Source organism: Leptospira congkakensis (assembly GCF_004770265.1).
Classification (GTDB): Bacteria; Spirochaetota; Leptospiria; order Leptospirales; family Leptospiraceae; genus Leptospira_A; species Leptospira_A congkakensis.
In genome coordinates, this window is record NZ_RQGQ01000004.1 from 690,737 (window position 1) to 747,195 (window position 56,459).

At 39.0% G+C, this 56,459-nt stretch carries 57 protein-coding genes and 2 tRNA genes (2 of these 59 running past the window's edge); 34 read left to right on the top strand and 25 right to left on the bottom strand.

From position 1 onward, the window contains the following. The 5 genes from EHQ70_RS04345 to EHQ70_RS04365 all read right to left on the bottom strand — a co-directional run. Positions 1-41 carry the 5' portion of a hypothetical protein gene (locus tag EHQ70_RS04345; RefSeq protein WP_167481686.1) on the bottom strand. 562 nt of this gene lie to the left of the window's left edge, so the window shows 41 of its 603 coding nt (coding positions 1-41); its start codon is at positions 39-41; the stop codon falls past the left edge of the window. A gap of 103 nt (positions 42-144) precedes the next feature. After that, positions 145-3,510, bottom strand: a complete 3,366-nt coding sequence (locus EHQ70_RS04350; protein ID WP_244288221.1) for a chitobiase/beta-hexosaminidase C-terminal domain-containing protein — start codon at positions 3,508-3,510, stop codon at positions 145-147. Positions 3,511-3,930: 420 nt separating this feature from the next. Beyond that, a complete protein-coding gene (locus tag EHQ70_RS04355; RefSeq protein WP_135583833.1) occupies positions 3,931-6,642 on the bottom strand; it encodes a PAS domain S-box protein in 2,712 nt (903 codons plus the stop codon). Between the two features lie 20 nt (positions 6,643-6,662). Further along, positions 6,663-7,229, bottom strand: a complete 567-nt coding sequence (locus EHQ70_RS04360; RefSeq protein ID WP_135583836.1) for a Tll0287-like domain-containing protein — start codon at positions 7,227-7,229, stop codon at positions 6,663-6,665. 27 nt (positions 7,230-7,256) lie between these two features. Then, positions 7,257-8,846 carry a sensor histidine kinase gene (locus EHQ70_RS04365; protein ID WP_135583837.1) on the bottom strand — a complete coding sequence of 530 codons (1,590 nt, stop codon included), beginning with the start codon at positions 8,844-8,846 and terminating at the stop codon, positions 7,257-7,259. A 111-nt stretch (positions 8,847-8,957) separates the two neighbouring features. On the opposite strand from EHQ70_RS04365, the gene argC reads away from it, so the two are divergent. Further along, the gene (argC, locus tag EHQ70_RS04370) at positions 8,958-9,980 is read left to right on the top strand and encodes an N-acetyl-gamma-glutamyl-phosphate reductase (protein ID WP_135583839.1); all 1,023 of its coding nucleotides are present in this window, start codon (positions 8,958-8,960) and stop codon (positions 9,978-9,980) included. Next, the gene (locus EHQ70_RS04375) at positions 9,967-10,575 is read left to right on the top strand and encodes a phosphorylase (protein WP_135583841.1); all 609 of its coding nucleotides are present in this window, start codon (positions 9,967-9,969) and stop codon (positions 10,573-10,575) included. Before argC ends, EHQ70_RS04375 begins: the two co-directional genes overlap by 14 nt. A 57-nt stretch (positions 10,576-10,632) precedes the next feature. Here EHQ70_RS04375 and EHQ70_RS04380 read toward each other — a convergent pair whose 3' ends face one another. Both EHQ70_RS04380 and EHQ70_RS04385 read right to left on the bottom strand, forming a co-directional pair. Then, complete coding sequence (locus EHQ70_RS04380; RefSeq protein ID WP_135583843.1) at positions 10,633-11,241, bottom strand: glutathione S-transferase family protein; 609 nt, start codon at positions 11,239-11,241, stop codon at positions 10,633-10,635. 46 nt (positions 11,242-11,287) lie between these two features. Next, a complete protein-coding gene (locus tag EHQ70_RS04385) occupies positions 11,288-12,448 on the bottom strand; it encodes a deoxyguanosinetriphosphate triphosphohydrolase (RefSeq protein WP_135583845.1) in 1,161 nt (386 codons plus the stop codon). 49 nt (positions 12,449-12,497) lie between these two features. Here EHQ70_RS04385 and EHQ70_RS04390 point away from each other — a divergent pair, with 49 nt between their 5' ends. From EHQ70_RS04390 to EHQ70_RS04415, 6 genes are all read left to right on the top strand, one after another. Continuing rightward, entirely contained in the window at positions 12,498-13,118 is a 621-nt protein-coding gene (locus EHQ70_RS04390; RefSeq protein WP_135583847.1) for a DedA family protein, read from the top strand. Then, on the top strand, positions 13,115-13,594 hold the full coding sequence (locus EHQ70_RS04395) for an LIC11661 family lipoprotein (protein ID WP_135583848.1): 480 nt from the start codon (positions 13,115-13,117) through the stop codon (positions 13,592-13,594). Before EHQ70_RS04390 ends, EHQ70_RS04395 begins: the two co-directional genes overlap by 4 nt. Positions 13,595-13,758: 164 nt before the next feature. Beyond that, on the top strand, positions 13,759-14,661 hold the full coding sequence (locus EHQ70_RS04400) for a TRAP transporter TatT component family protein (protein ID WP_135583850.1): 903 nt from the start codon (positions 13,759-13,761) through the stop codon (positions 14,659-14,661). Between the two features lie 20 nt (positions 14,662-14,681). Beyond that, positions 14,682-15,689 carry a TRAP transporter substrate-binding protein DctP gene (gene dctP / locus EHQ70_RS04405; RefSeq protein WP_135583852.1) on the top strand — a complete coding sequence of 336 codons (1,008 nt, stop codon included), beginning with the start codon at positions 14,682-14,684 and terminating at the stop codon, positions 15,687-15,689. Positions 15,690-15,710: 21 nt separating this feature from the next. Continuing rightward, entirely contained in the window at positions 15,711-16,406 is a 696-nt protein-coding gene (locus EHQ70_RS04410; protein ID WP_135583854.1) for a TRAP transporter small permease, read from the top strand. Further along, positions 16,406-17,707, top strand: coding sequence for a TRAP transporter large permease (locus tag EHQ70_RS04415; RefSeq protein WP_135583856.1), 1,302 nt, complete (start codon positions 16,406-16,408; stop codon positions 17,705-17,707). The genes EHQ70_RS04410 and EHQ70_RS04415 overlap by 1 nt, the downstream gene beginning before the upstream one ends. A gap of 110 nt (positions 17,708-17,817) precedes the next feature. Here the strand turns inward: EHQ70_RS04415 and EHQ70_RS04420 are convergent, their stop codons facing one another. Genes EHQ70_RS04420 through fliS form a run of 3 tightly spaced genes read right to left on the bottom strand, consistent with a single transcriptional unit; the run spans position 17,818 to position 19,193 of the window. Then, the gene (locus EHQ70_RS04420; protein ID WP_135583858.1) at positions 17,818-18,345 is read right to left on the bottom strand and encodes a J domain-containing protein; all 528 of its coding nucleotides are present in this window, start codon (positions 18,343-18,345) and stop codon (positions 17,818-17,820) included. Then, entirely contained in the window at positions 18,324-18,737 is a 414-nt protein-coding gene (locus EHQ70_RS04425; RefSeq protein ID WP_135583860.1) for a flagellar protein FlgN, read from the bottom strand. The genes EHQ70_RS04420 and EHQ70_RS04425 overlap by 22 nt, the downstream gene beginning before the upstream one ends. 9 nt (positions 18,738-18,746) lie before the next feature. Then, entirely contained in the window at positions 18,747-19,193 is a 447-nt protein-coding gene (fliS, locus tag EHQ70_RS04430; RefSeq protein ID WP_135583862.1) for a flagellar export chaperone FliS, read from the bottom strand. Between the two features lie 77 nt (positions 19,194-19,270). Between fliS and purN the strand changes: the two genes are divergently transcribed. Genes purN through fsa form a run of 5 tightly spaced genes read left to right on the top strand, consistent with a single transcriptional unit; the run spans position 19,271 to position 23,544 of the window. After that, on the top strand, positions 19,271-19,885 hold the full coding sequence (purN, locus tag EHQ70_RS04435) for a phosphoribosylglycinamide formyltransferase (protein WP_135583864.1): 615 nt from the start codon (positions 19,271-19,273) through the stop codon (positions 19,883-19,885). Beyond that, on the top strand, positions 19,882-21,423 hold the full coding sequence (purH, locus tag EHQ70_RS04440; protein ID WP_135583866.1) for a bifunctional phosphoribosylaminoimidazolecarboxamide formyltransferase/IMP cyclohydrolase: 1,542 nt from the start codon (positions 19,882-19,884) through the stop codon (positions 21,421-21,423). Before purN ends, purH begins: the two co-directional genes overlap by 4 nt. Beyond that, positions 21,423-22,133 carry a hypothetical protein gene (locus EHQ70_RS04445; RefSeq protein ID WP_135583868.1) on the top strand — a complete coding sequence of 237 codons (711 nt, stop codon included), beginning with the start codon at positions 21,423-21,425 and terminating at the stop codon, positions 22,131-22,133. The genes purH and EHQ70_RS04445 overlap by 1 nt, the downstream gene beginning before the upstream one ends. 43 nt (positions 22,134-22,176) lie before the next feature. After that, positions 22,177-22,848, top strand: a complete 672-nt coding sequence (locus EHQ70_RS04450; RefSeq protein ID WP_135583870.1) for a hypothetical protein — start codon at positions 22,177-22,179, stop codon at positions 22,846-22,848. Positions 22,849-22,899: 51 nt separating this feature from the next. Continuing rightward, the gene (gene fsa, locus EHQ70_RS04455; RefSeq protein ID WP_100790271.1) at positions 22,900-23,544 is read left to right on the top strand and encodes a fructose-6-phosphate aldolase; all 645 of its coding nucleotides are present in this window, start codon (positions 22,900-22,902) and stop codon (positions 23,542-23,544) included. A 4-nt stretch (positions 23,545-23,548) separates the two neighbouring features. Here the strand turns inward: fsa and EHQ70_RS04460 are convergent, their stop codons facing one another. The 3 genes from EHQ70_RS04460 to EHQ70_RS04470 are packed head-to-tail and all read right to left on the bottom strand — an operon-like array spanning position 23,549 to position 25,888. Further along, on the bottom strand, positions 23,549-24,022 hold the full coding sequence (locus EHQ70_RS04460) for an HPP family protein (protein WP_425270012.1): 474 nt from the start codon (positions 24,020-24,022) through the stop codon (positions 23,549-23,551). Positions 24,023-24,062: 40 nt separating this feature from the next. Continuing rightward, positions 24,063-25,088: a DUF1574 domain-containing protein gene (locus tag EHQ70_RS04465; protein ID WP_135583874.1), complete on the bottom strand. Its 1,026-nt coding sequence runs from the start codon at positions 25,086-25,088 to the stop codon at positions 24,063-24,065. 56 nt (positions 25,089-25,144) lie between these two features. Further along, entirely contained in the window at positions 25,145-25,888 is a 744-nt protein-coding gene (locus EHQ70_RS04470) for a pseudouridine synthase (RefSeq protein ID WP_135583876.1), read from the bottom strand. 49 nt (positions 25,889-25,937) lie between these two features. On the opposite strand from EHQ70_RS04470, the gene lipA reads away from it, so the two are divergent. Next, positions 25,938-26,834, top strand: coding sequence for a lipoyl synthase (gene lipA / locus EHQ70_RS04475; protein WP_167481687.1), 897 nt, complete (start codon positions 25,938-25,940; stop codon positions 26,832-26,834). 27 nt (positions 26,835-26,861) lie between these two features. Beyond that, positions 26,862-27,158 (top strand): hypothetical protein, encoded by a 297-nt coding sequence (locus EHQ70_RS04480; RefSeq protein ID WP_135583880.1) that lies wholly within the window; start codon positions 26,862-26,864, stop codon positions 27,156-27,158. Positions 27,159-27,314: 156 nt separating this feature from the next. Here EHQ70_RS04480 and EHQ70_RS04485 read toward each other — a convergent pair whose 3' ends face one another. Further along, the gene (locus EHQ70_RS04485) at positions 27,315-28,499 is read right to left on the bottom strand and encodes a lipoprotein LipL45 (RefSeq protein ID WP_135583882.1); all 1,185 of its coding nucleotides are present in this window, start codon (positions 28,497-28,499) and stop codon (positions 27,315-27,317) included. 256 nt (positions 28,500-28,755) lie between these two features. Here EHQ70_RS04485 and EHQ70_RS04490 point away from each other — a divergent pair, with 256 nt between their 5' ends. After that, positions 28,756-30,078, top strand: a complete 1,323-nt coding sequence (locus tag EHQ70_RS04490; RefSeq protein ID WP_135583884.1) for a radical SAM protein — start codon at positions 28,756-28,758, stop codon at positions 30,076-30,078. A 37-nt stretch (positions 30,079-30,115) separates the two neighbouring features. After that, positions 30,116-32,197 carry a PP2C family protein-serine/threonine phosphatase gene (locus tag EHQ70_RS04495; protein WP_135583886.1) on the top strand — a complete coding sequence of 694 codons (2,082 nt, stop codon included), beginning with the start codon at positions 30,116-30,118 and terminating at the stop codon, positions 32,195-32,197. Between the two features lie 16 nt (positions 32,198-32,213). On the opposite strand, the gene EHQ70_RS04500 is transcribed toward EHQ70_RS04495, so the two are convergent. From EHQ70_RS04500 to EHQ70_RS04505, 3 genes are read right to left on the bottom strand one after another with little or no spacing between them, the layout of a single operon-like run. After that, on the bottom strand, positions 32,214-32,639 hold the full coding sequence (locus EHQ70_RS04500; RefSeq protein WP_135583888.1) for a hypothetical protein: 426 nt from the start codon (positions 32,637-32,639) through the stop codon (positions 32,214-32,216). A 49-nt stretch (positions 32,640-32,688) separates the two neighbouring features. Then, positions 32,689-32,844 carry a hypothetical protein gene (locus EHQ70_RS18565; RefSeq protein WP_167481688.1) on the bottom strand — a complete coding sequence of 52 codons (156 nt, stop codon included), beginning with the start codon at positions 32,842-32,844 and terminating at the stop codon, positions 32,689-32,691. A gap of 56 nt (positions 32,845-32,900) precedes the next feature. After that, entirely contained in the window at positions 32,901-34,094 is a 1,194-nt protein-coding gene (locus tag EHQ70_RS04505; RefSeq protein ID WP_135584353.1) for an aminotransferase-like domain-containing protein, read from the bottom strand. A gap of 73 nt (positions 34,095-34,167) precedes the next feature. Here EHQ70_RS04505 and EHQ70_RS04510 point away from each other — a divergent pair, with 73 nt between their 5' ends. Both EHQ70_RS04510 and EHQ70_RS04515 read left to right on the top strand, forming a co-directional pair. After that, on the top strand, positions 34,168-35,574 hold the full coding sequence (locus EHQ70_RS04510; protein WP_135583890.1) for an aminotransferase-like domain-containing protein: 1,407 nt from the start codon (positions 34,168-34,170) through the stop codon (positions 35,572-35,574). 50 nt (positions 35,575-35,624) lie between these two features. Beyond that, a complete protein-coding gene (locus tag EHQ70_RS04515; protein ID WP_039937811.1) occupies positions 35,625-35,882 on the top strand; it encodes a hypothetical protein in 258 nt (85 codons plus the stop codon). Positions 35,883-35,889: 7 nt separating this feature from the next. On the opposite strand, the gene EHQ70_RS04520 is transcribed toward EHQ70_RS04515, so the two are convergent. After that, positions 35,890-35,962, bottom strand: a tRNA-Phe gene (locus tag EHQ70_RS04520). 70 nt (positions 35,963-36,032) lie between these two features. Between EHQ70_RS04520 and EHQ70_RS04525 the strand changes: the two genes are divergently transcribed. The 6 genes from EHQ70_RS04525 (at position 36,033) to EHQ70_RS04550 (ending at position 41,168) form a co-directional block, all read left to right on the top strand. Further along, the gene (locus EHQ70_RS04525) at positions 36,033-36,971 is read left to right on the top strand and encodes an alpha/beta fold hydrolase (protein ID WP_135583892.1); all 939 of its coding nucleotides are present in this window, start codon (positions 36,033-36,035) and stop codon (positions 36,969-36,971) included. Between the two features lie 82 nt (positions 36,972-37,053). After that, complete coding sequence (gene coaE, locus EHQ70_RS04530) at positions 37,054-37,674, top strand: dephospho-CoA kinase (protein ID WP_135583894.1); 621 nt, start codon at positions 37,054-37,056, stop codon at positions 37,672-37,674. Continuing rightward, entirely contained in the window at positions 37,671-38,453 is a 783-nt protein-coding gene (locus EHQ70_RS04535) for an SPOR domain-containing protein (protein ID WP_135583895.1), read from the top strand. Before coaE ends, EHQ70_RS04535 begins: the two co-directional genes overlap by 4 nt. A gap of 134 nt (positions 38,454-38,587) precedes the next feature. Further along, positions 38,588-38,983, top strand: a complete 396-nt coding sequence (locus EHQ70_RS04540; protein ID WP_135583897.1) for a DUF2452 domain-containing protein — start codon at positions 38,588-38,590, stop codon at positions 38,981-38,983. 48 nt (positions 38,984-39,031) lie between these two features. Continuing rightward, positions 39,032-39,718, top strand: coding sequence for a VanW family protein (locus EHQ70_RS04545; RefSeq protein WP_341867404.1), 687 nt, complete (start codon positions 39,032-39,034; stop codon positions 39,716-39,718). After that, positions 39,675-41,168 (top strand): hypothetical protein, encoded by a 1,494-nt coding sequence (locus EHQ70_RS04550; RefSeq protein WP_135583900.1) that lies wholly within the window; start codon positions 39,675-39,677, stop codon positions 41,166-41,168. Before EHQ70_RS04545 ends, EHQ70_RS04550 begins: the two co-directional genes overlap by 44 nt. Here the strand turns inward: EHQ70_RS04550 and EHQ70_RS04555 are convergent. Further along, positions 41,143-41,901, bottom strand: coding sequence for an SH3 domain-containing protein (locus EHQ70_RS04555; protein WP_135583902.1), 759 nt, complete (start codon positions 41,899-41,901; stop codon positions 41,143-41,145). The genes EHQ70_RS04550 and EHQ70_RS04555 overlap by 26 nt on opposite strands. 110 nt (positions 41,902-42,011) lie before the next feature. Beyond that, on the bottom strand, positions 42,012-42,413 hold the full coding sequence (locus tag EHQ70_RS04560; protein ID WP_135584355.1) for a YidB family protein: 402 nt from the start codon (positions 42,411-42,413) through the stop codon (positions 42,012-42,014). A gap of 276 nt (positions 42,414-42,689) precedes the next feature. Between EHQ70_RS04560 and EHQ70_RS04565 the strand changes: the two genes are divergently transcribed. Both EHQ70_RS04565 and EHQ70_RS04570 read left to right on the top strand, forming a co-directional pair. Next, positions 42,690-43,253 (top strand): dihydrofolate reductase family protein, encoded by a 564-nt coding sequence (locus tag EHQ70_RS04565; RefSeq protein WP_135583904.1) that lies wholly within the window; start codon positions 42,690-42,692, stop codon positions 43,251-43,253. 61 nt (positions 43,254-43,314) lie between these two features. Continuing rightward, positions 43,315-45,222, top strand: a complete 1,908-nt coding sequence (locus EHQ70_RS04570; RefSeq protein ID WP_135583906.1) for an FG-GAP-like repeat-containing protein — start codon at positions 43,315-43,317, stop codon at positions 45,220-45,222. 220 nt (positions 45,223-45,442) lie between these two features. On the opposite strand, the gene EHQ70_RS04575 is transcribed toward EHQ70_RS04570, so the two are convergent. Then, on the bottom strand, positions 45,443-45,934 hold the full coding sequence (locus EHQ70_RS04575; RefSeq protein ID WP_135583908.1) for a VOC family protein: 492 nt from the start codon (positions 45,932-45,934) through the stop codon (positions 45,443-45,445). Positions 45,935-46,474: 540 nt separating this feature from the next. Here EHQ70_RS04575 and EHQ70_RS04585 point away from each other — a divergent pair. Continuing rightward, on the top strand, positions 46,475-46,903 hold the full coding sequence (locus EHQ70_RS04585) for a hypothetical protein (protein WP_135583912.1): 429 nt from the start codon (positions 46,475-46,477) through the stop codon (positions 46,901-46,903). Next, on the top strand, positions 46,903-47,841 hold the full coding sequence (locus tag EHQ70_RS04590; RefSeq protein ID WP_135583914.1) for a hypothetical protein: 939 nt from the start codon (positions 46,903-46,905) through the stop codon (positions 47,839-47,841). Before EHQ70_RS04585 ends, EHQ70_RS04590 begins: the two co-directional genes overlap by 1 nt. Positions 47,842-47,893: 52 nt before the next feature. Here the strand turns inward: EHQ70_RS04590 and EHQ70_RS04595 are convergent, their stop codons facing one another. Together EHQ70_RS04595 and EHQ70_RS04600 are read right to left on the bottom strand one after the other, a co-directional pair. Further along, on the bottom strand, positions 47,894-48,436 hold the full coding sequence (locus tag EHQ70_RS04595; protein WP_135583916.1) for a hypothetical protein: 543 nt from the start codon (positions 48,434-48,436) through the stop codon (positions 47,894-47,896). A gap of 630 nt (positions 48,437-49,066) precedes the next feature. Next, a tRNA-Leu gene (locus tag EHQ70_RS04600) sits at positions 49,067-49,148 on the bottom strand. 118 nt (positions 49,149-49,266) lie between these two features. Here EHQ70_RS04600 and EHQ70_RS04605 point away from each other — a divergent pair. The 3 genes from EHQ70_RS04605 to EHQ70_RS04615 all read left to right on the top strand — a co-directional run bounded on the left by EHQ70_RS04605 (position 49,267) and on the right by EHQ70_RS04615 (position 51,373). Further along, positions 49,267-49,689, top strand: coding sequence for a cyclic nucleotide-binding domain-containing protein (locus EHQ70_RS04605; protein WP_135583918.1), 423 nt, complete (start codon positions 49,267-49,269; stop codon positions 49,687-49,689). Next, positions 49,686-50,201: a Crp/Fnr family transcriptional regulator gene (locus tag EHQ70_RS04610; RefSeq protein ID WP_135583921.1), complete on the top strand. Its 516-nt coding sequence runs from the start codon at positions 49,686-49,688 to the stop codon at positions 50,199-50,201. The genes EHQ70_RS04605 and EHQ70_RS04610 overlap by 4 nt, the downstream gene beginning before the upstream one ends. 77 nt (positions 50,202-50,278) lie before the next feature. Continuing rightward, positions 50,279-51,373, top strand: a complete 1,095-nt coding sequence (locus EHQ70_RS04615) for a PilZ domain-containing protein (RefSeq protein ID WP_135583923.1) — start codon at positions 50,279-50,281, stop codon at positions 51,371-51,373. Here the strand turns inward: EHQ70_RS04615 and EHQ70_RS04620 are convergent. Together EHQ70_RS04620 and EHQ70_RS04625 are read right to left on the bottom strand one after the other, a co-directional pair. Further along, positions 51,356-52,060 (bottom strand): IspD/TarI family cytidylyltransferase, encoded by a 705-nt coding sequence (locus EHQ70_RS04620; RefSeq protein WP_135583924.1) that lies wholly within the window; start codon positions 52,058-52,060, stop codon positions 51,356-51,358. The genes EHQ70_RS04615 and EHQ70_RS04620 overlap by 18 nt on opposite strands. Continuing rightward, entirely contained in the window at positions 52,057-53,325 is a 1,269-nt protein-coding gene (locus tag EHQ70_RS04625) for a diaminopimelate decarboxylase (protein WP_135583926.1), read from the bottom strand. Before EHQ70_RS04625 ends, EHQ70_RS04620 begins: the two co-directional genes overlap by 4 nt. 57 nt (positions 53,326-53,382) lie before the next feature. On the opposite strand from EHQ70_RS04625, the gene EHQ70_RS04630 reads away from it, so the two are divergent. Then, positions 53,383-54,453, top strand: a complete 1,071-nt coding sequence (locus EHQ70_RS04630; RefSeq protein ID WP_135583928.1) for a zinc dependent phospholipase C family protein — start codon at positions 53,383-53,385, stop codon at positions 54,451-54,453. Between the two features lie 26 nt (positions 54,454-54,479). After that, positions 54,480-56,459 carry the 5' portion of a penicillin-binding protein 1A gene (locus EHQ70_RS04635; protein WP_135583930.1) on the top strand. It continues 570 nt past the right edge of the window, so 1,980 of the gene's 2,550 nt are visible here — the first part of the coding sequence; it begins with the start codon at positions 54,480-54,482; its stop codon lies off the right edge, out of view.

The window sequence follows — 56,459 nt, forward strand, 5'->3', positions numbered from 1 at the left end:
AAAAGAGCTAGAAATAAAAGTATTACAAGTTTTTTAGTCAAAATTCATTTCCTAGCTCATAACAGTAGCATTTATGTAATGTTCTCTCTTTCCAATTTAGATTTATCATTGTTTGCATCAGAAACATAACAACCGTCCAAACCTTTACCAGATAAAAAGACTCGGTTTGTTATTATTGGCAGCATTTTGTGTCACAACCAATATTTTCCCGTTAAATGGATTCAGAAGTGTCGCAGGCATATTTCCCGAATTGGTTCCTTGTCCAGAAGAAATATCCGTATGAGTGCAACTACTCCCATCCAAGTTACATCGGAAGAGACCGAGTTTCCCGTTATTGGCGCCATTGGCAGTGACCGTTATCAATTTAGCATTCACGGTATCAATGATCGCACTAGAAGCATTCCCCGAGTTAAGTCCTTGCCCTGCGGAAATATCAGTATGGCTACAGTTAGTTCCATCTAAATCACAACGGAACATTCCAAGTTTCGAATTGTTGGAACCATTACAGGTCGTTACAACAAACTTCCTATTTATCGAATCAACAACTATAGATGGATAGGTTCCAGAACTTGCACCTTGGCCTGCAGTGATATCAATAAAAACACAGCTACTCCCATCCAAATTACAGCGAAAGAAACCTGGCCTGCCACTACCACCCGCACCACCAACACTCCAATTGTTTGTTACAAACAAAAGTTTAGAATGAATCGGATCAATGACAACACTTGGTGATTGGCCAGAATTTGTTGGCTGTCCTGCGGAGATATTTGTATACGTACAATTTGTTCCATCTAAATCACAACGAAAGAGTGCGGATTTTCCTACATAATTTGTTACTACCAAGAGCTTTTTATTTGTATAGTCTAACACAGGAAAGGGAGAACTTTGAACTCCCGTTTGTCCTGCCGATATATCGCTATGGGTACAACTTGTTCCATCCAGATTACAACGAAATAAACTCAAACGACCATTATTTAATGCAGCAACCAATAGTTTTGAATGAATTCGATCTATAACGATTCTGGCGGAAGTTCCAGAACTGGATCCTTGCCCTGCTGAAATGTCAATATGATTACAATTAGAACCATCCAAATCACAACGATACAAACTAGGTTTGTTACTGTTGGTTCCATTTTGACTAACAGCTAACAGTTTCTGATTCACTGGATCAATCACTGCTGAGGCTTGGTATGGGACGGCATTTGTGCCTTGGCCTGCAGAAATATCAAAATGAGATCCAAGTGTACTTGTTCCTGGAGCAGCATTCAAGACCATCGTCCCGGCTTCCATTAACGAAACGGCACTGGACCCTGCTGAACTACTAGCCACCACTCTAAAATAATAAAAGGAGCCGTTACTCAAACCAGTAACAGTAGCATTGGGATTTGTCACTGGCCCAAAACTACTGGAAGATGTAGTCACTCCAGGACTTGTTCCATAGTACACTGTGTACGAAGTGGCTCCAGAAACAGGCCACCACTGGACAACGGCGGAACTTCCTCCAGCTTGGGCTTCCACAAAATTGGGAGCATCAGGTGGACCAATATAAAAACTTTGGCTAGCTGCTGTGCTTAGATTTCCAGCCAAATCGCGACCGAGGTATTTTACTTCTTGGTTTCCATTGGAAAGTGCAACTGCGGAAGAATAAACGGTTCCATTGGTAACAGCACCACTTCCATCAAATGTAGGTTCAGTCCCATTCAATGTATAAATGATTTTATCACAACCAAGGCCACCCGTATCAGCACAACTGAGTTGGAGTTGTGTTCCTGAGGGAAAAGGGCCAACCCCAGAAGGGGAAGCCATTGATACAACAGGAGCTACAGTATCTTTCTCTGTAGAACGAGTTGTAGATCCAAAACTTCCCACCATGTTCGCAACACAGATACGAATCGTATTGTTTCCTTCCACAAATTGTGAGTTTGCAATCGTCGTTGTGATGTTGGTTGCAAGAGCAGCATTTCCAGTGACATTGGCATTACTTCCTGTATTGGTAAGAGCGGTTCCATTCGAACAACTGGAACCACCCATACGAAATTGGTAAGATCCAACCTTGGAACTTTGCCAACTGATTGTTACATTAGATGTTCCATTAATTGCAGCCGTATGTGAATTGATGGTAATCGTAGCCACTTGTGTATCCACTGTATAATTTTGAGAATTGACATTCGAAACATTTCCGGCTTTGTCTCTAGCAATAAACTTTGTATAGGTGACTGCTGCATCGCTCATTGCGATAGCAGAAGTATATAAACTTCCACTGATTACATTTCCAGTATTTCCTTGGATATCTGGATTTGAGGGACTTGAACCAACCTGTACCGCATAAACAATTTGTTCACAGCCAGTACCACCTGTATCCGAACAAGAAAGAGAAACGGAAGTAGCATCTCCATAACTTCCGGCACCGGGAAGTGCAGTCACCACTGGTGCTGTATCATCTCTTGTGAGAGTGAGAGAAACAAATCCTGTCAGTCCATTAGAACCAGTGACACAAATACGATAGGTTTTAGTTCCTTCCCCTGTGAAGTGAGTATGAGAACGAACAAATCCTTGGTCTACGTTTGCAGTGGCCGATCCTGTAGTAGCGATGGTACCTGATTCGCAAGAGCTCCCTTCTCTAACGGTAAAAGATCCTGATCGATCAGACCTCCAAGTAGCAGTAGAACTTCCAATGGCACCGGAAGAAGAACTAATTGCTTGTGAAGATTGACTTACAATCGAAAGTGCTGGGATTTTTGTATCAATCGTATAAACAATGTTTAATGTTGAGGATATATTTCCCGCCAGGTCACGACAAAAAGCTTGGAGGGTATGAGTTCCTTCTGTCGAAAGAGAAATAGATTTAGAGGATGTCGTAAGAACAATTCCGGTTTTTGGGAAAAAAGCAGGAGTGGATCCATCCAAAGTATAAACAATAGAACCAGGTGCTTTGTTGTCAGTACAAGTAAGTGTTGTAGTTTGACTTGTAGAATAATTTCCAGCTAACAAAGAACTTGTGATTGTGGGTGGAGTTGTATCACTCAAGATAGCAACGATGGTTGTATCGTTCGGAGTTCCATCTCCATCGGTATCAAAACCTAATGGATTGCCGTTTGCATCCAAAATGATTACAACCGGATTTCCTGATCCACCAGGTGCTGTGGTTAAAAAACCAGGAGGATTTGGACTAATATAATAATCAGGAATTCCATCTCCATTGGTATCGACTGCATCGGGAATCCCATCTCCGTTTGTATCAATCAAAACTAAATTAGGAATGGTTCCTCCCGTAAGATTGATTGAATCAGAAATACCATCTCCATCAGTATCAATAAGTGTTCCATCGGGGATCCCATCACCTGACAGGTCAATGGTGGTTCCTGGACTTAGGTTTTGTGAAGAAGGAGGAGAACCACCAACAAGGCCTAATAAAAAGGCAAAAATGCCAGGTTCTGTTTGTGATTGGTTGTTTGTAGGAATTAATACACAGTTTGTTATGAAGAATATTAATACTAATAGTTGTTTCATTCGATTTCGCATAGATATAGAAGATTTTCCAAATCAATTTATTTTATATTTAAGGAATCTAATAAAAAAGATATCTCGTCTGCATAACGAATAATCAAGGGCTGATAGAAAAAATAAAAATTTACCGTTAAAAACGTTCTAAAAATGCGTTTGCACCGTTTTTAACGTTTTGGGTGATAAAAGCCTTTGAAGGGAGATACGTTAGAAAGGAAATTTTTTGTTAGTAGCGGTTCCATTCTAAAGATTCACCACCATTTGATCCATTGGAAACGGGTAGGCAATTTGCTTTCGATCAGCAGCAACCTCCGCTAACCCCAGGAACCTAAACTCCGGAATCCTAAGGAGAAGTTCCCTGACTGAATCCAAGATTTACAATCGTATGAGTAGGTTTTTCCAGTTTGTTTTTTTAAGTTTTAAAACTTATAACCATTTCAAAAGAATCTGTTTTAAATTTTCTTTTTGGACAGGTTTACTGATATAATCATTCATTCCAATACTCAAACATTTCTCTTTTTCACCAGCAATGATCCCCGCAGTCACTGCAATGATGGGTAGTTCTTTCCCAATCTTTAGTTTTCTAATTTCTTTAGTGGCATCATATCCGTTCATAATAGGCATTTGAATGTCCATCAAAATCAAAGAAGGTGGATCTGCTTGGAATACCTGGATTGCTTCTTCTCCATTTTGAGCTTCTAGGATTTTCGCTTCTGGTAAGATCCGTTTGATAAAATTTTTCATAAGCCCAAGATTGACTGCATTGTCTTCTACAACCAAAATTTTAAAAGATTCGCTAACCTTGGAACGATGGAGATGACCTTCTTCTTGTGATTTTGTTTCTGATTCAGAAGGATTCAATTCAGGATCAAATTCAGGAATTCTTAATTGGATATCAAAATAAAACTCACTTCCTTGATTCAATTCACTTTTTAACTGTAAATTTGACTTCATAAGAGTAAGAAGTTGTTTACAAATAGCAAGACCAAGCCCCGTACCACCAAACTTTCGTGTGGTGGAAAAATCTTCCTGAGTAAAGGAATCAAAAATCTTTTCTTGGCTAACTTTTGCAATGCCAATCCCAGTATCTTTGATTGTGATTCGTAAGTTTACTTTATGAGGATCCTGTAAATCCAATCGTTTCACATTACACTCAACAAATCCTGATTCCGTAAATTTGATTGCATTCCCAATTAAATTTAAAATCACCTGTCTTAAACGATTGGAATCAAACATCAGTAGCGGAGGAATATTTTCTTCAACATGAAAATGAATGTCCAAACCCTTGATAATGGCTTGGATATTCATAATTTTGATTGCTTCCAAAACCAATTTTTTTAAGTCATTCGGTTCTTCAGCTAATTGTAATTTTCCAGCTTCAGCTTTGGAAAAATCCAAAATATCATTTACGATATTCAAAAGCGCATGGGCCGACTGTTTTACGATTTGTGCGTATTCATTATAAGAAGAATTTTCTAATGTCTCTGCAAGTAAGTCAGAGTAGCCAATGATTCCATTTAGTGGAGTCCGAATCTCATGGCTCATATTCGCTAAAAATTCTGACTTTGCACTGTATGCTTTTTCAGCAAATTCTTTGGCATATTTTAATTCTAATTTTGTTTCATAGGCTTCTGTAATATCCCGAGTAAACATTAAAATTCCGCCAATACCACCACCTAACTGTTTCCAAGGTCTAATTTCCCATTGTAACACTTGGTCTTTTTCCCAACCAGGTGGGCGCCAAACATCTTCGTCTTTTTTTAAAACTTCTCCACGTAATCCTCGTGAATGAATTTCTTTCCATACGGGACCAATATTGGGAAAAATATCATAATGACTTTTCCCAATGATTTCTTCTTTGGAAAGTGGAATTTTATAGTCTTCAATCCAACGTTGACTAAGAGCCACATACCTCATCTCTTGGTCTAACATGGCAACGGCGGCTGGGGCATGTTCCACAAAAGACCATAAAATGGCCGTTTGTGCAGCAAGTGCCATTTCCCATTTTTTCAGTTCATTGATATCTTGAATGGTTCCGTAAATCTTTACGATTTTTCCATTTTCATACTCGGCTCGCCCAATCGTTCTAACCCAAGTTTGGTTTCCTTTGGCAGTCACCATCTCCAATTCTAAATTGTATTCTTTACCTTCTTTTAATAATAAATCCACTGCATTGGAGATCCTCTTTTGACTCTCTTCCGAAGGATAAAAACTAATCCCAGCACTGACACTCGGGATATAATCATCTTCTACTTCATGAATTCTTTTTGTTACATTGGTCCAGTTTGCTTTATTGGTTTTTAAATCTAAGTCCCAACCACCAATTTTAGCAAGGCCAGCCACTTGGTCTAGAAGTCTGGATAAATTTTGTAGTTCAATCTCTGCTTGTAAGGATTCAGTAATATCTAAAATTTGAGAAAGATAATAAATTGGATTTCCCAAATGATCTCTGATGATGGACTTACTCAGAACTGCCCAAATCAAACTTCCATCTTTTGCGATATAACGTTTTTTAATTTGAAAACTTTGGATAGAACCCCGATTTAGTTTTTCCAAAAAAGAAAGTTCAATTTTCAAATCCTCTGGATGAGTGATGTCCGAGATCGATTTTGTTTTTAATTCCTCTGCCGAATATCCAAGCCACTGACAAAAGATGGGATTCACTTCGATCACTTCACCATGAGGATTTTCGATTTCCATTCCAATGCTTGAACTTCGAAATGAAGAGGAAAACAAATCTCTGGAGAGTTCAGTGGATTGTAAAATATGAGGATTTGTATTGTTTGGTAACTCCATACTGGAATCCAAAACAATGAGTACAAACTGTTTTCCAGAGTCTGTGAATTCCTTAAGATACATTCGAAATGGAAATCCAGCGCTATTACTTGGATCAAAACAAATTCGACCCAGGATGGAATCTTTGGAACCAAGGGTTGTTTCCAAACGAACCCCAGAACTCGTAAGAATACATTCTGCTGGAAAGGACTGTCCATTGGACATCCCCATGGACTTGGAAGCAACGGGACTTGGGTAAACAATCCCGATTGTTGTATCCCAAACCAAAAAGCCATGTAAACCGTATTCCAATACAATTTCAGATAACTCTTGTTTGCCTGCAATCAATGTAATCGGATTCATTTTTGTATTGGTTCGGAGATTTATTTAGTAAATTTCACCGAAAACAGTCCCCTGAGTTCCCCAACTTGGTAACCAATGGCTTTGTCATTTGGATATTCTCTATTGAGAATTTGTTTTGTCTCTTTTTGGATCTCATTCGAATTTCCATGACACTGCAGACAAAAACCCATTACGGGAATTGGGACGTATACAGTCACTGATTCATCCGACGTGACAGTTTTGTTGGGAAATACACCTTCACTCGTTTTTAATTTTTCTATTTCTAAAAAAATCTTTTCCTCTTCAACAGAAAGAAGATTCGAATGATTCCTGGGTTTGTTTGTAATTCGTCGTAGTGTGACTTCATGTTTTTGGCCCAACCGATTCGTAAAACCAATGGCATTCAGCTTACAAAATGGAATGGCTTGTTTGGTTCCGCCTTCACGCAGTGCCAAATTCAATTTTTGTACCAAATTTGTTTTAGCTTCATTCGTAATAGCGATTGCCGCCGCTTCATGATCCAGTTTTTTCGTTTGGCAATTGTAACCGAAAACTAAAATGACAATCCATAAGATGTATTTTTGAAAAAAAGATTTTATCGTTACCATATCGAATAGAATTTTAATCGATGTTTTTCATTCTGCAACTGGTAAAATCACGGAGAAAATTGTTTTTCCGGGATGAGATTCGAAATGCATCTTTCCATTTTGATTTTTGATGATTTCATTTGAAATATAAAGTCCAAGCCCAATCCCCTCTCCTTTTTCCTTTGTTGTAAAAAATGGCTGGAAAATTTGGTTTTGTAATGCATCAGGAATTCCCGAACCATTATCAGCAATGGACACTTCCACTTCTCTTTCATTTAGCAAATGTATCTTAATTTTGATTTCCCCTGAATTGGCAGTAGTGGATTGGATGGCATTAAAAAGTAAATGCGACCATACAAGTTTGATCGCTGGTTCACAAACAAAAACCTCTAATTGCTCATCAATTTCTGTAATCAAACTGCGACTCATCTCCCAGTATTGGTTATAAAGAAATAATATATCACGAAGCCCATCGCCAACAAAAACCTTGGATTTATCTTGTTCAAAAAATGGTAACGAAAATTGACGAAAGGTAGAAATTACTTTTTCGGTTCTATTGATCGCATTAGAAACCAATAAATTTGCTTTTTCCATAGTTTTAAATTTGAGCCATAGATATACAAAGTCCCAATCTTTAACATTGTCTTTTGTGAATCCTTCAAAACTTTTATGATCCACTCCTATATCAATACATCTATCAGCTAAAAAATTAAGATCTCCTTTTGGCAAAAATGAAAAAAAATTCATAATCAAATCATAATCTTCTCGTTTTTCCTGTCTTGAGCGATGTTTCCAAAGAATCTGTTTTTCTTTTTCAATCCAAAGTGGTTCCTTTCTTTTTAAAAAAGACAATTCTTCTTCAAAAAGAAATTCATTCATAGATTTGATTCCGGCAAGTGGATTATTGATTTCATGTGCAACATTAGAAGCTAAAGTTCCAAGTGTCACCAATCGATCATTTTTTAATAATGTTGTTTCTATTTTATTTAACTCTTCCACCAGAGATTTATTATTATTTTCTAATATATCCAATAAAAAAGATACCAATCGAACAATACAAATAGTAATACCTAAAAGCAAAATGACTTTTAAAATTTCCAAAGGTAATACAATTCGATTCGGTGTTTGAGGAACCAGTCGATACCCCGCAAAAAATTCAGCACCATTAAGAGTTGCAACAACAAGTCCACCGATATAACCAACAACCACAACCATTCCCATGATAGCGGAAAATTTCCGATGCAGAAAAAAACCAATGTAAAGTTGGTATAAAAAGAAAATTGAGAAAAAAATAGCGTTTTGTATGGGTGTAGCAACTAACTCTTTTGGATGATTTAAAATAGATAAATAAAATCCAAAGAGAATGATTAAAAAATCCAAAACCAAAAAACCCATCACAGAAAGATTTCCTAAATCAGAAACCAGTTTGTTTTGGATTTTATATTTAGCAAAAAAGGAAGAACATAAAAAATAAAACCCAACAAAACAAGCGACCCAAAATGGCGGTTTTCCAAAATTCAAAAAGGAAGCAATCACCCCAATCCAACCAATCACCATCCGAATGGATACAAGAATCAAAAGTCCTTTGGACTTCATCTGATTCGAAAATTGTAAAAGGAGTGCGGCGGATGTAACCATAATAAAGGTCAAATCACTAGATAGGATGTTTTGATAAAATCAAGCCAATTCTAAAAAGAGCCGTTTGACAGCACGAACCAATCTCAAAATCTTGACCTTGGTTCCCTCAATATGAAACAAACAAAATTGGCAATCATTGGTGCTGGTGGTCTTACGGGAAAAGAACTGACAAAACTTCTTGCCCACCATCCAAATTTTGAACTCGTACATGTCACTTCCAACCAAGTGGACGGGAAACATATCCGCGAAGTATTCCCCGATCTCAGCCATTTGCCTGATTTAAAATTTCAAAAACATGATGCTCCTGTTCCCAAAGAGGCAGGGATTGTCCTTGCAACTCCCAATGAAGTTTCACTCGAAAAAGCTCCAATCTTTCTGAAAGAAGGAAGAAAAGTCATCGATCTATCAGGAACCTTTCGACTCCACAACAAGGCTAAATTCGAAACTGCTTACCAATTTTCCCATACAGAATTTGAAATGATGGACCAAGTTGTATTTGGACTGCCCGAACTTTTTAGAGAAAAATTAAAAAATACTAATTTTGTATCGAATCCAGGTTGTTATGCGACCTCTGCAATTTTACCAATTGCCCTTCTCGGAAATCTTAGAAAAGAAATCCAAGATCCGGTGATTGTCGATGCAAAATCTGGAGTCAGTGGCGCAGGTGGTAGAACCGAAGAAATCAAATTCGCTTATACCAATGTATATGAAAATTTCCGAGCTTATAAAATTCTTACTCACCAACACGAACCAGAAATGGAAGAGTATGGATTTGTAGGAACAGAAGAAAAAGAAATCCACTTCACTCCGCATTTACTTCCCATCTACCGAGGGATTCTAGCGACCATCTATGTTTCTTTCCCCAAAGGAATTAGTGCAGAACAGGTAAGAGAAAAATTCCAATCGGCCGCAGAGAAGGAACCTTTTGTTCGGTTGTATCAAACTCCGGAAGAAGTTGAAATCAGAAAGGTTCAAAACACAAACTATTTGGATCTTGGATTTCGAATCAAAGGAAATACTTTGGTGATTGTTTCAGCATTAGACAACCTCGTTAAAGGGGCCGCTGGGCAAGCCTTACAAAATTTGAATTTGATGTATGGGTATCCGGAAACAGAAGGTCTTGTTGCCCTTTAATCCTCACCAAACACTGATTACAGGAGCATTCGAAGGAGAAATCGGAATCCTTCGTACTTCCGGAAAATTCCCTCACTTAGATGTGATGGGAATTGGTAATTTAGAGGCAGGGATCAATTTATACAAATATCTCTCCCAAAACAAAGAAATCCAAAATATTATATTTTTTGGATCTTGTGGGGCCTACGAATGGAGAGAGATTTCTATTGGATCCATAGTTTCACCAAACTTTGTTTACACGAAAGAACTAAGCCACGCGCTAAAACTTTCCAAACAAATTCCTGAATCCCCAGAGTTTTATGAACTTTTTCCAGACAAATCAATCCCAATGGTTAAGTGTAATGCACCCACGACTATCAGTTTGACAGAATTCAAAAAACCGCCAGAATCCTCTTGGGAAAATTTAGAGGTGGAAAATTTGGAACTATTTGGAATCGCAAAAGTGGCAGCAAACTTTTCGGTAACGGTCACAGCTTATTTAGCCGTCACCAATCTTGTGGGCAAAGAAGGATCCGCAGACTGGGCCAAAAACTGGAAAGATCTCTCTCATTCCTTACAAAATAGATTTCTAAAGGAGTTAAATCCAAACTTCTAAAAAGAATCTGAACAAAATCAAATTCTCAATTCATAAAAATTTTGTTAGACCAATCTTTTATTCTCCTAAAATTTCTTTTACACATTCAATCTCTAACACTCGTTTGACCCAATTCTCAACGGACAACGGAATCTTTATATCCATCATTGGAATATTTTTGATAAAAGGAGCATATAAAACCTCTAAAAAACCAAACCGGTTTTCGTGTAGGTAATCGTTGGATTCCAAAATTCCTTCCAAAATATCCAAATGTCTACCCATTCGTTTTACTGAATCTTTCATTCGTTTCTCGTCCCATTTTTCTTCTGGAAGAAACTTTTTAGCAAAATAGACAACACTTCCTGGAAAACAAAATTCAGACTCACAACGGTTGATGGCTTGGTTTAGAATTGCCCTAGATTGGGGCTCTGTCGAAAAAAATGGATTTGGAAAACTATGTTTTTCTTCCAAATAACGAATGATAGCTGACGATTCCGCCAGAACAAAATCTCCATCTTTAAATGTTGGAACCTTTCCATAGGGGTTGATTTGTAAATATGGTCTTTTCCGGTTTTCTAATTTATCCAAAGCAACTGTTACCGTTTCATAGGGTATGTTTCTATATCGCAAATAAATATGCACTCGCATACTATAAGGCGAACGAGGATGGGAATATAACTGATACATAGAAAAAGACTCCAAACTTTCTAAAACTAAATTTCCTTATTTTCAATTAGTAAGGAAACCAAAGGATTCCTTCTCGTTTCAACTTTTCAATGGCATATCGATCCGTCATTCCAGCAATATAATCGCAGATAACCCTCATTCGACCTTCCTCTTCTTCTCGTTTCCGATAGGATTCAGGAATGGATTCAGGATGAGACTCAAAATGTTTAAAAAGCAAAAATATAGTTTCTTTGCCTCGTTCACTCATTCGAGAAACTTCGGGATGGCGATAGAGATTGGCAAACAAATAGGATTTCAGTTCCTTAAATTCGTTTTGGAATCCTTCAGAGAATTGAACTATTTTTTTTTGATTTTGAAAGGCAGAAGAAACATCTTCCCTTGTTTGGATCGAAAGTTTTTTCAAATTTTCATCGATACTATCGATCAAGTCTGAAACCATTAGATTGAGAATGACTCGGCCCAAAGATCTTGAGATAGAATCTTTATCAGAAAAAATAGATTTAGGAAGTCCCTCTTCCATTCGTTTCCAAACTTTTAGATCTTTTACATCTGATAGTTCCAGAAGTCCACTTTCTAATCCATCTTCCAAATCATGAGCACTATATGTAATTTCATCAGAACTATCTACGACCATTGCTTCGAGTGAGGGGCCAAGGTCTTGGCGGACAGTGAAAAGATCTGACTTTTCGTAATCACCACCATGTTTCATAATCCCAAGTAAAGTTTCACCACAAAGATTAAGGCCAGGAAAATCGGGATACCTTCGTTCTAATTTCTGAACTACACGTAACGATTGTTTGTTGTGTTCAAACCCACCCCTTCCACGCATAAGTTCCGAAAGAGCTTCTTGGCCTGCATGACCAAAAGGAGAATGACCCAAATCATGGGCAAGAGCAATGGTTTCACTCAAATCTTCATTTAAACCCAGCACCTTCGAAATGGTTTTGGAAATTCCAGCAACCTCTAAGGTATGAGTGAGGCGATTTCGAAAATGGTCTCCCTCCGAATAAACAAATACTTGGGTTTTATAGTCTAACCTCTTGAACGCATGCGAATGGATGATTCGGTCTCGATCCCTTTGGAAGGGAAGGCGGTATGGATGTTCTGGTTCCTCATACTCACGATCCCCTGGATTTTTACTCCCAACAGCATAGGGAGCAAGGGTTTTTTCTTCACTGGCAAGAAGCTCAGTTCTCCCTTTCTTCATAAATCTCTTTCCTTTTTGAACGAAACCATAAAATCAGTATAAATCCCTCATGGACTTTCTACAAACTCTAGTTTCCATTTTTATGCAATACGGTTATTTTGCCGTTTTTGGAATTCTAATCCTCTGTGGATTTGGTCTTCCCGTCCCAGAAGATATTTCTCTCACTGCTGGTGGAGTGATTGCCGGTCTCGGTTATGCAAATGTTCATATCATGTTTTTAGTGGGAATGGCGGGTGTTCTACTAGGTGATAGTTTTGTATTTTGGCTCGGAAGTTATTACGGCGAAAAGGCACTTACCCTTCCTGTTTTAAGAACCGTTCTCCATCCAGAACGATTTGATAAGGTAAAGGAACAGTTCAAAAAATATGGTCGTTGGGTGGTCTTTTTTGGTCGTTTTATGCCTGGCCTTCGTATGCCTATTTTTTTTACGGCTGGCACATCGAAACAAATTAGTTTCATTCGTTTTGTCCTGACAGATGGATTTGCAGCTCTTATTTCAGTTCCTATTTGGGTCTATTTAGGTTATTATGGGGCCCATAATTTTGACGAGCTGATGATTTGGGTTCGAAATGGGCAAACCATCATTCTCAGCCTCGTTGCGGTTGCCATCGTTGTAGTTGCCTTCTATTGGTGGCGGAGGAAAAACCGAGAAAAAAGAGGAGATAAATGAACACTGCTCTTTTTTTATTCCAGCGACTTTCTCTAGGACTGATTCTATTGGCCTTCGGTTGTACCAATTACTCGACAACAGCCTCTGTACAGGCTCCTCCTACCTTAATTTCCATAGTAAACAATGGAAATTCCAATTTTATCATCAAAGTTAGGGCCCAAAACCCAGAATTTATCTTCCAAGGTTACCGCATTTACTCCGGTGCCACGGAAACCTTAGCCCAAAACCCACCAGACCTCAATATTGGAGCCGAATGTTTATTGGCCCAAGCAGCCATTGTGCAACCTGTTGAATACATATTCGAAATTGATCCTTCGACCAATCCCAATACAGCCGGTGTTTCTTGCCGAATCTTCACCACCCTCACTCCCGGAACCTACATTTCCATGCGTACTTTGGGCCTTGCTATTAACTTACAGAATAGCACCAGTTCGTATAAGGTTTCCTTCCCCTCGAACACTCTTATTGTCCCTTAAAATAAAACTTTCTTGCATTTAAGTCAAATGCGTGTATTTTTTTCCGGAATCATGGGAAAACTTTGAGTTTTTTAGAATCATTCTAATTCTTAACGCAAAAGTCCAACCATGAGGACACAAATAGAAAGGGAGTATTCCCTGTTATCTTTGGAGGATGATACAAAATGTACCAAACCAAACATTGGTCAAAAATAATAATGGCAGCAGTTGTTTTAGTTTCTGTTGTTGCCTGCGGAAAATCCAGACAAGTGAAAATCTCTGACTCAAATGTAGAGAGAGCCACTGCTCCAGCTAAACTTCCAGCTGATATCGAAAAACTCTGGAAAAACAGACAAAACGAACAAGACCTAAGACAAGCCCTTGTTGGTTTAGAAAAATTTGCATTAGAGAATCCTCAATACGCAGATGTAAAAGTATTACTCTGTCGTGGAAACTATCTCTTAAGTGACGGACATCTTTGGCTAAAACTTACAGGTGATGCCGATGCAGACGAAAAAGTAAAAGAAGAATCCATCCAATTTTACGATGCTGCTGTGACTTGGTGTGAAGCTGCTCTTGCTTTAAATGCAAAATTTAGAGACAAAGTAGTCAAAGAAAAACTAGCGATTGAAAAATCTTTGGATGTTCTTGGTCCACAAGACATTGATGCTCTCTACTGGAGATATGCATCCCTTGCAAAATGGTCTCGTTTGGTAGGATTTACAACATTACTAGCAAACCGTTCTAATTTTTCTGCAATGGTGAACCGAGTCAAAGAAATCGAAAAATCCATGGGTAAAGAATATTTCTACTCTGCAACACTCCGATATGATGCAGCAAGTAACGCTCTTTCTCCAACAGGAGATAAAAAACTAGCAGCTAAGTTATTTGAAGATGCAATTGCAAAACACCCGAACTACTTTGCAGTTCGAGTATTGTATGCAGAAAGTAGCCTTAAAGGTAACGAAGACAAATTCAAAAAACAATTAGATTATGTTTTGAAAGGAAAAGCTGCATCCCTTCCTGAAATCGAAGCGGATCAAATTGTAGAACAACGTAAAGCTAAGAAATTACTAGACGAACTATAGACATTAACTAGGAGAACTAGATGTTTTTAAGACAATTAAAGTATTTAGTTTGTGTAAGTTTGGCCCTCACGATCAGTGGGGGTTTATTTGCCCAAACAACCGTTAAATTGGCAACAGTAGCACCGGAAGGATCTCCGTGGGCGAACGAACTTGCCAAAATCAAAAAGAAAATTGAATCAGAATCACAAGGCCAAATTAAGTTTAAAATTTATCCTGGTGGACAAATGGGTGGAGAAAACGAAATCCTCCAACAAGTCATTCGTGGAAAACTACAAGGTGCTGGTCTTACTGCAGGAGCTCTTGCCAACACGGTAAAAGAACTAAACGTTCTAGAGATTCCTTATCTATTCAACTCTTATGCACAAGCAGACTGTGTTCTTGACGACCACTTACAAGAAGATTTCCGTAAATTATTTGAAGCAAAAGGACTCATCTTTGTGACTTGGGCTGAAAACGGTTATCGTTCGATTGGAACCAAATCCGCTCCAGTAAAAACTCCTGAAGATCTAAAAGGTGTTAAAATCAGAATCCAAGAATCTCCAGTTCATATTGCTTATTGGAAACAATTAGGTGTGAGCGGAATTCCCATTGCCATCCCAGAAGTTCTTCCATCTCTCCAAACTGGTGTGGTAGAAGGATTTGATAACACTCCTCTTTTCACTTTGGCAGCGGAATGGCAAACAGCGATCAAATATTTCACTTTGACTCGCCATATCTACCAACCAGCAGCCATCCTTTATTCCAAAAAGTTTTGGGACACTCTGAATGATGACCAAAAGAAAACTCTTATGGGAGAAGGAAACAAACTCGCTCCAGGTGCTAGACAAGCAGTTCGTTCCATCGAGAAGAACATGATTGCCACTCTTAAAAAAGCGGATGTTGTTGTGTATGAACCTTCGAGTTCTGATTTAGCTGGTTTTAAATCTGCAGCTGCTGCCGTTTCAGGCCAAGTTGTTGGAAAAATCGGTGGTCAGTCCAAGCAGATCTACGACAAAATCCAAAAAGCCAAAGCAGCTTGCGGCGGATAAGTTAAGGAAGGATATAGATACATGAAATTCGTCGAACGAATTCTAAATACTTTGAGTTTCGGCGAGAAATGGGCGGGAGGAATTTGTTTCCTTCTGCTCACTCTTCTCATGATTGCTGACGTTTCCAAACGAGAAGTAGTCGATAAAGTTTTTAATTGGATTATAGAAATCACAGAAGCCTATCCCAATACTGGCGTTGCCGGTTTTATGGGAGATTGGAGTGTTTATATTTCAGAATCCATTCACGCTGGAAGTTCTGGATTTTTAGAGTGGTTAGGCCTTGGTGGAATCATTTGGGCGCAAAAACTTTCCCTCTATTTTATGTTATGGGGAGGCCTTTTCGGTTCCGCACTTGCGAGTGCCAAAGGTTCACACCTACGTCCAGAAATTGCAGACAAAGTATTACCAAAAAAACTCTTACCTTATATTAAGATTATAGAACAGTGGGTAATTTCTTTTTTCTTTTTATTCCTAGCTTACCTATCAGTCATTTATGTTCTAGAAAGTATCAGCTTAGATGAAGTGAATCCTGTAACAGAAATTCACTTATGGAAAGTACAAGTTATTTTCCCTTACATCTTTATCTCTATGGGTTTTAGACATTTGTGTTATGGAATTTTTCCGGCTCTCATTCCTTCCGATATCAATGAAGCAACGGAAGCATTGGAACTTGCAGAAGCAGAACTTTCCGAATCAAATTCACGGGGGAATCACTAATGGGTTCTTGGGGAATACTCCTACTCTTACTTGCTCTAATTTTACTCAGACAACCTTTGATTGTACTTATGGGTGCCATCACAGTGTATTGTTATTACTTTTTGCCAGATCCACCTCTTGAGTCCTTCCAGGAACTCAACAGTATCATTGGGGATTTGTTTTTTGCGGGTGATAAAGAAATCCTTCTAGCGATCCCTTTATTCATCATCGCAGGAAATTTGATGACACATGGAAGTATTGCAAGACGACTCATTCGGATTGCTGCTGCAATGACAGCTCCTATTCCAGCAGGCCTTGCGATTGCAGCGGTATTTTCCTGCGGGATTTTTGCTGCCATTTCTGGATCCTCTCCGGTAACTCTCATTGCCATTGGTGGACTCATGTATCCTTCTCTTACCAAAGCAGGATACCCCACTCAGTTTTCCATGGGACTTCTTGCCTCTGGGGGAACTCTTGGGATCATCATCCCTCCGAGTATTCCAATGATCGTATATGCGATTATGGTGGGAGTATCGGTTACCGATCTTTTCATCGCAGGGATTGGTCCTGGAATTTTACTCATGTCTCTTCTTATGATTTATTCTGTGTTTCGCGCAGGAAATATAGGACGTGGCAAATGGGACTGGGCAGAAATCCGTGTGGCTTGGAAAGAAGGAACTCTTGCCCTTCTTATGCCTGTGGTCATCCTCGGTGGAATCTACTCTGGATTTTTTACAGCTACAGAATCTGCTGCCATTGCCGTTTTTTATGCAATCATTGTAGAAGTGTTCATCCACAAAGAACTGAGTTTTCCAAAAATTCCTAAAATCATGGCAGAAAGTGCTGAGATGCTCGGGATTCTATTTCTCATTCTAATTTTGGCAGTGAGTTTGAACAAGTTCATGATCGAAAACGAAATTCCTCAGAATCTCGTGGCGACTATGTCTGGACATATCTCAAGCCCAGTGACCTTCCTCATTGGTGTGAACATTTTGTTACTCATCGTGGGAATGTTTATGGATATTATGAGTGCGATCCTTGTGTTAGCCCCTCTTCTTGCACCAATGGCTATCAATTACGGAATCAATCCAGTTCACTTCGGAATCATTATGATTGTGAACTTAGAAATCGGTTACTTAACGCCGCCAGTAGGTGTAAACTTATTTGTGGCTTCAGGTATCTTCAAACAACCGTTAGGTAAGGTGATCCAATCGGTAGCTCCTATTGTGGGACTATTCCTTATTGGACTCATCCTCATCAGTTGGATTCCAGAAATTTCACTTGGTCTTGTAGGCGGAGAAGCAGCTGCTCCTTCCCCATAATTCCAAAATAGCAAAAGGATTCTTTTTTGGAAGATTGAAAACAAAGATGTTCCATAATTAGAAAGAATTATTTAGAGAAAAAAGCCGGGGTCTACTCCGGCTTTTTTATTTCAACTCCACCAAACGCGAAGGCGTTCCAAAGAATCTTTTGCATCATTTGCCCAAAGACTAGTAGAATGTTTTTTTAAAATCTCTGCATATACATGAAGCACTGGTTCAAGGTCTTTACGAAGCTGAACAAGTTCTTTGTTCAAATTCTCCGAAAGTTCAATGGGATGGAGATTTCTTTTTTCGTAATAACGTAAAATGGCTTCTGTTTCTTTTTCTTTGGCCAATTTGTATTCATGAAAGACGGGGTCTTTGGAAGGTTTTGTTATGGGTGGAACTTCCGAATCACCACGAACATCACCGCTACCCGCTAGTGAAAAATCATCCTCCGGATGGATGAGGAGATGGTCTTTTAAGGATTCGTAATGTTTGTTTAGTTCCAAAAACATCACATCACTGGTAAACTCACCAGAATCAGGATGGTATTTTTTGGCTAGTTTATGATATGATTCTTTGAGTTCCGATTCCGTAAACCTTGGGCCAAGGCCTAAAAAGTGAAGGGAATCATTTAACAGTAATTTTTTGTCCATGAGAGGCCAGAAGATTGCACCAAATGTGATTTCAATCTACGTTTGATACTGAATTCCCAATATTCTTTTTTACTCTCATTCATTTCGAAAACAAGTAATTCTTGTACTTTCTGTTGGAGGTTTCTTGCTTCATCCAACTTTGAAAATACAGATTCAGAAATTGCTATTTCTTCTGCCGTATGAATTTCCTTATCCCCTGCTTCCCAAATTTCCCTATCGATGGCTTCCAATTTACGAACAATGATTTCATTTTTAAATTCCAACTTCACAGCAGAATCTGCATCACGATAGGAAAGTAGTTCTTCTTCTCGTTTTAGATTGGTGATGAGTGAATCTAAGTATTGGATCTTTTTTTCTAAAAGTTGTTTGTTAGAGTGTTTAGAGGAAATCATATTTTTAGATTAACCAGTGATGGAAATTCCAGTAGGGCGTGCGCCTGGAGTTGTGTTTGGATTGGGACTGTCCTTTTTTTCCAGCTCTTCCCAAGAGATTTTTAACTCGATGAGAATTTTGATACACTCTTCGATGATTTTTTTGTCTTTCAGCATATTTGCTTCTAACAATCTTTTCTTCAAATAAACGTATAAGGACAATAGATTGTTCGCAACTTCTTTCCCCTCTTCCATATTGAGTGAAAGTAAAAGTTCCGTGATGATGTCTTGGGTTTTGATGATATTGTTGTTCACAACATCGTATTTTCGGGGAGTCATATTGTCTTTTGCCACACCAAGGAATCGGATGGCTCCGTCGAAGAGCATCACAATCAGTTTGATTTGGCTAACGGTAGATATCTCATTGGCTTTGTATTCATTGTAAGCAGAGGCACCGGTTTTTCTCGCAAGCGACATTTTTTTCTCCTGAGTATTCCCATCGACCAAAAAGGATACTTGCTTAATGACCCAAGTGAATATTCTTAGAATATCACATGGGAAAAATAAAACGTGTAGTTTTTTTGGCCTCGGGCAGAGGGTCCAATTTTACCGCTTCCGTCGAGTACATTCGTAAAAAAAAGCTAAAGATCGACCTGGTGGCCCTTGTGACAGACAACCCGGAAGCTAAGGCCCTCGGCATTGCGAAATCCTTTGGAATCCCTACAAAGGTCATTCCCTACTCAAACTATCCCCAAAAGGCCGAGTACCACAAAGATCTACTGGGGGAAGTGGAAACTTACAACCCAGATCTGATTGTGGCTTGCGGGTACATGAGAATTCTAAAACCAGAATTTGTTCGCCGGTTCCGAAACAGGATCATCAATGTCCACCCAAGTCTCCTTCCCGCCTTCCCTGGTCTCGATTCCCAAAAACAAGCATTGGACTATGGGGTAAAAGTTGCAGGTTGTACGGTTCACTTTGTGGAAGAAGGCGTGGATACAGGTCCCATCATATTGCAAAAAGCGATTGCCATTGCTCCCGAATGGACTGAAAAAGAACTATCCCTTGCAATCCTTGCGGAAGAACACAAAATCCTTCCGCTCGCTATACAACTGTTTTGTGAAGATAAACTAAAAATCAAAGAACGAAAGGTAGAAATCCTAAAATGATCGAAATCAAACGAGCACTCGTATCCGTATCCGATAAAGCCGGAATTACGGAGATATGTTCCTTCCTCGCGAAAAACGGAGTGGAAATTCTTTCCACCGGTGGAACCTATGATGCCCTCTCCAAAGCAGGTATCCCTGTCAAAAAAGTAGATGAGTTTACTGGTTTTCCAGAAATCCTACATGGCCGAGTGAAAACCCTTCATCCGAAAATTCATGGCGGCCTTCTTGGTGACACAACAAACCCAGACCATGTCAAACAAATGGAAAGTAATGGAATTGTTCCCATCACTCTTGTAATTGTGAACCTTTACCCATTTGTCAAAACAGTTATGAAACCAGATGTAACACTCGAAGATGCGATTGAAAATATCGATATCGGTGGACCATCTATGCTTCGTTCGGCGGCAAAAAACCATAAAAATGTAGTGGTTCTCACTGATCCCAAAGACTACGAATCTTTCCAATCCGAGTTTACGGCAAACAAAGGAAAAGTTTCTCGGGAAACTGCATTTCAGTACGCTGCTAAAGTTTTTTCAGAAACTGCATCTTATGATTCAGCCATATCCACCTTCTTTAATAAAAAGTTGGATATCAAATACCCTGATAAAATCACTTTTGCTTTTAACAAAAAACAAAAACTGCGTTATGGTGAAAACCCACACCAAGATGCTGCGTTTTATGAACCTCTATTCATCAAATCACAGTTTGAAGCCTTACAAGGAAAAGAACTCTCTTTCAACAATATGTTGGATTTTGATGCTGCTTTTCACGTGGCAAGCCTACTCCCCAAAAATGCCGTTTCCATCGTAAAACATTTAAATCCTTGTGGAATTGCTTTTGGAGAAACTGTCCTCGAATCCTTTGAACTCGCAAGAAAAACAGATCCTATTTCTGCTTTTGGCGGAATCATTGGAATCCATGGCCGCGTGGAAAAAGAATCTGCTGAAGAGATCACAAAGAACTTTGTAGAAGGTGTGATTGCCGAAAGTTTTTCTGAGGAAGCTTTAGAAATTTTCGGAAAAAAACCTAACATTCGTTTGATCCCCATTGCTAAATTTGATGAAGCCTTAGATGAACTTGATTTACGTTCTCTCCACCATGGCCTTCTCATTCAAAATCGTGACTATGATCTCATCACAAAAGACAAACTAAAAATTGTTTCGAAAAAACAACCAACAGCTGATGACTTGGAAGGTTTGATGTTCGCTTGGAACTGTGTAAAGTTTATCAAATCTAATGCCATTGTTTACACGGACCAAAACTCAACGCTTGGAATTGGAGCGGGACAAATGTCTCGTGTTGACTCGGTAGAACTCGGTGCCATGAAAGCTCAAAAAGTGGGACTATCTGTTGTAGGTTCTTATGTGGGAAGTGATGCATTTTTTCCTTTCCGTGATGGAATTGATGCCATTGCCAAAGTGGGGGCAAAAGCCATCATCCAACCTGGTGGATCCATCCGTGATGAAGAAGTCATCCAAGCGGCAGACGAACATGGTCTCATTATGGTGTTCACTGGAATGAGGCATTTCCGTCACTAATGGAATTTTTTCTTTTCCTCCTATTTCTCACCTTCTTTGTTTTGTTTACGGCCGTATTAGTTTATTATGTAAAGATACTATTCTTTTCGGCCAAAACTAATTATCGTAGAGAGGAACTAACAGATATTCGCGGAGATGTATTCCGCATCTGTTTGGATGTTTTGGAATCGGGAGGAAATTTAATCTACGGGATCGGGGCTTTTTTCGGTAGCGCCCTCCTTGTTTGGCTTTGGTCCCTTCTTGGATCCGTCCTTGGAGAAAAGGGACCTGGGCCTTTCGAACATATCTTCCATATGCCGATTTTCTTTTTGGCTCTTTTCTTTTCCTTTCCCTTCTTAAAAGAGGCTTACCGCGGAGAAAAATACCTCGCAGTCGTAAAACCCACACTCTCTGGGCTAGCACTTGGGAATTTATCTGCAGGAGCAGTTCACTACGGACTCGATCGCGATCTTTTCTTTTTATTTTATTTGTTACTTCTCCTTTTACAAATTCCAGTTCTCATTTTCCTTTGGAACAGAGAACCCATTTTGGGGATGAGTTTTGAAAATAATGATTCTTCCTATTCCTATGAATCTGAGGATGATTGGGGTTCCCCTTCCTCTGCTACCACTTCCACAGAAGACAATGCTTGGGAGGAGGAAGGTCCCTTTTCCGACGAAGAGGATGACTTTGGTTTGGAGGATGACCCTTTCCGGGACGATTTTAAGTAAGAAACAGGTTCTCTTTTTCGAAACTTTGACCGATAGAAATCATATGAAGAAATATCTGATTTTCCTTCTTTTTCTACTCCCTGGACTTCTTAGCGCCCAAACAGAAATGCCCAACAGTTTGGATGGATTTGCAGAAGCTTCTTGGGGAATGACCTTTGAATCCATTCGCGAAAAATTTTTGTCCATGGCAACAAACCCGGAATCAAAGGAAAAGATAGAACTCTTAAATGAAAAAAAAGAGGAAAGCCTTCTCATCAAACGAAATGGAATCTTTTATCTTTATCGCTTTTATAAAACACCGGAGCTACTCAAAGAAGTCCGCCCGAAACGAGAAGGTGGCAGAGAATCTGACCCTTCCATCGATGGACAAACAGAGTTTCGCGAAAACGGAATCCTCTTCTCCGTTGGAGTGACTTTCAATCTTGTCCCCACAGATAAAATCAAAGAGAAGATGGAAAAGAAATACGGGAAACCCAGAAAGGAATCCATTGGCGACGATAAGGTTTCCGGAGCTGCCATTTGGGAACTTGTGGAAAGACGTGAGAACCCTCCTCGCGGTGGATTTGCCGTAGTATGGAGAGAAGGATACAAAAAAGCGCCTTATACACGCCGGATTGATTACTTTTCCGCCAACTTAAAAGAGGTAATCGCGAAGGATTATGTCGATTTCTTCAGCGTTCAAGAAACAAAAACCTTGCGGGATTTAATCCCGTAGTTACCCTGTCTCGTGAGGCTTGGTGCATCCAAGCCATCCATACGAGGCAAAATGAATTTATTTTTAGACACAGCCAACATCGACGAAATCAAAAAAGTCCATGAACTTGGCCTCCTAGACGGGATTACCACAAACCCATCCATCATCGCAAAATCCGGCCGTAAGTTCACGGAAGTCATCAAAGAAATTTGTAGTTTTGTAAAAGGACCTGTGAGTGCAGAAGTCCTTGCCACTGATGCTCCCACGATGATCAAAGAAGGACTAGAACTTTCTAAAATCGCCGAAAACGTAGTCGTAAAAGTTCCTCTCATTCCAGAAGGAATCAAAGCGGTGAATGCATTTGCTGAAAAAGGAATCCGTACCAACGTAACTCTTTGTTTTACAGCAAACCAAGCCCTACTTGCTGCTAAAGCTGGTGCTAGTTTCATTTCCCCTTTTGTGGGTCGTTTGGATGATATCGGTTATGATGGATTAGAACTCATTTCTGAGATCCGAGACATTTATGACAACTACGGAATCGAAACACAAATCCTTGCAGCATCGGTTCGTCACCCTATCCACTTCAAAGAAGTAGCACTTCGTGGTGCTGATTGTGTGACCCTACCTTACTCTGTATTTGAAATGCTTTTCAAACACCCACTCACTGACAGTGGACTTGCGAAGTTTGTTGAAGATTCTAAAAAACTAAACTGGTAAAAATCTAAAACCACACCACCGGATACTTTCGGTGGTGGACAAAATTATTTACAATTAAAGCATTCAAAAGTAAAATCATTACCCCGATAAATACGGGAAATATAATAAAGTCTGCACCCACTCCTCCAAGAACTCCAATCATAGCCGTTGCACCACCTGGTGGATGTAAGGTGTGAGTTAGATACATCACAAAAATTGAAAGTCCCACAGAAAATCCAATAGTAAAAAAATTGGTACCGAGTGTTGCCACAAGGATCACAGCGATGCTAGCTGAGATCAAATGACCTCCGATTAAATTTCTTGGTTGGGAAAGTGGTGCATCTGGAACAGCAAAAAGAAGGACAGCCGTGGCTCCAAAGGAACCAATGAGAAGGGAATGTCCAGACAAGTTCGTAATGGCTAAAATGGACCAGATGGCTACACTACTACTAATCAAACTCCAAATCGCAAATCGTAGAGATCTTTTCGGTCGATCCATACGTAAGGGAGCTTTGATTTTATAAGGTATGTTCTTAAATCTATCTTTCAGCGTAATTTACCCAAATTTCTTTCATTTGGTCTATAAAACAATACGCGGATTGGTGAGAAGCATCGTTAAATAAATCACAAGTTCCTGGTTTGTTCCAATTCAAAGGATAGGCACCATAGGAAGTGGAAAGAGATTCTATTGGATCCCACCAAACTTCCTTTACTTGGAATTTTTCATAATACTTGTAATAATCACCATATACCTTTGGCCAAAGAACTAAGGTTTTGATTTTGTTTTTACGAGTGAGTTCCAAAAACGCTTCTACATAAGGTTTTTGAGATTCGCCTAAATGATAAGAACTCATATACAAACTTCCGATCCGAAGTGTATCTTTTTTGATCTTTTCAATTGGATTGGACTGAACCCCATACATTAGGTACTCACCTTTACTGAAATTAATGAGTTGGAATTCTTGATTGTATTTAGGTTTGTATTCTTTTAATTTTCCTTGTTTGAGACGGGAAGTAAATAAAGATAAATTTAATTCCATACTGCGGATCACAAAGAGTTTGTCCAAAAAGTAAGACCATTTCTCTTTCAGTGGAATGTCTTTCCACACAATGTCCAAACATTCATCGTTACATCCCATCCGAAGGAAAGGAGATAGGATAAATCCTTTGTTATCATCAAAGGCTTCTGGACTAAGAGAAAGAATCACAAACTCGGGAGTGACACCTTTCCCTAACAATTCTTTTAATTGGATATAGGAATTCATTGGAATCCCTTGGGGACTGCTGAAGTTATAGAGAGTCCAATTTTTTTTATGGGAATCGGGGATTCCTAATTCAGAAAAAGGATAGGAACGAGAATCACCAAAAACGAGAGCGAGGTTTTTCTCTTCAGCTTCCTTATCTGCCAGTAGCCGATCTGCCAAAACCTTTCTTTGGTAATAAAAAACAGAATTTCCCGCCTGAAGAAACTCATGATGAAAGACAGGCAAAAGAAAAATTTTATCTATAAGAAAGATAAATAGAAAAAGAACGACTGGATAAAATAAAAACGGTTTTGATTTCAAAAAAACAAATCCCCTAACCTCACTATTTTAAGAGCTGATTGGATTCTTCAACCAAATTAAGGAGTAGGTTTCCCAAGAACCTGTTCTTCCGTCACAACCTTGTATTTGCCCTCATCCAGAACAAAATCCCTCAAATCCAATTTTCCGATCCGAATTCTATACAAATCAAGGACCACCATTTCCTTGGCTTTACACATCCTTCTGATTTGTCGTTTTTTACCTTCTTTTAAGATGATACTGAGGTAACTAGTAAACCCAGGGTTCGTTTTTTCCGGAACCACATTGGCTGGTTTTACAGAAAGGGCGCGAAGTGTTTCACCACCTTCCCTGACACCTAACATAAATTCATCGGCTATTGGTTTCCAAGCCACAGGTTGTTTCAAACTGATGATGTATTCTTTATCAATTTTGTTCCTTGGGTGAGTTACCTTTTGGATGAAGTCCCCATCAATGGACAAAAGCAAAAGTCCTCTGGAATCTAAATCCAAACGACCAGCATAATTGTATTTTTGAAATCCTTCCGGCAAAAGGGAAAAGATGGTGTTCTCATGGAACTTGTCTTCGTGTGAAGTTAAAAAACCGGGAGGTTTATTGAAGGCAATGATTTTGGGTCGTTTCAGAGACTCCTCTTCCATTTGCACCGATTTCCCGTCAAAACTGACTGAATCGGATTCTGAAACTTGAAAGGAAAGATCCGTGATGGTGCTTCCGTTGACTTTGATTCGGCCAGCGAGGACCAATTCTTCTACTTTCCGACGGGAACCGAGACCTAATTTGGCTAGAAATGCGTTGATCCTCATGATTTTCCATTTTACAAAGTGGCCTCATTTCAAAAAGTCTAAAGAAGGTATGAATCCGCTAAAAAAGAAACCTCGCTCAAAAAATATCAGCCCCCGAGCCGTCCACCCAGAGTGGATGAAGGTGAGAGTGAGTTTTCCCACAGAGGGAGATGCCCTGTTCCAAGTGAGGGAAGAGGTAGAATCCAAAAAACTGCATACCGTTTGTGAATCTGCCAGTTGCCCGAACCTGAATCATTGTTGGAACCGTCGAACTGCCACCTATATGCTTTCGGGAGATATCTGCACCAGACGTTGCCAATACTGCGACGTGGCCTTTGGAAAACCAAAACCTCTCGACTTAGAAGAACCAGAACGTGTAGCAAAGTCGGTTGCAGAACTAAACCTCCGACATGTAGTTCTAACGGCCGTTAACCGAGATGACTTAAAAGATGGGGGCGCAGCTCATTTTGCAGAAACCATCACTCGAATTAAAACCTATCTACCTTCTTGTTCTGTGGAAGTTTTAATTCCTGACTTTAAAGCCAAAGAAGAGTCCTTAGAAATTCTTTATGCTGCCAAACCCAATATCATCAACCATAACATTGAAACTGTGGAACGTTTGTTCCCGACCATCACACCTCAGAAGAACTACAAACGTTCACTGGAAGTGCTTTCTCATATATCTAAACATGGATTTCTCACAAAAAGTGGACTGATTTTAGGACTGGGAGAAAAGGAAGAGGACGTTAACCAATGTTTAGAAGACCTTTATGCCCATGGAGTTCGGATGCTCACCATTGGCCAATACTTACAACCAGGGCCAACTCACTACCCGGTGCAAGAGTTCGTCAGACCAGAGGTTTTTGATTTTTGGAAAGAAACTGCCTACAAAATTGGATTCAAAACCATTGCTTCAGGGCCACTAGTTCGTTCTTCCTATCATGCGGACGAATATTTTTCCGAATAAAGATCGAATTCATCCGAAAGATTAAATATGGACGGGGAACAATTGGAGGCATTCAGAGAGGAACTAGCCAAAACTTTCTTTCTCTCCATCTTAAAAGATTTAAGCGAAATTGGAGAACCACTATCTGATTTTGAAGTCAAAGTCCTCATTCAAAAAGCACTTTCTCATTCTTCTGACTTACAAGTGGAATGGGGAGAAATGGATCGGTTTGGAAATAGCACCTTACTTGTGAAATACGAATCAAACCTACTTTTAATAGAAGCAAGTCCCCTCATCAGTACCATCCGAATCCTCTGGAACGAATACAAATCCAAAGAGAATTGATTGGTATTTTCTAGCGAAAGAACCACTAACCAACTAACATTAATTCCCGATTTCACCGATTGATTTTCGTTAAAAGATAAGCCGAAATCAATGTACATAAAAAAAGCCCGAAGGATAATTCCTCCAGGCTTCTTTTCTACTTAAGGGTTGGTTTATTTAGAATTTGGATTTTTGTTGAAGGTCGTAAATGACTTCTTCTACATTGTCCATATCAATTTTTTTGACCCCATTTTCAGTGTGAACAATCAACTGTCCGTTTTCTTGGTTGATGATCGCTCCAATCACTGTTTTACCATCGACAAGAACGATTTTCTCAATTCTTTCGTAGTAGTTTACGATGTCTTTTTTAGATTTGAATTCTTTTGGTTGGTTAGCCAAAGAGTCTTCGAATTTTTTCTTCTCTTCTTCTTGGCGTTTCGCAACTTCTTGTTCAATCACTTGTCTCTTAGCATCAATTTCTTGTTTTTTCAACTCATCCAACTTTTCAGTTTGAGCTGATTCGCTAAGTTTTACAATTTCTTGTGCAGTTTGTTTATCCACTGTCACGATAGTTTTGATTTCTTGTTCTTCGTTCTTAGTTAGTTTAGCATTTTCAACAACGAGTTTTTCTTTCTCAGAAGTTTTGAAAGCTTTGCTTAGATCCAAAGTTTTGATGTCAGCAGCAGATTTTGCAAGGTCAGCAGATTTTACTGATTGAGTGGATGCTTGGTCTTTCTCTAAGATGACTTCTGCTTTTGCTAAAGATTCTTGGAGTTTTTTCAAGTCAGCATTTCCAGAAATTTCTTCTGAGGAAAGTTTTTCCAATGCAGGAACTCGTGGAGCAAATGCAACCGCACCTTCAACCACTTTCACTTTCGCAGGTTTTCCATCAGCAGCTTCTACGATGAAAGAAGTTCCTCGCACACCCGCAATCGCGGTTGGAGTAACGACAGTAAAGTTGTCTTCTTTCTTAGCTTTGTTGACTTTCGCAAATACCTTTCCAGAAACGAGAGCAATTTGAGTGTCTGTAGTTCCTGAATTGTCTTGGGAGAGTTTTGCAAAGTCAATTGCAGACTTAGGAGAGATACGAATGCTCGATCCATCCGCAAATTGGATGTCTACTTTTCCATTGTCGCCAGTGACTACGTTATCCCCGGATTTCAAAAGTGCACCAAGATGCGCTTTTTCTTCTGTTTGGTCTGCGTGTTGGATTTTTGAATCTCCTACCGCAAATACGACTACCGCAGATAAGTCTGCTGGTTTTTTAGGTGCTTCAGACACTTCTGCGTCTGGTTTCTTACAAACTGTAAGACCAGTGAAAAGAAGCGCAAGGCCCATTATGGTTAGTTTCGATGCTTTCATATCGTCCTGTCCCTTAGTGAAATTCAACTTTCGTTACTCTAATCAACAAACCGGGGACTGAAAAATTCCCAGCTTTTTTGTATTTTTTTCTAGAATGAAAAAAAATTCATTAGTTCGGAAAAAAAATAATTTAGTGATTAGATTTGTAAACGAATATTCAGGATTTTTCCCCGAAACCAGCCATTTTCAAGGGAAAAGAGGGGTTTTTCCTGGAAAATGGCTTTGTCTAAGATAGAGGAAGAAAAAAACTCCCATTATGGCTGAAACCTCTACACTAAACCAAAGACCCGCCTCCTCCATCAAACTCCTGGAAGAAATGGAGAGGCTGTATAAAGACCTACCCATGGAAGCCATTGTCAAACAAGACATTCTCAGACAAGGCATTCATTTTTTACCGGAATCCTTCCAAGTCAAAGATCCTTATAAATCCAAAGACTATTTTATCTTTTCCTTTGACCATATCCCTCTTGCGGATTTAAAAGACGGGGCGGACACCAAAGCTCCAGAAGAAATCAAAATTTCAGGAGGACATTTTGGCCTTTTGAAAACGGTGATCTCCACAAGAAACAACCCGAATTCACCCTATAAAATGAAATCAAAAGAAGGGATTCCTACTTTGTATTTAGAAGAAACAGAGATTGGAAGTGCCGAATACCCTCCCATTCCTTCTTGGTACAAACACAAAACGAAATCGGGAAAATTGCCTGGAGAAATTGCACCAGTCATTGAATGGGGTTACCTTTTGTATCTCACTGTCTTTCGAAACTGCCAATACTTTGGAAAAGACGAAGAATGTGCTTATTGCGATATCAACCACAACTACCGCCAGCAGAAAGGAGCCGGTAGACCTTATACGGGAGTGAAGGATGTAGATGATATCTTGGAAGTCCTTTCTTGGGTGGATGCCGAAGACCAAGTTGCCAAAGTATATACCCTTACTGGTGGTTCTGTTCTCACGAACCTAAAGAAAAAATCAGAAGTGGATTTTTACCTCCAATACCCAGAAGCCATTGAAGCACGGTTTCCGAAACGTTGGATGGGAAAACTAGTGGCACAGGCTTTCGAGAAGGAAGATTGCCAAAAGTTCAAAGATGCAGGAATTCAAATTTATCATCCAAACTACGAAGTTTGGGACAAGGCTCTCTTTGAAAAAATTTGTCCTGGAAAGTCGAGTTGGATTGGCTATGAAAATTGGATTCGCCGCGTTGTGGATTCCGCAGAAGTGTTTGGTCCCGAAAATGTAATCCCGAACTTTGTGGGTGGAGTGGAGTTATCGGAACCTTGGGGTTTTAAAACCGTAGCCGAAGCGATCCATTCCACAAAACAAGGTTTGGATTTTTTTATGTCCAAAGGAATTGTTCCTAGATTTACCGCATGGTGTCCAGAGCCTTACACAACACTAGGCCAACAAGCAGGCCCACCTCTTGTGTATTTCTGTGAACTCCTCAGGGCATGGAAAGAAACCTTTGAACAATACGGGTTACCCACTCCTCCAGGTTACGGGGAACCAGGCCCAGGAAAGGCTGTATTTTCAGTTTCTGCTTTTATGGATGTGATAGGATATTCTGGACGAAATTAATCCTTTCCCATACAAAGAAAAAAGCTAAAATCCGTTTATGCGAAAACTAATTCTAATAGCGGGAGTTTTTTCTCTCCTGCTTTCTCTTTTCAATTGTATGAACCCCGAACAGGAGGAACCACATAAGTTCCGCCAAGGGGTTCTCGACATACGGGATCTTACTTTTGATGAAGATACCATTGTTGACCTAAACGGGGAATGGGAATTGTATTTTGGTGAATTCCATTACCCTCCCTTCCACGGAGAAAAACCGATCACGGGATACTTGGCCATTCCAAATTCTTGGCAAGATGAAGAATTTGGTGGAGAAGAATTACCAAGAACGGGACATGCCACCTTACGGGCGTTCATCCATATAAACAAACAAACGATAGGCCAAGAACTACGAATTTATATTCCCGATATCGCCTCCTCTTATCGATTTTTTGCCAATGGAATTTTGATTGGTGGGCAAGGCAAACCCGGAATCAATAAATTTGATGATACCCCAAGGATCAAATCCAAATACTATACACTCATTCCTGACGATGAAGTCATAGAACTTGTATTTCATATAGCCAACTATGATAACAATTTTGGTGGATTTTGGGCCATTCCCAGTATAGGAAATAAAAATGCATTGGATAGGGAGAAAATGCTCTCTAATGCACGAGAACTTTTTTTACTCGGAGCACTCGTTCTCATTGGTCTTTATCATTTTGGATTGTATTTTTATAAAAGAAAAGAAACTTCTATTTTTTACTTTGCTCTCTTTTGTTTTTTACTTGGGATTAGGTTAGCCTTTACCGGAGAAAGGTATATCCTCGAAGTATTTCCGAACTTTCATTGGCCAACAGCATTTCGTATTGAATTTGCTTCTTATTATTTCGCTGTACCTACTTTTTTATTATTCATCTATTCACTTTTCCCCAAAGAGTCCAACCCTAAATACGTACGTTCTGCACTCATTGCCAGTACAGTTTTTGCTCTCACACTTTTTCTTCCGATATCTGTATTTACCATTTTATTATACGGATTTCAAGTTTTAGCATTTTTGACAATTGGATATGTCATCCATATCAACTTAAAAGCGGTTATCAACAAACGACCAAATTCTAAATTATTCTTTTTTGGACTTCTAGTTTTGGCTTTTTCCGTGGCATTTGATATTTTACGACACAGTGTCAATAATCGTGGGATTGGCCTCACACCATATGCATTGCTTTGTTTTATTTTCATTCAATCTCTGATTCTTTCGAGCCGCATTGCCAATGCATTTGTAAGAGCAGAGGAACTCGCGGAAAGTTTAAAGATCAGTAACGAATCACTTTTAGCTGTTACAGAAAACTTGGAACAGATTGTTTCAGAAAGAACCTTTCAATTGAATTCTTCTTTGAATCGAATCAAAAAAGACCTTTTACTCGCAAAAAAAATCCAACAAAAGATTCTTCCGGAAGACGGAATCAAATTTGAACATTTAAAAATCCATTTGTATTTCCAACCGCAAGAGGAAGTTGGTGGAGACTTTTATGATATCTTTGAATTGGATAATGGAACGGTTCGTTTTTTTGTGGCCGATGCAACGGGACATGGAATCCAAGCGGCACTTTATACGATGGCCATCAAATCAGAATATGAAGCCATCAAACGTTTTATCACAAAAACGGATGATTTGATGAACCACCTCAATCAAAAAATTCAAAACAAGTTTTCGGGACTCAAAATTGTATTTTCTGGATTTTTATTAGATATAGATACAAAAACAAAAACCATCTACTATTCGTCAGCTGGTCACCCCAATCAAATTTTCCAATCGAATGGAGAACAAACCATTTTGGAACGAACAGGAAATATCATTGGTTTGAAAAAAGACCAACCCTATACACAAAAACAATTTCAGATGGCAATGGGAGATAGGATCCTACTTTTTACAGATGGAATGTTAGAACAAAAAAATGAATCGAGAGAGGAGTTTGGAATGGAAAGAATCCAAAAAATCCTCCGTGATTACCAAGGAAAAGAATCAGAAAGAGTTCTGGCTGAGCTTGTCATCCAACTGTTCCTCTTCCAAGGGCGAGAAGAACAAGAGGATGATCAAACGATGGTTCTAGTGGAATGGGAAAAAACTCAAGTAGAGTAAATTCGCGTTCCTTTATTTATTTTTTTAAGTAAAGATTGTCCACGCCATTCTTTTCAAATTCAGCATCATACTTTTCAGCTTCTTTCCCTACTTTGTTTTCGTAGTCTTCTGGACTGAGAGCTTCAAGATCTTTTACTGATACCTTTTGTTCCAAATCTCTTTGTGCAAGTTCAGTAGAAAGGTCTGTCCAGAATATATCATCGTTATAAGGTTCGATATAAGACTCGAATACTTCTTGGAAGTATTCTTCTGAAATGGTATAAAGTCCATTTTCAGAAACGATGGGGCTTTCCGTTCCAGTCGAAAGTTTTTTTAGGAGTGATTGGATGAATTCGTCCACAGAAGGATCTGTTTCTTCATGAGGAGAATTGCTAACCCATTCGAATACTGCAAGTGCATTCAAAAGGTGTTTTGTTTCTTGGGGATTCAGATCTAAATTCATGATTACCTACTTTGTTTCCATAGAAGTAATCATCCTCCGCTGAGGCAAATCAAAGAATGACTGTAGATCTGTTTTCCTTATAGTTTTGATACATTTGATCGACAAGAAGACGAAAACTAGGATCTTCTTTCAGAATTTCTAATTTTTCTTCCAAACTCAAAATGGAAAACTTAGGATACAAAGCTTTGGAGACTGCAGGCTTCATACCTAAGTAGTAAACAAACGAATAGTAATGTCAAGAAAAAAAACACTAAACAAACGTCACGTATTTATGTCCCGATAAACCTCTGCGATTCGCTTCACTCCCACCTCCATTGTTTCATCCGAAAGAAAACTAAAGTTCATTCGAAAAAAAGAGGAAGATCGACTTGCGGGAGAAAACTCACTCCCTGGAACCATCGCCACTCCATTCTCTAGGCATCGTCTCATAAGTTCTTTAGAAGATACCTTGGGATATTCCACCCAAAGAAACATCCCACCTTCAGGATGAGAAAACTTAGCTTCGGGAAGATACTTACCAAGTAATGAAACCAAATTATCTTTTTTGTCCTGATAAAAACTTTGGATGGAACGTAGATGAGTTTGAAAATCCATTTCTTCCAAAAGTTTAGAAACAACTACTTGGGAAAATTGATTGGAATTTAGATCGTTTCCTTGTTTGACCGCAGTGAATAAATTTTTGTAAGGATCGGGAATTTGAACCCATCCCAAACGAAAACCAGGAGATACAATTTTAGAAAAGCTTCCAAGAACAAAGGTTAGGTCATTTCTTTTACGGAATGAACTAACAGAAGGATATACTTTTCCTTCAAAGTCTAAATACCGATACGCCTCATCTTCAATGAAGATAATTTCCTTGGTATCCAGTAAGTTTGCAATTTTAACTCTTTTTTCCAAAGACCAAGTATAAGTAGAAGGATTTTGGTAAGAAGGGTTCGCATAAAAAACATGAATTTTATTTTGAGATAAAATTTCTTCCAACCAGTAAAGATTTGGACCATCTGGTTCCATAGGTACACTAAAAAAATTGGGATGGTATGGAGAAAATGCCTGTAAGGCACCCAAATACACTGGGTCTTCCAATAACACATTGGTATCGGAATCCATAAATATCTTTCCTAAAATGTCCAAACCTTGTTGGGAACCATGTGTGATGGATATTGAACTAGATGAAACCCAAGGTAGATCTGTTAACGTTTCTGCAATTTGGATTCGTAAAGGTTCATATCCAGACGAATCTCCATATTGTAAAGCAGTCGAACAATTGTTTTGGATAACAGACTCCATCACAGAGCTTAAAACTTCTTTCGGAAATAAACTGGGATTTGGAAGTCCTCCAGCAAAGGAAAGGATATCCGAGTTTTCTACCGTTAATTTTAAAATTTCGCGAATGACAGAAGTCCGAACATAAGAAGTTCGTTTCGCTGAAAAAATAGTTGGCAGTTCCGTTTCCATAGTAATAGAATAACAAAAAGAACCGCAACTGTCCATATACAGTTTATAGTATCTATTAGGATACAGTTATCTTATGACAAAATACAAACAACTTGCCGAAGATTTAAAAAAAGAAATCCAATCAGGGTATTATTCTGAAAAAGAAAGAATCCCTTCCCTTCGGGAAATTCAAAATTTGAAATCCTGTAGTCTCACCACAGCCAAAGAAGCTTACCGAATTTTAGAAGAAGAAGGATATATTTATGTAGTTCCTCAGTCCGGATACTTTGTACATCCAAATATCAGTTCCGTCATTTCTGGGCCTCAAAACGAATTTTATCCAGCTGTAGAAGCTGATGATCGGATCCAACAAATTATGCGAACCGTAATGGATCCAAAACTTATCTCTTTTGGAGCAGCAATTCCTTCTGATTTTTATCTACCACTGGGAGGGATCGTTTCCTCTTTTAAAAAAGCACTCCAATACAAAGAGATTTTTTCTTATGGGGACTTACAAGGAAACTCCGGGCTTAGAGATTGGATAAGTAAACGAATCTCATTCCAAGGTTACAGGGTAAACTCGGAACAAATTCAAATCACCAGTGGATGTACAGAATCCATTACATTTTCTTTACTCAGTGTCACAGAACCAGGCGACACAGTCATAGTCCCCTCACCGATTTACGTTGGTTTATTTCAAATTTTAGAAACCCTAAAACTTAAAGTAGTAGAAATTCCCTATCGAAAAGAGGAAGGAATCTCTGCGGATGAATATGAAAAACTAATCAAACGCCATAAACCAAAAGTGTTTTTATTCTCGGCTAACTTCAATAATCCGAATGGAATTTTGATGAGTGAAACTTCCAAACAAAGTTTGGCAAAAATTTCCTATTTATATGGAATCCACTTGGTAGAAGATGATATCTATGGAGATTTGTATTTTTGGGGAACTAGGCCAAAACCTTTAGTGAGTTATTTTCCTCAAGAACCTAAAGGTCCGAAGTCTTATCTTTGTTCTTCGTTTTCAAAAACACTAGCCCCTGGTCTTAGAATCGGTTGGGTAGCCTCCAAAACGGGCATTCGTGAACTTTCCAAACGAACAAGAGCCTATAAAATTTCAGAAAATAATCCTACCCAAATGGCAGTCCTTCAATTTTTGAAATTACAAACATTCGAAAGGCATTTAAAATTCTTACGATCGGAGTATAAAAAACTCACGGAAGAATATTTTAAACTTTTGTCCTTTTACAGCGAGGGTATTCTTGAAATTCAAAAACCAGAGGGAGGATTCGTATTGTGGATCAAATCACCGTTAGATGGTGATAAACTATTAATTGAATCCAAAAAAATCGGAATGGCCATTGCACCTGGTTCTCTTTTTGGACTTTCCAAACATTGGGACAGTCATTTTCGCTTGAATGTATCAGTTGGTTTTTCACCCAAAATTAAAGAGAAACTCATTCAGTTCTCTAGGATATTCTTAAAAAAACGAAAAACTTAAATAACAAGTTTTTGGTTGCAAGAAGAGGAACGAGAAACAAGGTCTATACTATGTCAGAAAACACACGCAAATATCTGGAAACTTCACAAATCATTCCCTCAAAAGGAATGTCTTACACTATGTATGAAATAGAAGGCCAAGATACAATTTTACGAATGCTCACCTTTATCCCAGACAATGACGAGATTCATATTTATCCAAAACCACCGGTAAAAAAACTCTATAAGCCAGAACTTTGTAAGAAGGTAGAAGAGAATGAATTTTTAGGTCTTTGGACGATGGGAGAAGAGAGAAAGGCTGGAAATTAGGCAACCGTGGCCCCGGACAGAATCGAACTGCCGACACGAGGATTTTCAGTCCTCTGCTCTACCGACTGAGCTACAGGGCCTTCGGTTACGACCAAGGTATTTTTCCAGATCCCTCTGTCAACGAACCTTTATATTTTTTGTGAGGACACAATGAAAACCTACGGGAAACCATTTACCACCATCATCCTATCGATTTTTTTATTTGCGAATTGTACGTCGACCCTTCACAAAACAGGAATTAGCCTAGAAAGATACAGATCGAATTTAAAATCAAAATCTGTTTTAATCGATGGACTGAATTGGAATTATACAGAAAAACCTGGCGAAGCCGAAACCTTAGTCGTGGTACACGGCTTTGGTGGAGATAAAGACCACTGGACTAGATTTTCTAGGCACCTACCCGAAGGTATCCGAGTGATTGCTCCCGACCTTCCTGGATTTGGCGAATCTGACAAACCAGAAGGATTAAGCTACACACAAGAAGCCCAGGCCGATAGACTTTATTCATTCACGGAAAACTTAGGATTAAAAGAATTTCATATCGCGGGGAATTCGATGGGTGGGGGAATTGCCGGAATCTTTGCTGCCAAATATCCAAAAAAAGTAAAATCTTTGATTCTATTTGATAACGCTGGAATCAAAAGCCCTACTCCAAGCGAAATGCAATTGATTGATAAACAAGGAAAACCAAGCCCACTCCTTGTCACAAGCCCCGAAGACTTTGATCGGTTACTCGCATTTACCTTTGTCAAACCACCTTACCTACCTTCGTTTTTAAAATCTTACTTTGCCAATAAAAGTTTTGCGAACAGAGATTGGAATGCATCCATCCTCAAACAAATCAGAAAAGAAGGTTATTTCCTGGAAACAAAACTGGATACGATCCAAGCACCCACCATTGTGATTTGGGGAAAAGAAGACAAGGTCATCCATTATACAGTAATGGATGTTTTAAAAAAGAAAATGAAAACAAAACTAGAAACGGTTCTTCTGGAAAATATGGGCCATGCACCCATGATCGAAGATCCAAAATTGTCCGCCAAACTTGTACAAGACTGGATTTACAATTTACAAACTTCAAAAAACTAAGCTCCAAATACTTTAGTATTTTTTTTCTAATTTAGCACAAAAAAATACTTGTACTTTCACGGGTTTTTTATGTTATAAACCCGTGACTCCAAAACATAACAACAAAACTCTGATCGGAATTACCGGATCCATTGGATCAGGAAAATCCACTGTACTTGCTATGTTTGGTGAGTTGGGAGCCGAAACCATTAGTTCCGACTCCATCGCACGTGGATTCACAGAACCCAATAGCCCAGTTCTACCAGAACTCGTAAAAATTTTTGGACCATCCATCCTAGATGAAAACGGGGTACCCATTCGGGCAAAAATTGCAGAATTAGCATTTTCCGACAAATCAAAGCTAAATGCTATGAACGAACTCCTACACCCCATGATCCGCAAAACCTTTCACGAATTTCTGGGTTCCAGAAAAGAAGGAAGCATCGTTGCTTGGGAAGTCCCCCTTTTATTCGAAACAGATGCTCACACCCTCTGCGACTTTACTGTCACCGTTGCGGTAAGTCCCGAAGTGGCCTGGGAAAGAGTGCAATCACGCGGCGGGATGGATTACGTGGATTTTCAAAAACGGAATCATTCCCAAATGGATTTAGAGAAAAAAAAGTCTCTCTCCGATTTTGTCGTAACGAACGATAATCAAAGGGAAAAGTTAAAAGAACAAATTGTCATCATAGATTCAGAAATCAAAAAAAGGATTAAAAAATGAAAGAAAGAGTATTTTACGTAATCAACTTAGATAAACAAAGAATTGGAGTTTTATCCCTCTTTCTTTTTGCCTTATTTTTTTCGATTTTCTTTTTAGGAGTTTCTGTTGGGAAAGGAAAAACGGAAGAAACTTTAACTCGCGCTAAGGCCTTGGAAACAATCCCAACAAACACAGAGGTAAGCGATCAATCCATTCCGGCACCAACAGGGACAAATGGAACAGAAGTTACCGCTGGAACGAATGTAGCCTCTGCCCTGGTCCAAGGAACCAAAACAAAGGAACAAACAAATCTCTCCCAAGAGATTCCGATGGCAGATGTAGGAAACAATCCTTACTTTGTGGAAACTTCAACTGCCAAAGATGAAGAAGATGAGAAAAAACAACAAGTTGTGGATTTAACCAAACGTTCTGAAAAAAAAGTTTCCGCAAACAAAGCGGAAAGTTTCAAAAATTTAGCGCCTACGTCTAAACCATCCAAATCACAAAAAACTAATTCTCAAGTTGTGAGTTCATCTAAATCGGAAGGAAAACAATTTACTGTGCAGCTAGCGGCTTTCACTAGCAGACAGTCAGCGGAAACATTTTTATCCCAACTAAAATCGGATAACCATGGTAAGTTGCCTGCAAAAACATTCATAGTTGTGAAAAATGGATTCTTTGTAGTCCAAATGGGAAAATCCAAAGACAAAGGAACTCTTTCCAAGGCTCTTTCTAAAACTTCCATGCCGAAAGAAATCAAATCTAAAGCTATGGTTGTGAGTTACCAACCGCTATCTTAAAAATAGAGATCGTCAAAAACCTTGGCCTTCGGCTTTCCTAAGTGATTTTAGGAAGGCCTTTTTCTATCTAACCCCAATTTTCGATTCGGAAATTCATTGCAAATTTAAAAATTGACGATTCTCTAATCCTTAGAATGGAAACACAGGAAACACCCCATCATAGCCTTACTTATGGTACCAGTAGGCTTGCACCAAGTATCAGTCTTGTGGATCGCGCTAAAGAAATCGAACTTGCAGAAGAGTCGGTGCAACTACATTTACATGGAAAACTAGAGGTCATTGCAAACCAAATCCGCCGTTTGAAAGAAGAAGCTGAACTCATTCTCAAACGTGCAGAAAAAGATATTGAACTACACAAAGCTCGTTGCCAGTTTGAAAAAAAACCAGGACAAACCATACATTTGTATGAAAAAGAAAGTGGTTCTTATTTTTCCCTTCTTTCTCCAAACGACTGGGGCAACCACCCTCCCCACCCTTACAAGGGCTCTTATATCATGAATCCAGACCGAAGTTTCACAGAAGTTTTTTGAATTCTTTGGATTAACATTCTAACTTTGATTCCATCCATGAAACTAAAAATGAAAACCTTTCAAAGATGGATCTGTGCCATCCTAAAAGGAGATTATTTTTTGTTTGGATTAAAACCGGTATCCAAAAGTAAATCCAATTGGTCTCTTGAAACGGTACTCACACTTCCTATATTAGAATCACCTATGAAGGAAGGAAAACTCCAAAACCTTCAGATTGCTATTAACAAAATAAACGAACGCGTGTTAGATCCAGGTAGAATTTTCTCTTTTTGGAATGAAATCGGAAACCCAACTGCTCCTAAAGGTTACACGGAAGGGCGGGTGATCCGCAATGGAATGGTAAGTTCAGAAGTAGCAGGCGGTCTTTGCCAATTGTCAGGGATCATTTATTATCTATCCTTAGAACTGGGTCTCCAAATTTTAGAACGTTTCCCTCACAGTCGTGATTTGTATAACGAAGAAACTAGATTCACCCCACTGGGAACCGATGCTTCTGTGGTCTATCCTTCAAAAGATTTACGAATCAAAAACACATATCCCTTTCCTCTATTTTTTTCTTGGGAATTAAAAACATCCGAACTAACTTTTCGCATCAAAAGCCCCGAACCCATCAAACGAAACAAATTACATTTCCAACAAACAACAAAAAATGGATTTTCGAACGTCCAGGTCTTTATAGAATCAAAAGAACATGGCGAACTCGTTCTTTGTTCTTCCGATGATTACCGATTATAAAAAGAAAGTTTTACTTCTAGGATTTTTTATTTTCCTAGTAACGTTACAACTCATAGTCCAACTGAGTTCTACTTTTGCCTTCGGGGCTGATGGATACTACTATGCGGCTCAAGTCAATTCCTACATTACCAAAGGAAGGTTCTTTAGTCCAGATGCCTCACCTATTTTATATGGACTTGTTTATTTTTCAAAATTAGGAACCAATATTGTTGTAACAAACAAAGTATTTGTTTCTTTACTTGTTGGATTTTTATTCCTAGCAGGATACCGATTAGCCGTCCATTTGACAAACCAAGTTTCCACATCCTTACTATTTGGACTTATTTTAGTTTCCTCGTCCTTTCTCCCCCATTTTAGTTTTAACTTTATCAAAAACTTAGGCGGAATTTTATTCTTTGTTCTGTTTTTAACAGAAATTTTGATTTTGGAAAAAATGGGAAACCAAAGAAAACCCATACATTACTTAAGACTGGTTTTCATTTTTGGTTTGGTATTTTTAAGCCATAAAATCACTGCAGGGATCGCTCTTTGTTTTTTGATTCCTTGGATTCTAAAACAAGTTCGGTTTCAGAAACTTTATGGGATTTATTTTGCCATTGGAATTGCTATCCTTTTGCTCGGGCTAACGATTATTTTTCCTAACCTCCTTCACTGGGAAGATCTAAAGACGATCCTCTTTGAAGAATCTAAGTTTCAATTTTTATCTCCCTTTTATCAATATACCAAACTTTATCCAGAATTTGCCTTAGAACAAATTTTATTCTTTTTATCTCCGATCTTTTATCTTTTTACGAGATCCAAACTGGAACACTTTCAAAAATCCTTTTACGACAAACTGGTTGTATTATATTTTTTATTATCACTTCCTATCTTTAGTTATACAGCATTTAGTTTTCCCTTTCGAATGTTCCTTTTAATTTTTATTCCAGGAACAATTCTCATAATTCCTAGTTTGACCAGAATCAAATCAAAGTGGATGGTCACTCTACTCTGTGTTTTGATTCTCCCTTATCAGTATTTTACAATGAACCGCGGGAAAGAATTCAACAACCAAGATTATAAACTTTATTCAATTTTACTTCCTTTGTTCCAATTTCCCAAAGACACTCTCATCATTGTTCACCAAGGATTTGATTATTTTATTTGTTATCATAAAGCAGGAGATGCTTTCCATTTTTTACCGGAAGAAAAACATAAAAATCGACCCCTCTACAGGATCGCGTATGGAGTCTCCGCCGAAGAATATAAAACCAATTTATCGAAAGATACAAAGATACAATATTTGCCTGGTTTTTATTCTGTTTTGGAGGAAAAACATTGGCAGGAGTTTTTAAACAAGATTCCTGCCGAATCTAAAAAAAGAATTTTGGATTGGAAAAATCCAAACACACATCGAACGAATACGATGTTAAGGAATGAATCCTTTAAGGAGAAGAGTAAGAAGATTTAGTAAAAGCATATTCCGTTTTGCAAGCAGAATCTATTTCTTTTTTCTCTTTTAATAACGAGAGTTTGTCGTTACAAACATAAAAATACAAATCCAGTTTTCCCGCAACTGGGTATGTACTAAGAGAAACCAAATGTTCATCCGAATCGGAATATCCGAAATAGGCATTGTTGTAAGCAGTTCTTTCTTCCTCTGTTTGTGGGAATTGGATGAAAATGGAAGGACGGACCAATCTCGATTTTGTATCCAAAACCAAATGGTCGGAATATACATCAAACACTCCCTCTAGTTTTTCACTAATGCCAGAGTATTGATTAAATTCACGGTAAATAAAACTTTCTCCATCAAACTCAATTGTATGGGAACAGTCCAATCGATCTGGAATGGTACAAAAAACAAAATTTCCTTGAACGGCAGCAATCATGGCCTCCCGAGATTCCACTTTCGTAATGGAAAGATACCCACCAAACACCCAACCGGTGATTGTAGGCGATTGCACTCGGTACCAATAAGCAGAAATCCCATCAATTTCCACATCCTTTTCCGAACGTTCCAAAACCTTAACCTGGTCTCCCAGTTTTAGTTTTCCCACTTTTTCTCCATCGAGTGTCGGAGTTTTCCGAGCATTCAGAACCGTTGCAGAAATAAATGCATTTTGACCGATTTCAATCGTAGGTGTTTTTTTACATTGAAACAAAACCAAGGAAGTTAAGAAAACTAAGAACAATTTCTTCATGGAAGGAAGAATTTTTTTCAAAAGTAAATTTGGCAAGACAAATTGTATGGGGGTTTGGAGGGAAATACCACCTAATTTTTCATAGGTGGGTATAAAATAATGTTTCCACTTTATTTTGTAAATAGAGAAGCTAAAGAGGAAAGTTGTGAAGTAAGATCTCCACTTGGTTCTTTTCCGTCTGGGGAAAGTTTATCAATCACCATTGGTAATAAATTTCCAATAAGACCTGCTGTGGCTTCAGAATCCAAACCCACTTTTCCTGCGAGTTCCTTAACGGAATCACTCCCCAAAACTTTCATTACATCGGCGGCACCAATGTTCACATTGTCTCCAGTTCCTACCCAGGAGGATGCGGCTTCTGCAAAACCCTTGTCTTTAAACTTTTGGACAATTCCAGAAACTCCACCATTCTCTTCTATGATCTTTTGTATCCCAGAAACCACTTGTGGATTGTTTTGTACTAGCTCTACTGCCTGAGCTGCGACGGCTTTCAAACTTTCAAAAAAACTCATGCGAAAGATCATGACTTAAAAAATACAAAAGAAAAGATATTTTCTTAGATTCTATTTTTTATTTACCTAATTTTCTTGAAAGGATTCTCCTAAAAAATCCAAGATTTTTCCTAAAAGACATCGAAACATTTTTTAAAAAACGAAGTGAGCTAAAAACATCATTATGTTAATTTTTTATAGACTAAACTCAGATTTGTAAATAACTTTCAAACCATTCTATACTGAAACTAAAATGTAACTTAAGTTTATTTCGAAAATATACATTAGGAAAAACTGATGAAAACCCAAGGATCTTTATCTGCATTTTTATTTTTATCCCTCGATGGATTTTATAAAGGGGAAAACGAAGATATCTCCTGGCATTCCCATGGCCCCGAAGAATCCCAATTTTCAGAAGATAACTTAAATTCAGGAAACACTTTGGTTTTTGGGAAACGGACTTTTCTGATGATGGAATCATTTTGGACAAGCAAAGATGCCTTCCAATTATTCCCGATTGTCGCAGAACAAATGCAAAATGTTCAGAAACTAGTCATCTCGCATTCACAAATTGAGACGACTTGGAACCATACGAAAGTGCTAACACCCAATGGAATCGAGGAAATACGAAATTTAAAAGCAAAAGGATTGCATATGACAATCCTAGGTAGTGGACAAGTTGTCCGTCAGTGTTCGGAAATGGGTCTTCTTAACCATTACTCACTGATGATTGACCCCATTGCCATTGGAAAAGGAGAATCTTTATTTGGTGGATTAAAATCCAATCAAGTCTTAGAACTCGAATCGACAAGAACCTTTGCTAGCGGCTCTGTGCTTCTCAATTATAAAAAATCCATATAATAATAAATTATTGCGCTCCGGCTCCGCAAACCTAACATCAACACAATGTTAGGCTTTCTAAATGACGGGATTTAAAACATTCATTCAAAAATGGAACCCCGGTCTTCGGTTTCTAGCATTCGTTATCTCCTTTAGCTTCCTCGGTTGTTGGACAAACCCTCTCACCCACCCACCGATTGAATGTTTGATGAAGTCATCCAATTTCCTCTGCCCTGACAATGACCTTCTGAAAAAGTGGTCTCCCTATGTATATTTGGCCTTACTTCCTGAGTCAACGGTTACCATCTCCAACCTAACCAACCACTCTATCGTCGAAACAGGGTTTGTTGTGGGAACCGTGCCCCAGGGCATAACTTTTGTGAATGTTGGAATTGATGGGGCACCACCCATCCAAGTGCCAGTGGTCAACGGAACCTGGCGATACGCACTTCCTGCAAAAGCGGTTACTGGTACTTTTTGGACCTATGGCAGCCTTCATACCATCTATGCCCACATTCCTTACGAAAGATCCAATACCATCCAAGTGCGTAAAGGAACGAATCATGATACGGATGGAGATGGGTATCCCGATTTGATTGTATCGGCGACGCCTGCCAATAATGTCCAAGGATATGGTTATGTGTACAGAATTAACTCCTTAACCAAACAACTAAGGACAACGCCTGATTCAACACTGACTGATGGCCAACTTACGGATACCTATTTCGGAAGTCGCATCGGATCGGGGGACTTTAATGGAGATGGGTATGCGGATGTTTTAATTGGTGCTCAAGCTTATAATTTTACGACAGGAAGAGCTTATTTATTTTTAAGCCAAGGTCAGTCAGGAATTCCTTCTCAAAATCTAAATGCAGGCGGATCAGCAGATGCGATTCTCGATGGAGTGACAGGTGGTGGAAGATTTGGAACCAATATCATCGGAGCTGATATCAATAACGACGGTTATGATGATGGGATATTTGCATCGCCTTGGGAAAACGAATTATTTATTTTCTATAGCCAGGGCACAAATGGAATCTCATCGCAAAACACGAATTCAGCGAATTTTGTTTTTAAAAATCCTGCGACTGTTCCTAATCCAGATGATAATTTTGGCTCTCTTGCCTATACAGGAGATGTGAATGGAGATGGTTTTCTAGACCTTGTTGTCAGTGCAGCAACATACTCCCTAAATAGGGGAAGGATTTATATTTTTATTTCCAATCAAGGATCATTGCCAACAACCCCACAACAAATTCTAGTTGCTCCACTGGAACCTTCCCCTGGTTGTGCAGCTGGTCTTGGTTGTCTTTTTGGAGCAAGTTTTGTATTGGATTATTTTAATTCCGATCGTTGTATCGATCTCGCTGTAGGTGGACCAAACTTCAATTCAAGACAAGGCATTGTATTTGTATACCTTTCTACTTGTGATTCAACAATCCCCTATCCAAATCCACCAGTGGCGACACTGATCGGCCCACCCACAACAAGTTGTAACAGTACTAATTGTTCTTTCGGAGGAAACCTAGCATCCGGCGACACAAATGGCGATGGATTGCCCGATCTTTTAATTGGAGCCACAGGTGCTAGTTCGGGAATTGGTGACGTTTACTTATTGTTAAATGATCCAATTACCGGATTTCGCAATATGAACCTAAGTGCAGGGGGATCTGCCGATAGTTTATTTTCTGGTTCGAATGCTGGTAGCAATTTTTCTATGGGTTTAACATTCCAAGACACTAATGCAGATGGGCTCCAAGACATCGTGATCTCGGAACCATTGACCGCCAATCGAGTGTATACCTTTCATAGCATTCGGGGCGGTGTACCAGCGAGCCAAAACTTATTTAACGGTGGAGTGACAAGCCAAACTCTTTCCCCACCAGCAGGGACTTCTTTGGGGAATACGATTGCTGAATTGAGAATCAAAGCAGAGGGTTATCTTTGGGCATTTTTGACGAAGACAAAGAAGTATTTGGGAATTATCTAATTTTATAAATAAATACACATTTTTTCCGGGGGCACCTCGCCATCGTTTGGTGAACCAAAATCCACAGAGTATGCGACCGCGCTATCCGCTTCAATCTTTTGCTTTGCAAAAGGATTTCCGCTCTTATCGCTGGTGCAGGGAATCAAACTAAAACAACATTAAATTCTAAACCAAACAAAATCTAACACGGCAAAGATTTGATTCCCCATTCCTTGAAATCTTATTTTGCTGAATGGAAACCGATCTTAGTTCCTTCCGTATCAATGATGAATGCGTAATATCCCATCTCTGGACTAATCAAAGTTTTTGGGAGAACGATCTTTCCTCCATTTTTTTCCACTTTGTCTAAAGCAGGCTGCAAATCATCCCCCAGATTCAGATAAACCATGATTCCATTCTTTGTGGGAGTATAGTCCTTTCCTTTGACTAAAACTACACTCACAGAGTTTTCATCGGCTGGGATCACACCAAGTTCTGTATCCTCCATAGCCATCTTCTCTATGGAAACATTTAAGATCGTTTGATAGAACTTGATGGCCCTATCCATATTCGAAACAGGAATCTCCACAATCGATATTGTATTTTTCATACTTTTACTAGTTTCCTTTGGATTACTTTCTGTCTGCGTAGAATCTAAGTTTGAATTTGTTTCTTTTTTACATCCAATGAAACCCAACCCAAACATCACTAAAATCAAAATTACCTTTTTCATTTTCGCTCCAAAACTTGATTAAGTTAGTATATAATTGATGATGAAATACAATTCAAAAAAGACAGCTCATTCATTTTCGTAAAACAAAACCATCAAATTATTTACATCATTCCACAAGACATCACAATGCCATTCCTCTGAGGTTCACAAAAGTTTAATTTATTATCATTGATGATCAAACATGTTTGGTATAGTTTCCAGGATTCAGAACAGGCCTTAGAGCCTGAACCTGTTTCCTCTTTGGATTTGCACCCGACTGAGGCCGAAACTGCAATGAGTGACAACATCAACTTGATCGCAAAGATTCTAATACTTTCTTTCATTTCCAATTCACCTAGACCACCAAAATTTTAATTCTATTCTTATATAAACAAATACTGATAAAGAGTCAATCTTTCCATCGATTTTCAATTTCTATCGACAAAAAACAATTTAGGGCATTTTCGTTAGGTGGATTGTAAACAAAACTTTATTTTCAAATCAAAATTATTCGTAGACCAAAGTGAAAAAAATCAAATAAATAGCAAAAAGAAGAATAAAATGACCGTTCCGATTCGTATCGCTTTAGTATCGTTAGTTTGTCTTTTCGCGTGTAGACTTCCCATAGACAATCCAAACACAAGCCTAACAATTTCCAAAAAGGAGACAGAAGACAAAATCGCGGCATACACAATGATCAAAACATTAAGTTGCCAACTGGAAGGATTCCAATCTTATTTATATTCAGAGATTGGGAACGATGAGGATCCAAGCCCTGACAACCAAAACAAAAGTATCTATTACGAAAAAAGAGCCGTGAGTGCTTGTCTCCGAAGTATTCTGGCAATTCCCTGTCCCACATATCCCAAAAACACAACACAGGCGGTTTCCGAAATGGTAGTCCATATCACTGCAAATCGATTGTTAAACTGCACTTTCAAAGTGGCGAATTTTTTCGAATTTGAAAAACCTCTTTATGGAAATTTTTAATGAACAAAAATAGATTAACTTACTTTTTTTTCTTTTTACTCTGCCTTCTTTGGATCGCCAATGATTCCGTTTTCAAAATATTTTTTCCTGGGTGGATCACCGGAAAAATTTCAGATGTTATTGGGCTTACATTCACACCACTCATCTTAACTGGAATTTTTTCTCTTTTTTCCAAAAGAATCAATCCGATTATCTTCTTTTGGTTTTCAATTCTTCTAACAAACATTATCTTTATTTGGATTAACTTATCCCAAGAATCAAATAACAAATTTTATTCATGGATTCATTCTAACGAAACCATGAATTTAGCAGACAAATCCGATTTATTTTTACTACCTCTTACATTTTTTAGTATTTTGATATTCCACAAATTTCGTTTAGTTTTTCAAAAGTCGATTCAAAAGAAAATATACATTCTAATATTACCAATCATTGCCTTAATCAACACATCTCATCCTCAAGGTAGATCCGACTTACGTGACATTTTTTTTCTACTTAATTTAGCTCATGAACAAATCATCCAACTGGAACCGAAAGGAATCGAAGTCACAGGAAACGAATTTACTTTTAAATTCAAGTTTATCGGAAAAAATAATGAAAGTATCCCCGTATCGGTTGAAATTCCCACAGGAGATGCGACCTGTCCAAAACCCGGAGATCCTATAAATGAGAAAGGTAATGGATCAACCATTTACTATGCAGAAGAATATCTTGGCAAATTTCAAAACTATAAAATCGATTTTTCTAAGAGTCAAAATTTTGAAAGTATTGAAAAAACTTCCGATTGCAGTGGGACTGAATGTTCCATCGACTTACAAACCCTAAACCCGGGAACGTATTTCTGGAAAGTTCGCACAAGGTATTTATATCTTTCTAACTGCCAACTCTATTTGGAAAACTTTTTAGTCGCACAAGAGATACATTCCTTTCAAAGATAAGGATTTGGTTCATCCATCGGAAGGCTTGTATCCATAAAAGTGGATAGATCATCTATTCCTTTTTGGCATAAATATCATTCTTGTATGTTATGGTTTTATCATAAAAATCTAACTCAATGTATAAAACGTAATCACCATCAACATCAGAATATACCTTAATAGAGTTAGCTGTATTCTCAACAATATGAAATGGAACCGTATTAATTGGATATACTTTACTCAAACTTGAATCAATGGGGCATCTAGGTGCTTTAAAATATCCGAAATATGTTGCATTTAGTGGCGTATTCGTTGAAGTAATATGTACTATCTGATTTGCTTTTAAAGAAACGGTAATCGTACTAATTGCAGGTTGAGTCCGGAAACCCAAATATAGCTTTTCTGTCGTTAATGTCATATTGGGAGCCGAATAACTCTCTCCCGTTGGCAAATTCACCAAACAGCCTCTACTCACTGCAAAGCCGATCGCACCTAAAAACAAAGTCGTATCATCTTGATTCGATTTTTCCTTTTTATTCAAATCTAATGTATTACCACTACATTGAAAAAGGCAGATTATCATCAAGAAAAAGGAAATCAAATAACGTCGTTTCATACTGCCTGTTAGATCAAAACAAATATTAAAAATCAAGCTATTTTCTTGGTTGATAGAAATAGTGTTAAAAAATCAGATTACTTCGATAAACGAAAATTAGAATATATCAATTTTCTATGTAGAACATATGTTATACCCTTCCGTTTGAATGATCTCACCCAGCAAAACAACTTATCTAAAATATGGTTTAAAAAAAAATCAAAAGAACATTTGGTTGTCTCTTTAAAAGAAGTAAGTTTCGAGAGACAACTTTCAGATGAAAATCAGAAGTAATCGAACTTTAGTATACAATGCAACTGCACATATGGGTTGACAATGGGGGCAATTCAGTGATTGAGGAAATTGTGATCTTGTAAATCAATCATCATTGTCATTTAGAAACTTGAAACTGAATTCGATAGATATTTTATCTTGAGAGGAAGTTACTCCAGGACTTGCCTCTTTCGCTGCAAACACTTCCTGTGTTTGCTACGCTTCGAGGCACGGTGAACGCTCGGCGTTTGCCATCCAGGCAAACTTGCATCAACTATGACTCCCTATGGGTCGTCACAGTTGATGCTCGCGTCACTGATCAAGTCCCTAGGTTCGTATTGGATCGAATGTTTGGATTGTTTTGAGGAAAGTTTGTTATGCGGGCGGAGGGACTTGAACCCCCACGCCTCACGGCGCCAGAACCTAAATCTGGTGCGTCTGCCAATTTCGCCACGCCCGCATTGTGGTTGTATAAGCAGGTTTTTGTACTAGGGAAATCTGTCTAGTGAGTTTTTGTGATTCTCTTGCCTTTGTTTTGAATTTTTATTCTCATGTCAGATACCAATAGGACAAACCCGATGAACATACTGGAATTTATGCAAAATATCTCTACGCAAGTGTATTTGCGAGGGGATGTCATCTTTCGTGAAGATGATCCTCATGATGGAAGTATGTATTGTATCATGAGTGGAATGTTTGCCGTCACCAAACGGTTGCCAGATGGAACCCAAGAGATCATCAAGGGACTTGGACCGGGTGAGTTTTTTGGAGAACTTTCGCTTCTGACAAGAAGACCAAGGGCCATGACCATCAGCGTCGTTTCTGCCAATGCCAGGGTCGGAATTCTTAGGGATGACCAATTTGAAAAATTAGCTCGTATCAATACGCATTTTTTATTCCAACTCACCAAAAGTACGGTAGAAAAACTCCATAGAGCGGAAGCAAGGCTTACGGAACTCGATAAAATGTTAGAAGAATTCAAAAAGGAAGAAGAAAAATGAATGTAGACCATTTGCGAAAGTACATCACAGAAGTCCGCATCGACCATTTTTCTCCAGGAACCAAAGTGTTTTCAGAAGGAGAAGAGAGTAACGGGAAGATGTTTTTTGTATTTGCCGGAGGGCTCCAAGTTCTCAAACGCAAAGCCTCAGGAGAAGATCAATATGTTCGGGACATTGGGCCTGGGGAATTTTTTGGAGAAATGGCTCTTGTTTACCCATCACCTAGAGCTGCGACAGTTGTTGCCTCTGCTGAAGATACCAAAGTGGGAGTCATTACAAAAGATATCTTTTTTGCTATGGGAAAAGAAAGCCCAGGTTTTCTATCAGTCATCCTTCATAGCATCATAAACCGCCTAACATCAGTAGAAGATGGAATTTCAGAAAGACAAAGAGAGTTACATACTTTGATCAACGAAATGCCCACGTTGCGACCAGATCCAATTTCCACAGAATCTGTCACAAGTAATGAGGACAAAACACCAGATTCAGTAGAACCAGAGGCTCAGAGTTGAGATAGGATCTCCTTCTCGAAACCCCTAAGTTTTAAAAATAAGTTGACTAAACAATCAAAATCGAATTTGATTTTCGGGTGACTTTGCGGTTCTTCAACTACCCCATCCCCGTTCTATTGGTTACGTTCGGTTTTTTTGCCGTACCATTCCTCAATTTCTTTGCCATTGCAACTTTATACGATTTGGATTTGGAACATTTCAGTATGATCCTTTCTAGAATCCAACCTTGGCAGTACGTTCTTTCCGCTCTCAGTGCCATCATTGCCTATGGCCTCATCACCAAAAAGAAGTTTGGGTATTATCTGTTCTTATGTTTTAGTTTTCTCATCCTCACATATAATGTTTGGATGGTTTTGTCTGTCACTCTAGGTAAGAAGATTTTCTTAGCAGGCATCCGCATCCACACATCCGATGTCATCTGGAATATGGCGATCACCACAGTTCTTCTTGGAATTGTCTTTTATTTCTTACGAAGAGAAATTGCAGCTCCCTACTTAAGTGGAAAACGTCGCGGATGGAGGATCAAATACAGAGAAACCCATCCCATTCCTTTCCATTGGGCCAATGCTGACGGCGAACGCGAAGGTGACGGACAAACAATTAATATTTCCAGAAACGGAATCTTAATCCCAATCCCCCTCCATCATTTTCTAAAAGTCGGAGACCCAATCAATCTTCTCTTAAAGTTAGAAAAAGAAAATAGAGAACCTGTTTCCATCTCGGTCCATGCAAAAATTGTACGTATCGACAAAGAGAGTGATGGATCTGAAATTGCAGGTGTACAACTCTACTTCCAGATCAATCAAAAAGAAGAAAAACAAATCTACGAAGCATTTCTATCTCGAGTTTTTGCCCCGAGATACCCAGTATCCAACCCAGTAAACTTTTCTGGTAACGACAACAAGATCTGCCAAGGAACCTTACTCAATGTTTCTATGGAAGGTTTGTATATCGAATCCAGTTCTGTATTAGGACAGGATCAAATTTGTAATGTAAAAATCCAAACAAGGTCTGGGGAAATTTCTGTGGGTGGTGTGGTACGTTGGTCCAACCCACAAGGAAAGTATGGAAAACCAAGCGGGTTTGGAATTCAAATTGATACGATAGAAAACAAAAACCTATTTCGCGTCTGGATCTGGAAACAACGTTTTAAATTATTCCACGGTCGGTAGTTCTTCCCAAAACAAAGAGTCTGCAAGCTCTGCATCTCCAGGGCTTGTGACTTTGATATTGTGATGATCTGTTTCCACAATCCCTACCCTTCGTTTTCCCATCCAAGTACAAAGATCTGTTGGATGTTTTTTTATATCCGCATCCAAACCCTCTGTCAAAAGTTCTGCAATCATAAACCCAGCAATGGACTGGGGAGTTTTTACTGCATACACTTCTTCCCTTTTTAAGGATTCCTCTGTATAGTTTTTGTGGATCCCCACTCGTACCAAACTTTCCGTGACTTTGGAAATGATACTGGCCCCACCAAAAATTTTTGTTTGTTCCACTAATTGATAGAGTTCTTTTTGTTTGAAGTTGGGACGAGCCACATCATGAATAAAAAAAATATCCTTAGCATCATAGGAAATCGATTGAATTCCACATAACGTAGACAGATGGCGAGACTCACCACCCGGCACAATCCGGTCATTCCATTCTAATAAATCACTTAATTCTTTTTCTGTTTCCAAAATCCAATCAGGATGAGAAACAACAGTGATGGATTTGATGAGCCCAAAACTTCGGAATCGTTTGACCGAATGCCGAAGGAGTGACTCACCTCTTAGTTTTAAAAACTGTTTGGGAACTTCCGTTCCCATCCGAGTCCCTGTCCCACCAGCAAGCAGGACAACATAAAGATTGTTCATTCGACAACGAGGATTTCGTTTCTAAAGATTTCCGAAACTGGTTCTCTTTTACGAATTAATTTTCCTTCACCATTGTTACGAAGTAATACTTCTGCGATCTCAGGAAAACTATTGTAGTTTTTTGTGGACATTCCGGCACAATAGGCCCCAACAGCTTCCATCACTACATAGTCACCAATCTCCGCTTCTCCCATAAGTCTTGTGATGGGTTCTCCACCTTCTTTTTGGGTGAATACATCGCCTGATTCACAACAGTGACCAACAACCACATATTCTTCGTTAGATTTCGGAACCCCGCCTTCTTTTTTCACAGTGACAAGTGGATGTCTTGCACCATATAACGAAGGTCTGGTGTTTGAATCCATTCCTGCATCCAGTTTCATAAACCGAAACCCTTTAGGGCCTGTATCCATTAGATCGTCTACTGTAGTCAAAAGTGCCCCACAAAGTGCGATGAGATAGGTTCCTGGTTCAATTTCTAAAATTAATTTTCTGCCATGTTTGGCAGCAAATTCTTCGAACTGTGGTTTCACGGGAGCACCAATCTTTTGTAAGTCGGTGGATTTTTCATCTTCCATTCGACCCACTTTGTATCCGCCGCCAAGGCTCACTACTGTTACCGTAGGAAAAGCTTCTGCATATTCTAAAGTATATTTGGCCACTGCCTTCCAAACTTCGGGATCACTCCCCGAACCAATATGAGTGTGGACTTTTTCTACAACGATATTGTATTTTTCTACGATGGCTTTGACTTCAGGTAATTTTTCGTGCCAGATTCCAAAGGAAGAGGTGACTCCCCCAACATCCGTTTTTTTGGTATGACCCGATCCAAGACCTGGATTGAAACGAATGGAAACCGATTTTCCAGGAAAAACCTTTCCAAATGCCTCCAATTGGCGGAGGGAACAAGCGTTGAACTTCACCCCTTTCCCAATGAGTTCTTCAAAAGCCTTAGGAAATTCTTGGGAAGTTAACATAATGGATTCTGGTTTGAATCCAAAGTGGAGGGCACGCACCACTTCATGTTCTGAAGAAGCATCGATGAGGATGCCTTTCTTTTTCATGATTTGAAGGATATTGGAATTGGGATTGGCCTTCATGGCGTAACGGACTTGTAATCCGAAAGCATTAGGGAATGCCAAGGTATCGTCACATTTTTGTTCAATTTCTTTCTCAGAATAGACAAAGATGGGTGTGCCGAATTCTTTTGCTAAAGACCTTACTTGGTCTTCTTTCAAAAACTTTAGTTTTTCGATTGATGTCATAGGATTTAAGATAAACCTTTCAATAGGTTCCATTCCATAAAGTCAAAAAAGTAGAAAATGGCAGGAAAGATTACACATATTGAAGCACTCTCCCAAGTGAAAAAACATTTGGAACATGGAAATGCGACCCAACGTAGAATGGCCGCATTACTTTCACGTCCCGATGTTTCCTCTTACGCCAACCTAGGTGCAGTGGCCCCCGATATCTTTTACTTCTATCACGTGTTACAACCCAAACGGACAAAGAAAGCTGCTTTCTTCGGTGACCTTGCCCACCACCACAATGTTGCGGAACTGATCTTAAGTTTTCTTGATCAAGTTCATGATACGGAGATGGGACTTTACCGGGACCGTTTTTTGGCCTTTACTTTAGGGTATATTTGTCACTGCGTTGTGGACATCCAAACCCATCCTTATATCTTTTATATCTCAGGGGATTACTATAACAACGATAAGAAAATTTCTTACCAAGCACAAGTAAACCACATGAAGGTTGAGTTTGGACTCGACACACTTCTCATCAACCACCGATGGGGAATGAGTGCCAGGGAATACGACTTCCCCCAGTACATTGACATCCGCCATAGAACCGTTGGGATTAAAAATAAAATGGATCCTGTACTTTGGAATTTTTGGTTACAGTCCATCAAAGAAACATATCCAGAAGAGTTTGCCTCTTCTTACCTAGGTTCCGAAAAAAAAATCATCCCAGGTGATATTCTCAACGAATCCTATTTGGGTTTTTACAGGTTCACCTCCACTTTGGATTCCAGAAGTGCATTTATGCGAGGGCTTGTGAGCGTAGTGGATACACTTACCTTTCATAAATACAATGCTAGTGTGCTCATGTTACCTACTATAGATACCATCAATCCGAAGATTATGAACGATGAAAAAAGGGAATGGTTCTATCCCGCTGACCCGAAACGTAAGTTCAACGACTCTTTTATTGAACTTTTGAACCAAGCAAGCCAAGCCAGCAAAGAAATTTTAACGAGAGCCTACGAATATAGTTTTTCTCCGGAAAGCAGATCGAAAATTCTGGAATCTCTCGGTGGTTATAATTTGGATACTGGTCTCCGTTACCACGGAATTGACCATATGAAGGAATTTTCTCCACTCGTTTGATGTGGATTTAAAGTTAAGGGAAATTTATGAAACAAGAACCCGTTGGGCTCTTTGAAAAGTATTTTATCATTTGGTTTCGGACTGTCACAGAAAGGATTTGGACCGGAGACAAAAAATTAAGAAACACAACCATTGCCATTTTTGCTTTTGGTGTTTTGAATGTTTTTTTACTCACAGGTTCCATCAAGGATTTCTTTCGACTAAAAGAAGCTGCCGTTTACGATATCCCTTCCACCTTATATGGATTAAATGACAAAGGGAATTACGAACCCATAGCAGAATATTATAAATTTTCAAGAATCCCTGTTCATTTAGAACAACTAAAACCAGAAGAAAACACTTTGTCTTCGGATAACCGGCACAAGGTCATCCAGTGTTTTTTATCCACGGAGGATAATTCTTTTTACTCACATAATGGAATCGATTTAAAAGGAATTGCTCGTGCTTTTGTTGTGAACATCATGGCAGGTCGTGTGAAAGAAGGTGCCTCCACCATCACACAACAGGTAGCAAGACTCAAGTTTTTATCCATCGAAAGATCCATTGCAAGAAAAGCTAGGGAAGCCTGGCTTGCGATTTTACTCGAACTTGTTTATCCTAAAGATAAAATTTTAGAAGTGTATTTGAACGAAATTCCACTGGGGCACGGAACCATTGGTGTTGGTGCGGCTTCCCGGTTTTACTTTCGTAAAGAAGTCCAAGATGTGAGTTGGGGAGAAGCAGCCATTCTTGCAAGTCTTACTACAAGGCCCACCCAGTTTAGTCCGATTGTCAATCCCGTATCCAGTATGAACAAAGTGCGAGTCGTATTTCGTAAGTTAGTGGAGAATGGAAGGATGTCTGTTGCCGATGCTGAAAAAGAATATGCGGCTCTTGGAGAATATTATACCAATTTAAATCGTTCCCCAAACGATTCTGCTTTTTCTGATAGGCTCAATCGTTTTCCTTATGTAACAGAATACATTCGAAAGAACTTAATCCGTTCCATTGGTTCCAGTCGTTTGTACAACGGTGGACTTAAAATTTATTCTACCATCCAAATCCGCCACCAAGAGGAAGCAGAAAAAGCACTTCTACCCGCTCTTCAAAGACAAACCATAGAATCCAACCAAAGAGCGTTTCGAAACATTGATGCCTTTGATGATTTGTATGGAAGTGGGTATTCTTTAATTGCCGATTTGTATGACCTTCCTGATTTTAAATTTCGTATTTCCAGGACAGAACGTACGTTTTCTTCTGCTTACCAAGAAGATTTACGAGACGAGTTCTCTGCTCTGAATTTATTAACGGGTGATGATTTTCTTGGCGATTTGATCGATAAAAACTACACTTCCCAAACCACAAAGGATCATCTCCTTCCGGTAGAAGGTTCCCTCATCGCCATTCGACCTGATACGGGATTCATCACTGCCCTTGTCGGTGGATCGGGATTTCGTTCCGACAACCAACAAATCCGCCCCTTTCAAGCCTTCCGCCAACCAGGTTCTGCATTCAAACCCATCCTCTATGCGGCGGCTATGGACTACTCTGGCAAAAACCCAGATCCAGAAAAAAATGTAACACCTGCTACACTGTTTGCAGATTCCCCTCTTCAATATTTGATGGAAGATGGAGATGAATGGGCTCCTGAAAATTATAGTAGCGAATACTCTGGTTTTATTTTGTTACGAAAGGCATTAGAACAATCTAAAAACTCTGTAGCCGTTCGGGTCTTAGAACAAGTCGGTCTATCTCACCTAATGGAGAGTTTACGAGGACTTTTACAACTACCTGGCCGCGACATTCCTTATAATTTCAGCGTCTCACTTGGATCTTTCGAACTCACACCTTATGAACTCACAAGAGCCTATGCAGCTCTTGCTTCCGGTGGTAAAACGGTAAATCCTATCTCAGTTTTGTATGTAGAAGACAATGCAGGAAAAGTCATCAAAGACTTTCGCAAAGACTATGAAGATGATGACCGCAAACAGATCATTTCCAAAGAAGCTGCCTTTCTCATCACTTCC

What these genes read in the sequence shown, in the direction of transcription:
- EHQ70_RS04560 (WP_135584355.1), bottom strand. Translation starts at nt 42,413, where the DNA reads ATGAGTTTTTTTGAAAGTTTGAAAGCCGTCGCAGCTCAGGCAGTAGAG.
- EHQ70_RS04540 (WP_135583897.1), top strand. Translation starts at nt 38,588, where the DNA reads ATGGAAACACAGGAAACACCCCATCATAGCCTTACTTATGGTACCAGT.
- EHQ70_RS04605 (WP_135583918.1), top strand. Translation starts at nt 49,267, where the DNA reads ATGAACATACTGGAATTTATGCAAAATATCTCTACGCAAGTGTATTTG.
- EHQ70_RS04610 (WP_135583921.1), top strand. Translation starts at nt 49,686, where the DNA reads ATGAATGTAGACCATTTGCGAAAGTACATCACAGAAGTCCGCATCGAC.
- argC (WP_135583839.1), top strand. Translation starts at nt 8,958, where the DNA reads ATGAAACAAACAAAATTGGCAATCATTGGTGCTGGTGGTCTTACGGGA.
- EHQ70_RS04425 (WP_135583860.1), bottom strand. Translation starts at nt 18,737, where the DNA reads ATGATTTCCTCTAAACACTCTAACAAACAACTTTTAGAAAAAAAGATC.
- EHQ70_RS04350 (WP_244288221.1), bottom strand. Translation starts at nt 3,510, where the DNA reads ATGAAACAACTATTAGTATTAATATTCTTCATAACAAACTGTGTATTA.
- EHQ70_RS04415 (WP_135583856.1), top strand. Translation starts at nt 16,406, where the DNA reads ATGGGTTCTTGGGGAATACTCCTACTCTTACTTGCTCTAATTTTACTC.
- purH (WP_135583866.1), top strand. Translation starts at nt 19,882, where the DNA reads ATGATCGAAATCAAACGAGCACTCGTATCCGTATCCGATAAAGCCGGA.
- EHQ70_RS04535 (WP_135583895.1), top strand. Translation starts at nt 37,671, where the DNA reads ATGAAAGAAAGAGTATTTTACGTAATCAACTTAGATAAACAAAGAATT.
- EHQ70_RS04585 (WP_135583912.1), top strand. Translation starts at nt 46,475, where the DNA reads ATGACCGTTCCGATTCGTATCGCTTTAGTATCGTTAGTTTGTCTTTTC.
- EHQ70_RS04400 (WP_135583850.1), top strand. Translation starts at nt 13,759, where the DNA reads ATGTACCAAACCAAACATTGGTCAAAAATAATAATGGCAGCAGTTGTT.
- dctP (WP_135583852.1), top strand. Translation starts at nt 14,682, where the DNA reads ATGTTTTTAAGACAATTAAAGTATTTAGTTTGTGTAAGTTTGGCCCTC.
- EHQ70_RS04470 (WP_135583876.1), bottom strand. Translation starts at nt 25,888, where the DNA reads ATGAGGATCAACGCATTTCTAGCCAAATTAGGTCTCGGTTCCCGTCGG.
- EHQ70_RS04390 (WP_135583847.1), top strand. Translation starts at nt 12,498, where the DNA reads ATGGACTTTCTACAAACTCTAGTTTCCATTTTTATGCAATACGGTTAT.
- EHQ70_RS04590 (WP_135583914.1), top strand. Translation starts at nt 46,903, where the DNA reads ATGAACAAAAATAGATTAACTTACTTTTTTTTCTTTTTACTCTGCCTT.
- EHQ70_RS04595 (WP_135583916.1), bottom strand. Translation starts at nt 48,436, where the DNA reads ATGAAACGACGTTATTTGATTTCCTTTTTCTTGATGATAATCTGCCTT.
- EHQ70_RS04380 (WP_135583843.1), bottom strand. Translation starts at nt 11,241, where the DNA reads ATGTATCAGTTATATTCCCATCCTCGTTCGCCTTATAGTATGCGAGTG.
- purN (WP_135583864.1), top strand. Translation starts at nt 19,271, where the DNA reads ATGGGAAAAATAAAACGTGTAGTTTTTTTGGCCTCGGGCAGAGGGTCC.
- EHQ70_RS04490 (WP_135583884.1), top strand. Translation starts at nt 28,756, where the DNA reads ATGGCTGAAACCTCTACACTAAACCAAAGACCCGCCTCCTCCATCAAA.
- EHQ70_RS04630 (WP_135583928.1), top strand. Translation starts at nt 53,383, where the DNA reads ATGGCAGGAAAGATTACACATATTGAAGCACTCTCCCAAGTGAAAAAA.
- EHQ70_RS04360 (WP_135583836.1), bottom strand. Translation starts at nt 7,229, where the DNA reads ATGGTAACGATAAAATCTTTTTTTCAAAAATACATCTTATGGATTGTC.
- EHQ70_RS04365 (WP_135583837.1), bottom strand. Translation starts at nt 8,846, where the DNA reads ATGGTTACATCCGCCGCACTCCTTTTACAATTTTCGAATCAGATGAAG.
- lipA (WP_167481687.1), top strand. Translation starts at nt 25,938, where the DNA reads ATGAATCCGCTAAAAAAGAAACCTCGCTCAAAAAATATCAGCCCCCGA.
- EHQ70_RS04555 (WP_135583902.1), bottom strand. Translation starts at nt 41,901, where the DNA reads ATGAAGAAATTGTTCTTAGTTTTCTTAACTTCCTTGGTTTTGTTTCAA.
- EHQ70_RS04550 (WP_135583900.1), top strand. Translation starts at nt 39,675, where the DNA reads ATGGCGAACTCGTTCTTTGTTCTTCCGATGATTACCGATTATAAAAAG.
- EHQ70_RS04495 (WP_135583886.1), top strand. Translation starts at nt 30,116, where the DNA reads ATGCGAAAACTAATTCTAATAGCGGGAGTTTTTTCTCTCCTGCTTTCT.
- EHQ70_RS04510 (WP_135583890.1), top strand. Translation starts at nt 34,168, where the DNA reads ATGACAAAATACAAACAACTTGCCGAAGATTTAAAAAAAGAAATCCAA.
- EHQ70_RS04355 (WP_135583833.1), bottom strand. Translation starts at nt 6,642, where the DNA reads ATGAATCCGATTACATTGATTGCAGGCAAACAAGAGTTATCTGAAATT.
- fsa (WP_100790271.1), top strand. Translation starts at nt 22,900, where the DNA reads ATGAATTTATTTTTAGACACAGCCAACATCGACGAAATCAAAAAAGTC.
- EHQ70_RS04485 (WP_135583882.1), bottom strand. Translation starts at nt 28,499, where the DNA reads ATGAAAGCATCGAAACTAACCATAATGGGCCTTGCGCTTCTTTTCACT.
- EHQ70_RS04570 (WP_135583906.1), top strand. Translation starts at nt 43,315, where the DNA reads ATGACGGGATTTAAAACATTCATTCAAAAATGGAACCCCGGTCTTCGG.
- EHQ70_RS04575 (WP_135583908.1), bottom strand. Translation starts at nt 45,934, where the DNA reads ATGAAAAAGGTAATTTTGATTTTAGTGATGTTTGGGTTGGGTTTCATT.
- EHQ70_RS04410 (WP_135583854.1), top strand. Translation starts at nt 15,711, where the DNA reads ATGAAATTCGTCGAACGAATTCTAAATACTTTGAGTTTCGGCGAGAAA.
- EHQ70_RS04500 (WP_135583888.1), bottom strand. Translation starts at nt 32,639, where the DNA reads ATGAATTTAGATCTGAATCCCCAAGAAACAAAACACCTTTTGAATGCA.
- EHQ70_RS04480 (WP_135583880.1), top strand. Translation starts at nt 26,862, where the DNA reads ATGGACGGGGAACAATTGGAGGCATTCAGAGAGGAACTAGCCAAAACT.
- EHQ70_RS04505 (WP_135584353.1), bottom strand. Translation starts at nt 34,094, where the DNA reads ATGGAAACGGAACTGCCAACTATTTTTTCAGCGAAACGAACTTCTTAT.
- fliS (WP_135583862.1), bottom strand. Translation starts at nt 19,193, where the DNA reads ATGTCGCTTGCGAGAAAAACCGGTGCCTCTGCTTACAATGAATACAAA.
- EHQ70_RS04545 (WP_341867404.1), top strand. Translation starts at nt 39,032, where the DNA reads ATGAAAACCTTTCAAAGATGGATCTGTGCCATCCTAAAAGGAGATTAT.
- EHQ70_RS04525 (WP_135583892.1), top strand. Translation starts at nt 36,033, where the DNA reads ATGAAAACCTACGGGAAACCATTTACCACCATCATCCTATCGATTTTT.
- EHQ70_RS04445 (WP_135583868.1), top strand. Translation starts at nt 21,423, where the DNA reads ATGGAATTTTTTCTTTTCCTCCTATTTCTCACCTTCTTTGTTTTGTTT.
- EHQ70_RS04385 (WP_135583845.1), bottom strand. Translation starts at nt 12,448, where the DNA reads ATGAAGAAAGGGAGAACTGAGCTTCTTGCCAGTGAAGAAAAAACCCTT.
- EHQ70_RS04395 (WP_135583848.1), top strand. Translation starts at nt 13,115, where the DNA reads ATGAACACTGCTCTTTTTTTATTCCAGCGACTTTCTCTAGGACTGATT.
- EHQ70_RS04565 (WP_135583904.1), top strand. Translation starts at nt 42,690, where the DNA reads ATGAAAACCCAAGGATCTTTATCTGCATTTTTATTTTTATCCCTCGAT.
- EHQ70_RS04625 (WP_135583926.1), bottom strand. Translation starts at nt 53,325, where the DNA reads ATGACATCAATCGAAAAACTAAAGTTTTTGAAAGAAGACCAAGTAAGG.
- EHQ70_RS04620 (WP_135583924.1), bottom strand. Translation starts at nt 52,060, where the DNA reads ATGAACAATCTTTATGTTGTCCTGCTTGCTGGTGGGACAGGGACTCGG.
- EHQ70_RS18565 (WP_167481688.1), bottom strand. Translation starts at nt 32,844, where the DNA reads ATGAAGCCTGCAGTCTCCAAAGCTTTGTATCCTAAGTTTTCCATTTTG.
- EHQ70_RS04515 (WP_039937811.1), top strand. Translation starts at nt 35,625, where the DNA reads ATGTCAGAAAACACACGCAAATATCTGGAAACTTCACAAATCATTCCC.
- EHQ70_RS04420 (WP_135583858.1), bottom strand. Translation starts at nt 18,345, where the DNA reads ATGGACAAAAAATTACTGTTAAATGATTCCCTTCACTTTTTAGGCCTT.
- EHQ70_RS04450 (WP_135583870.1), top strand. Translation starts at nt 22,177, where the DNA reads ATGAAGAAATATCTGATTTTCCTTCTTTTTCTACTCCCTGGACTTCTT.
- EHQ70_RS04460 (WP_425270012.1), bottom strand. Translation starts at nt 24,022, where the DNA reads ATGGATCGACCGAAAAGATCTCTACGATTTGCGATTTGGAGTTTGATT.